This is a genomic window from Allobosea sp. GW821-FHT03A12 (genome assembly GCF_058986765.1).
This window is the reverse complement of record NZ_JBYSVZ010000002.1, coordinates 111,414-167,224: the sequence shown is the minus strand read 5'-3', so window position 1 is coordinate 167,224 and position 55,811 is coordinate 111,414. Positions and strand designations below refer to the sequence as shown.

The following is a 55,811-nucleotide window of genomic DNA, read 5'->3' as shown; positions in this document are numbered from 1 at the left end:
ACATGCCCTTCGGCAAAGTCGGAACGGCCGAGTTCGGCACCTATTTCATCGGCTACTCCCGCACGCCGCGCCGGATCGAACGCATGCTGGAGAACATGTTCGTGGGATCGCCGCCGGGCACCTATGACCGGCTGCTCGACTTCAGCCGCGCCGTCACCGGCTCGCTGTTCTTCGTGCCGACGGCGACGTTCCTCGACGCGGTGGTGGCGGAGAAACCCGCAACGGACGCCGGCGAGCCCACCGCCACTGCGCCCGAACCGGCGCCGGCGCCACCCCCATCCCGACCGTCCGGCGACGGCTCGCTCGGCATCGGCTCCCTGAAGAAAGAGGCAGACCATGAATAATCTGCACCGGGAACTCGCTCCCATCTCCGACGCCGCCTGGGCGCAGATCGAGGATGAGGCATCGCGTACCCTGAAGCGCTATCTGGCAGCGCGCCGGGTCGTCGATGTCGACGGGCCCAAGGGGGTGGGCTTCGCCGCCGTCGGCACCGGCCATACCCGGCCGATCACGGCGCCGGCCGATGGCGTCCGCTCCCTGCTGCGCGAAGCGCAGCCTCTGGTCGAATTGCGCGTTCCCTTCACGCTGACGCGTGAGGCGATCGACGATGTCGAGCGTGGCTCGGACGATTCCGACTGGCAGCCGCTGAAGGACGCCGCCAAGACCCTCGCCTTCGCCGAGGACCGCGCAGTCTTCGAGGGCTATGCCGCGGCCGGGATCGGCGGCATCCGCGCCGGCAGCAGCAACGCCGCCGTGCCGCTGCCGGAGGATCTCGACGATTATCCGGAGGCGATCGCCAAGGCGCTCAACGACCTCAAGCTCGCCGGCTGCAACGGCCCCTATGCGCTGGTGCTGGGCGGCGACGCCTATCTAGCGGCGAGCGGCGGCAATGAGGAAGGCTATCCGATCTTCCACCATCTCGAGCGCATCGTCGATGGCGGGGTGATCTGGGCGCCGGCGATCGAGGGCGGCTTCGTGCTCACCACCCGTGGCGGCGATTTCGAACTCGATCTCGGCCAGGACATCTCGATCGGCTATCTCAGCCACAGCGCGACGACGGTCGAGCTCTACCTGCAGGAAAGCTTCACCTTCCGGATGCTGACCTCCGAGGCGGCCGTCGCGCTCGCGCCGCAGGGCAAGTAGCGCAGGCTCCGGGCCTCCGGCCCAGGAGGCTTCATCGGCGACGGCACATTTCAGCCGCAAAACAGCCGCAATCGGCACAATTTTACGGATCGGATTGGGTCGGTTTTGAGAGATCATTCCTAGGATGGGACCAGCTTGGATTGGCTGGGGGCCTATCTTGATTCGTTATGTCAGCATTTTCTTCCTGTTCGCATTGAGCATCTTCTTCTTCACGGCGGCGCGCGCAGCCCCCGTGTCCGGTGGCGATCCCGATGGCCGGGATCAGGGCCGCGAAGGGCCGAAGCCGCAGAGCGTCGTGCAGGCGGCTGCATCGCTCCAGGGCGAGGTCATCGACCATCACGCCATGCATGACGGCACAGCGTTCGATCACAACCGAAGCGTCATGCGCGTCTATCCCCATGAAGGCGTGATCGCCTATGACGAGCCGAAACCTGCGGTCCGCGATGTCGTCCGCTCCGGGACCGTCCTGTTCCGCGGCCTGAAATTCACCGAGGGCGGCAGGATCGAAGGGACTGCGTTCGCGTTCAAGAAGGGCTGCCCGCCGGCCCCCTATGCCGTGACCGGCGGCTATTCGCGCGACAATGCGACGATCACGCTGCGCGGCGCGGGTCCGATCAGGAAGGGCTGCGACGTCGTCGGCTATTCGGAGAAAAGCCCGCATGCCGTCCTGCGCTTCAAGAGCATGATCAGCGCAGGCGACTACGGCGATATTTGACGGTCACCGCTTGGAAAGGCGGCATGTATGCCCGGGAGGCACGCCCGCAACGGCTCTCCCGTGGCTTGCCGCAGCCTCGCGCCGGGGTTGCGCCCTCCCCCGGCAGGCTCAGCCGAGACGCACGTCGAGCAGGTGGACCGCGCCGGGCAGCGGGCGCTTCATCAGGCCGGCCTGAGCGGCGTCCTCCGGAGCCCCCCACCACCAAGGCAGGTCGGCGGCGGCCGACCGGGCAGGCCACGCCTAGCTCGCCCAAGCGTCAGGCGGCACGACGAGCTTCCCGCTGCGCACCCGAATCTCTCCGTCGACCAGGACGTCGCGAACGCTGCGAGGGCTGGCCGAATGGACGATGTTGGAGGTGGGATCGTGCAGGGGCCGCATCTCCGGCTGGTTCAGATCCAGGACAAGGAGGTCGGCGCGTTTGCCGACTTCGACCGAACCGACAAGATGATCGATACCGAGCACGCGCGCGCCGTCCAGCGTCGCCAGCCGCAGCATCCGCGCCGTCGGCAGGACGGTCGGATCATCGGCCTGCATCTTTCCGACCAGCCCGGCCAACCGCATCTCCCAGAACATGTCCATGCCGTTGTTCGCGGCCGTCCAGTCGGTGCCGAGTCCGACCGGAACTTCGTCGGCGAATCGGTTCAGCGGCAAGGTTCGCGCCTCGATCTTCAGATTGCTCGCCGGGCAATGGCAGATCGCCGTGCCGTCGCGGCACCAGCCCTCTTGTTCGTCGCGATCGAGATAGATGGCATGAGCGGCGATCACGTCAGGCCCGGTCAGCCCCGCGCAGCGCAGGCACGATAGAGCGCCGCCATGGCCGCGGCGACGGATCGCGTCGATCTCGGCCTGGCATTGCGCGACATGAAGATAGACGCGCGCACCCACCCGCCGGGCCCGCTCCCCGCATTCGCGCAGCAGCGCATCGGAGCAGGTGTCGAGTGCATGCGGCGCGATCCCGGCGACGATGCGCGAGCGCGCGGGATCCGTGCCGTAACGCTCGATCAAGCGCTCGGTCGGTCCCCAGTCCACGGGGCCGGCGAGATCGACCAGCGTCGAGCCGACGCTGGCGCGCAGGCCGCTCGCCTCGATGATCGGAGCGTACACGTCCATCGCCGCGACGCGATCGGCGATGCAGGTCACGCCGTTGAGCAGGAATTCGGCGCAGGCATCGGCCAGCGAACGCCGATAATCGTCTTCGCCAAAGCGCTCCTGCCCCGGCACGCGGTAGCCGCCTTCCGGCCAGAAGGCGCGCGTCTTGTCGTCGGCAAGGCCGCGAAACAGGCCGAGCGTCGCATGGGTGTGGGTGTTGACGAATCCGGGCATGACGAGCCCGTTCGCGCAGTCGATCACCCTGTCGCCGGGCCGGGCCAGGCTGCCACCCGGACCAATCGCTGAAATCGTCGTTCCATCGATCCGCAGGTCGTGATCACGCAACACGCGATCACGGGCATCGACCGTCACGATCACGGCATGGGACAGGACAAGGGCCATGGTGGGAGGCTCACGCAGATGGCGCGGCAGGAGACGCCTCTGCCGAGACTGCATCACCTGGGGAGGCTGTCAACGCCGCGCAGAGCGTTGCCGTTTTGAGGGCACCCCAAGCGATTCTTTGCGCTTCTTGGAGCACACTCGCTGTGATTAGCTCGGTCTTAACCGTGGCGACAACGATCGCGGCATCCAGAGGGACGAGACCATGATCAATCGGCGGAGTGTCTTGCAGGGAATGGCCGGCGCGGGCGCCTTCCTCTCATTCGAGGCCGGCGCGCAAGGCAAGCCGGTCGTCAACCTCCAGCTCGGCTGGATCGCAGGCGGCAACCAGATCGGCGAGGTCTGCGCCAAGCAGCTCGGCTACTATGACGCCGAAGGCATCGAGATGAAAATCCAGCCCGGCGGGCCGAGCATTGACGGCGTCGCCGTCGTCGCTTCCGGTCGCTACGAGTCAGGGCAGGTCTCGTCGAGTCCGTCGCTGATGCTGGCGGCATCGCAGGGGCTGCCGATCCGCTGTTTCGCCACGGGCGCGCAGATCCACCCTTACGCCTTCTTCTCGCTGAAGAAGAACCCGGTCGCCAAGCCGGCCGATTTTGTCGGCAAGAAGGTCGGCATCCAGTCGACTGGTGTCATTCTGCTGCGCGCGCTGCTCGCGAAGAACAACATTGCCGACAAGGATGTCACCATTGTCCCGATCGGGGCCGACATGACCCCGCTGCTGACGGGGCAGGTCGACGTCGTCACCGGCTGGCTGACCAATACCACCGCGATGAAGCCGCTCGGCGCCGACCGGGTCGATCTTCGTCTCTGGGACGCCGGCGTGAAACTCTACGCGCTGCCTTATTACGCGACGGTCGATACGCTGCAGAAAAAGGGCGACCTGCTCGCCAAATTCATGCGCGCCACCGCGAAGGGCTGGGCTTACGCCCATGCCAACCGCGACGCAGCGGTCGATCTGCTGCTGAAGGAGATGCCCAATCTCAACAAGGCGGACGAGCGCGTCGCCATCGATGTGATGCTCGACTACGCCTTCACCGGCAACACCAAGACCGAGGGCTGGGGTACGATGGACCCGAAGATCTGGCAGGAGCAGATCGATCTCTATGCCCAGCTCGGCCAGTTCTCCAAGGCGCCGCCGAAGCTCGACGAGGTGATCACGCTCGACGTGCTCAAGGCGACAGCCGACGCGCGCGCGAAAATCGGCTGAAGCGCCCCGGTCCTCCACGGTCCAATGCAGAGGCCAGTTCATGCCCGTGCCAGCATCCGCCGTCGCCTGCCAGAACGTCAGTGTCCGCTTCGTCACCGATCGGCGGACCGTCACCGCCTTGAGCAGCGTCTCCTTCGACGTCGCCTCCGGCGGCTTTCTGAGCCTGCTCGGCCCCTCCGGCTGCGGCAAGTCGACCTTGCTGCGGGTGGTCGCCGACCTGATCGCGGCCAGCAGTGGGCATGTCTCGGTTTTCGGCATGCGTCCGGAGGAAGCACGCCAGGCGCGCAGCTTCGGCTTCGTCTTCCAGGACGCCGCGCTGCTGCCTTGGCGGACGGCGCTGGAGAACGTCGAATTGCCGCTCGAGGTCGGCGGCAAGCGCACGCTGCCGCCCAATGCGCCGACGCCGCGCGAATTGCTCAAGCTCGTCGGCCTCGAAGGCTGGGAGAACAGCCTGCCGCATGAGCTGTCCGGCGGCATGCGCCAGCGTGTCTCCATCGCGCGCGCACTGCTCGGCGGGCCGAAGCTGCTCCTGATGGACGAGCCCTTCGGCGCCCTCGACGAGATCACCCGCGACCGGTTGAACGAGGAGCTGCGCCGGATCTGGCAGGAGACCGGTACCACGATCCTGTTCGTCACCCATTCGGTCTATGAGGCGCTCTATCTCGGCGAGCAGGTGCTGGTGCTCGCGGCGAACCCCGGCCGCGTCGCCTCCTTTACCACCGTCGATCTGCCTCGCGGCCGAGACCTCGCCATTCGCGAGACGCCGCAATTCGTCGCCATGGCCGCCGGTTTGCGCGACACGCTGGGGAGGGGCCATTGACCACGCTCGATCTCGCCGGCACCGATCCCGGGCTCGCCGCGGCCGAAGCGGCTTATCGCCAATCGCATCGGCGCCAGCTCTGGCGCCGCCGCCTGCTGCCGGTAGCCGGCATTGCCGGCGCGATCGCACTCTGGGCCTTCGTCATCTGGTTCTTCGACGTCAAGCCGTTCATTGCGCCCTCGCCGGTGCTGGTGCTGACGACGCTCTGGACCAAGCTCGATATCCTGCTGCTCAACCTGTTGCCGACGGCGATCGAGGCCTTTTCGGGCTTTCTGCTCGGCAACATCGCCGCCATCCTGATCGCCACGGTCTTCGTTCACAAGAAGGCGATGGAGGAGGCGTTCTTCCCGGTCGTCGTCCTCGTCAACACGATCCCGGTGGTCGCGAAAGCGCCGATCCTGGTGCTTCTGCTCGGCAATGGCATGGAGCCGAAGATCGCGATCGCTGCGCTGATCTGCTTCTTCCCGACGCTGGTCAACATGGTGCGCGGGCTCGAGTCGGTGAACCCGCAGGCGATGGAGCTGATGCGCGTGCTCTCGGCCTCGAAGACCGAGATCTTCTTCAAGCTGCGGCTGCGCAACTCGCTGCCCTATCTGTTCTCGGCCCTGAAGATCGCAGCCTCGACGGCGGTGATCGGCGCCATCGTCGGCGAGTGGATCGGCTCCACCACCGGCATCGGCGCGCTGATCATCCAGTCCACCTACAATTTCGACTCGGCCATGCTCTACGCCACGGTGCTCGTCGGCTCGGCCTTCTCGGTGCTGTTCTTCGTCTCGATCGTCGCCGTCGAGCGGCTGGTCGTGCGTTGGCAGCCCGCCAACAACCATTGATCGGGAGGCAAGCATGACCCAGCATCACGCTCACGAGCGCATCGCCGACGATCCGGGCGAGGCCACGATCGTCGCTCGCTCCGACGTGGTCGTCGTCGGCGGTGGGCCCGCCGGCTTCTCGGCCGCCATCGCCGCCCGGCGCGAGGGCGCCTCGGTCACGCTGATCGAGCGCTATCCCTATCTCGGCGGGCTCGCAGCCGGCGGCATGGTGCTGGTGCTCGACGACATGCACAATGGCGACGAGGTCACCACCATCGGCATCTGCAGCGAGATGATCGAGCGGATGGAGGCTGTCGGCGCCTGCGTCTACCCGAAGCCGGAGGAGCGCGGCCAGAGCTGGGAGCTCTATCGCAAATGGGCGCGCTGGGGCGCCTTCGACTTCCGCGCCCAGACCAAGCCGGCGCCGATCGTGATGGCCGCCGCCTTCGACCCCGACGGCTGGAAGCGCGTCTCCAACGATATGATCGAGGAGGCCGGCGTCAATGTCCGCCTGCATTCCTGGTTTTCGCGGACGGTGATGGAGGGCAACCGTGCCACCGGCGTGATCTGCGAGACCAAGCAGGGCCGCCAGGCGATCATGGGCGAGGTCGTGATCGACGCGACCGGCGATCTCGACGTTGCCGCCGCTGCGGGCGCGCCTTTCGTGCACGGCTCCTACATCCTGACCACGGTCTTCCGCCTCGGCGGCGTCGACACCGATGCAGCCGAACGCTTCGCGCTGGAGGAACCTGAAACCTACGCCAAGATCGACCGCGAGGCGAAGCGCATCATGGGCGGCTCCTGGGATTTCTGGTGGCTTAAGACGCCGCTGCCAGGGATCGTCTGGTGCAATTGCCCGCATATGACCGGGCTGGACGGCCTTTCGGTCGAAGACATCACCAAGGCCGATTTCCTCGGCCGCAAGCGCATCTACGCGCTGGTCGAGTTCGTCCGCGCCAGGATGCCGGGCTTCGCCAACGCCGTCGTCGTCGATGTCGCGCCGCAGCTCGGCGTGCGCCAGACCCGTCTGCTCGAGGGCGACTATGTCGTCACCAAGGAAGACGTCATGGACCGCGTCCATTTCGCCGATACCGTGGCGCGCGGCCGCGACTATTACACGCCCTACCGGGCGATGCTGCCCAAGGGCATCGACGGCCTGATCGTCGCCGGCCGGCACTATTCCGCGACCGAAGCCGCGCAGAAGCAGTCGCGCGAGATTCCGCCTTGCATGGCGATGGGCCAGTCGGCCGGCGTCGCCGCGGCGCTCGCGGTCGCTGGCAGGATTCCGCCTCGCGCGGTCCAGGCCGCCGCAATCTGCGAGCGCGTCCGCGCCCAGGGTGGCGACCCCGGCGACCGCCCATCCGCCAACGCCACATTCCTGGAGAAAGCCGCATGACCACCCCTGACAACCTGCCGCTCGCCGGGGTGCGCGTCATCGACTTCACCCAGGTGATGATGGGTCCGGTCGCGACACAGATGCTGGCCGACTACGGCGCCGACGTCATCAAGATCGAGCGGCCCGGTTCCGGCGATCTCTCGCGGACCGCCTTCCCCAATGACCCCGCCGGCCTGCTCGGCCCGGTCTTCTGCTCGCTGAACCGCAACAAGCGCTCGGTGACGCTCGACCTGCGCCAGCAGGAGGATCGCGATTTCGTGCTCGAACTCGCCCGCACCTCCGATGTCGTCGTCAACAATTTCCGCGCCGGCGTGATGGAGCGCCTCGGCTTCGGCTACGAGGCTCTGGCCAGGCTCAATCCGCGGCTGATCTACGCGGTCGGCACCGGCTACGGCCTGACCGGTCCCTATGCGCACAAGGGCGGGCAGGACGTGCTGGCCCAGGCGATGAGCGGCGTGATGCATCGCCGCTCCAACGACGACCAGCCGCTCGCGGTTCACGCCACCACCTTCGCGGACTATTCGGCCGGCATGCACCTGGTCCAGGGCGTGCTGCTGGCGCTGCTGCAGCGCCAGAAGACCGGGCGCGGCCAGCAGATCTCGGTCTCGCTGCTCGATTCGATGCTCGCGGCGCAGACGCAGGAGGCCGCAGCCCAGCTGATGCGCGGGCGCGAGGTCAACTGGGGTGCCATGCCGCTTTCCGGGGTGTTTCCGACGTCCGACGGCGCGCTCGTCATGGTCGGCGCCTTCAAGGCCGATCCCCTGGGCGACATCTCGACGGCCCTCGGCGTCGAGCATCTCGGCCACGACCCGCGCTTTGCCGACTTCGCCGGACAGGTCGCCAACAAGACGGCGCTCCAGGACATCTTCCGCGCGCGCTTCGCCACCAACACGACGGCCTATTGGCTCGCCCGGCTGGAGGAGGTCGACCTCCTCTGCGCGCCTGTCCGCTCGCTGGCGGAGGCCCTGGCCGACGAGCAGACCGCGATCAACGAGATGGTGATCGAGTGCGATGGCGAGGTCGAGCGGATCAAGGTGGTCGGGTCGCCGATCCACATGTCGGAGGCGCCGGTCGCGATCCGGCGAGCGCCGCCTTCGCTCGGACGCGATACCGACGCGGTGCGCGCCGAGGTCGCCGCAGGCGCCATGCGGGCGGCCGAGTGATGAGCGTCCTGTTCGAAATCCGGGAGCACGTCGCACGGGTCACCATCGACCGACCAGAGGTGATGAACGCCGTCGACCAGGCGACGGAAGCCGAACTGCAGCGGATCTGGACGGCGATCGAACAGGACCGCGACATCCGTGCGGTGGTGCTGACCGGCGCCGGCGAGCGCGCCTTCTCGACCGGGGCCGACATGAAATCCGGCAGCGGCATGTCCGGCCTGGAATACTGGGCGGCGCCGCGCCCTGGTGGCTTCGGCGGCATCGCGCTGCGCGAGACGCTCGACGTGCCGGTCATCGCCCGGGTGAACGGCCATGCGGTCGGCGGCGGTTTCGAGATGGTGCTCGGCTGTGACCTCGTCGTGGCGGCGGAGCATGCCAGCTTTGGCCTGCCCGAGGCCCGTGTCGGGCGCCTGCCCCTCGATGGCGGAATGACCCTGCTGCAACGCCAGATTCCGCATCGTGCCGCAATGGGCATGCTGCTCACCGGCCGGCGCATCAAGGCCGACGAGGCGCTGCGCTTCGGCCTGATCAACGAGGTCGTGCCCTTGGCCGAGCTCGATGCGGCGGTCGAGCGCTGGCTCGCCGACATTCTGGTCTGCGCCCCGCTCTCGCTGCGCGCCACCAAGCAGGTCGTGCGGCGCAGTGCGCATCTGACGGCGGCCGACGCGCAGAGCCTGCGCCTGCCGGCGCTGGTCGAGGCCTTGAACTCCGCGGATTCGCACGAGGGCGTGCGCGCCTTCGTCGAGAAGCGCAAGCCGGTCTGGACGGGGCGCTGACGCCATGCCCTACGTCATCACCGACGCCTGCATCGATGTGAAGGACCGCGGCTGCCTCGACGCCTGCCCGGTCGACTGCATCTATGAGGGCGGGCGCACGCTTTACATCCACCCCGACGAATGCATCGATTGCGGCCTGTGCGAAACCGTCTGTCCGGTCGCGGCGATCTATGCCGATGACCGGATCCCGGACGAGCTGACGAGGTGGATCGCGGTGAACAGCGCCTATTTCGGCCCGGAGATCAGCGGCCTCGGTTCGCCGCGTGGCGCCGATGCCAAGACGACACGCCAGGTCGATCATCCCGTCGTCGCGGCCTGGCCCGCCAAGCACGGCTAAATCAGCGATGCATGCGGCTGCCCTCGCCTATTTTCGCGAGACGGCCCGGCGCGGCTCGGTCCGCAAGGCGGCGAACCAGCTGAACGTCGCCGCCAGCGCCCTCAACCGGCAGATCCTCAAGCTCGAAGCCGAGTTCGGCACGCCGCTGTTCGAGCGGCAGGCGTCGGGCATGAAACTGACCGCAGCCGGCGAATTATTGCTGCGCCATGTCACCGCGACCTTCCATGATTTCGACCGCGTCCGCGTCGCGATCGACGATCTGCGCGAGGCGCGCTCGGGGCATGTTACGATCTCGGCGGTGGACTCGCTGCTGATCGACTTCGTGCCCCGTGCCATCGACCGTTTCCGGACGGCCTTCCCCGCCGTCGTCTTCACCGTCCTGGCTGTCGCGCCTCAGGAGGTGCCGGACCAGTTGATCGATGGGCGCGCCGATATCGGCTTCACCTTCGTCGGCCAGATCGACAAGGGCACCGAGCTTCTGGCCGAGATCAAGGCGCCGCTCGGCGTGATCATGCCGTTCGACCATCCGCTCGCCGGCAAGGCCAGCATCAGCTTCGACGAAGCCAAGGCCTACCCGTTCCTGGCCCAGGCCGGGCCGCTGCCGCGCTCGGCCGATATCGATCCGGATTTCGCGGCGTTCCGCGCCGGGCTCGTGCCGCGCCTGACCTCGAACTCGATCCAGATGCTGAAGCGCTCGATCCGCCTGGGCATGGGCATCGCCTTCTTCACCCGGCTCGGCTTCCTGGAAGAGCTGGAACTGGGCGAACTGGTCTGGCGCCCCTTTGCCTCACAGGCGATCAATCGCGGCCGCATCGGCCTGCTGACAGCCTCGGAGCGCGCGTTGAGCGCACCGGCCAAACAGTTCGCGCGCCAACTTTGCGACGATATCGCGCGGACGAGCTGGAGCTAGATACTCGGTCAGAGGTCGAACCATCCGTCGACAACTTGGTCAGGGCCTCCCCCTTCCGCGGTAGTGTCAACGACTGCGACCCGCCTTCACGGGCCGCAGTCGCTGTCGCTCAGACCACCTTGGTGTGCAGGGTGCCGATGCCCTCGATATGACCTTCCATCACGTCGCCGCGCACGATCGCACCGACACCGGAAGGGGTGCCCGACATGATCAGGTCGCCCGGCTGCAGCTCGAACAGGCCGGAAAGGTAGGAGATCATCTCCGGCACCTTCCAGATCATGTTGTTGAGGTCGCCCTGCTGGCGGATTTCGCCGTTGACCTTGAGCCAGATGGCCCCGTTCTCAGGGTGCCCGATCGCGCTCGCCGGAACGATCTCGCCCATCGGCGCCGAATGCTCGAAGGCCTTGCCGATCTCCCAGGGCCGGCTCGCCTTCTTGCACTCGTCCTGCAGGTCGCGCCGGGTCATGTCGAGGCCGACGGCATAGCCGTAGACGTGGTCGAGCGCGCTTTCGAGGGGAATGTCCTTGCCGCCCTTGGCGAGCGCGACGATCATCTCGATCTCGTGGTGAACATTGCTGCTGCGCGGCGGATAGGGGAAATCGGCGCCATCGAGGACGACGTTGTCGGGGTTCTTCTGGAAGAAGAAGGGCGCCTCGCGGTTCGGGTCTCCGCCCATCTCGATCGTGTGGGCGGCGTAATTGCGGCCGACGCAATAGATGCGGTGGACCGGGAAGCGGCTTTGCGTCCCCCGCACGGGAAGCGAAACCGGCGCCGGGGTCTGGATGACATGGTTCTGAGGCGTGGCGATGTTCATCTTGCAGGATCCTTCGTTGGCAAGAGGATGGGTCAGCGCGAGGCGGCGTAATAGGCGAACCGACGTTCGAGCCCGGCCAGCAACTCGTTGAGGGTGAAGGCGAAGCTGAAGAGCACCAGCAGCAACGCCCAGAAATGCTCCATCAGGAAGTGCGACTGGTAGATCTCGAACAGCGTGCCGAATCCGACGACGGAGACGAGCAACTGTCCGATGATCACGCCCTTGACCGCGCGGATCATGCCGAGCCGGATCCCGGCGAGGATCTCGGGCAGCGCCGCCCAGACATAGATCCGGCTGAAGGCCTGCCAGGCAGTGGCGCCGAAGCTGCGGGCCATCTCGACCAGCGAGGGCGAAATGGCACGGACGCCGGCGCGCGTGTTGAGGACGATGATCCACATCGAGAACAGCACGACGGTGAGGATGATCGTCGTCTCGCCGAGGCCGAACAGCACCATGATCACCGGGACCAGCGCGCTGAGCGGGGCGGAGAGGAAGAGGTTCACCCAGGGCAGCAGCAGCCGGTCGGCGATGACCGAGCGGCCCATCAGGATCCCGAGCGGGACGCCGATGCCGATCGCGATGGCATTGCCGAAGAGGAAGGCGCGGCCGGTGATCAGCAGCGCGTCGAGGAACGACGCCGTCGGGACGATCTCGAAGACGCGCCAGATGACGCGCGACAGCGGCGGCAAGATGAAGCCGGCCTCGGTATGGCCGGCGATCTCCCAGATCACGGCCCAGACGATGAGCGACGTCATCAGGGGAAGGCGGATGCCGGAAATGACCATGGCCGCCTCCTAGTCCAGATAGTGCTTGAGCTGCTGCCAGATCTCCTCGACGACATCGAGATAGGCGCTGTCGCGCCTGATCTTGTCGGGGTCGCCGTCACGGATGATCTTCGGCTCGATGATCGCCGAGACGCGGCTCGGTCGGCGCGAGAGCAGCGCGATCCGGTCGGAGACATAGACCGCCTCCTCGATGCTGTGCGTCACGAAGATGAAGGACTTGCCTTCATTGGCGACGAGCTCGAGCAGCTCCTCCTGGAACTTGCGGCGCGTCTGCTCGTCGACGGCCGAGAACGGCTCGTCCATCAGCACGACCTTGGCGTCAACCGCGAGCGCGCGGGCAAGGCCGACGCGCTGGCGCATGCCGCCCGAGAGCTCGTGCGGATATTTCCGCTCGAAGCCCTTGAGGCCGACACGCGCGATCTGGCGTTCGGCGATCGCCTCGCGCTCGCCATGGGCGACACCGCGCAGTTCGAGCCCGAAGGCGACATTGCGGATGACGCTGGCCCAGGGCATCAGCGCGAAATCCTGGAAGACGAAGGCGCGTTCAGGCCCCGGCCCCCTCACCTCGCGGCCGTCGACGAAGACCTGGCCGGCGCTGGCCGGGATCAGGCCGGCGATGATCTTGAGGAGCGTGGTCTTGCCGCAGCCAGACGGGCCCAGCAGGGTCGTCAGCCTCCCCTCCGGAAAGTCCAGCGAGATGCCGCTGAGCGCCTCGATGCCGCCGGCATAGGTCTTCGAGACGCTCTTGACCTCGACGATCGGCCGGGTGGCGTGGGGCAGGAGCGGCGCGGGACCGGGCGTCTGCCGTGGCTCGGCCGGAGCGATGTTCGGATTCATGCGCGGCTCTCCGGTCGGAACAGGACGAGTTCGATCCGTTCGAGCAGCTCGATGAACAGGACCGAGAACACGATGATGGCGAGAATGGCCGCGTACATCTTGGGATAGTCGGCGACCGACTGGTTATAGGAGATCACGTCGCCGATGCCGGTCGGCGTGATCAGCAGTTCGGCGAGGATCACGCCGATGAAGGCGGCTGCGCAGCCGAGCCGCAGCCCGGCGAAGATCATCGGGCTCGCCGCGGGCAGGATGACGAGGCGGATGCTCTGGCTGCGGCTGGCGAGGAAGGATCTGCTCATTTCCAGAAGCGATTTTGGCGTGTTGCGCACTGCGCCCAGCGTGTTCAGCACGATGACCGGCATCGCCATGATGCAGACGGTCATGATCTTCGCGGTGAGTCCGATGCCGTAGGCGAAGGTCAGGATCGGGATGAGCGCCGCCAGCGGCGCCGCCTGCGCGATGATGAAGAGCGGCGCAATCAGCCATTCCGAAGGCTCGTGCAGGCCCATCAGCACGCCGAGCCCGACGCCGAGCAGGACGGACACGGCAAGGCCGATCACGAGCGGGTGGAGCGTGATCAGGAAGGCCTTGGAGAGCGTTCCATCGGCGATGATTGCGCCGAGCCCGCCCATGGTTTCGAGGAAGGTCGGGAAGGCCGGGCTCAACGGAATGCGCCCGGCATATTCCCAGAGCGCAAGCACGGCCGCGAAGGAAAGAAGACGCAGCACGAGCGGGTGGATCAGCACATCGCGCCAGTCGCTGGCCGGAGGCGCACGACGCGTCGGGAGAGCGGTAGAAAGGTTGGATATCTGCAAGGGAGGTCACTCCACTTGTGAGGCGCAGCAAGGGGCAGGCCGGACCGTCAGCGCCCGGCGTGCCGGTTGGCTGGACAGGGCGCGAGCTCGGCCTAGCTGCCCAGCGCCTTGCGTGCCCGCTCGAGTGGCGCGAGATACCAGAAGTCGTCGACCTTCAGCTCCGCAGCCGGCCCCTGCATCTGCCCAGCCTCGGTGTAGAACTCGAAATCCGCCTTCGCGATCTCGGCGCTGCCGCCGGTCGGCGCATAGACGCCTTCCTTGGTCGCCATCGTGTAGAACTTGGTGATGCCCTCCAGCACCTCCTTCGGCTGATCGGCCATCAGCTTGCGCTTGCTGCGCTCCTGCTCGACGATTCCTGGATTGGCCGCCATTTCCTGCCAGAGCCGCAGGAATTCGGTGACGATGATGTCCACCTGCTTTTCGTTCTTCTTGATCCACTCGATCTGCCCGAACAGGGTCTCGTCGGAGGCGGGCTCGCTGACGCCGGGCAGGACGTGGAAGCGGTCGCCCGCCTTCTCGAGCAGCAGGTTCTTGTTGGCGAGGTCGACGACCGTGGCTTTGATCTGGCCCTTCATCATGCCGATGATCCGGTTCTCGGATCCGGGCACATAGCTGCGCTCGCCGAACTGAATGCCTTCGCGCTTGGCGATGATGTTGCCAATGGCTTCCGTTCCCGTCGCGCGGGCGTGGAAGGTGATCGGCTGGCCGTTCATGTCCTTCCACGACTTGTAGGATTTGTCGGCGACCGGGAAGAAGACCAGCCGCGTGCCCTGGAAGAGCACGCGCAGCGGCGCCTTGCTCTTCTGGACCACGGCATAGGGCGTGCCGATGCCCAGATCCGCCTGGCCGTTGATCACGGCCTGGATGGCGAGATCCTCCTTCGAGAAATGCGTCACCTGGTAGTCGACACCCTTCTCCTTGGCACGATCGAGCGCGATCACCATGGCGAGCGTCTCGGTCGACAGCACGTCTCCCAATGCGATGCGGACCTTGCTTTGTGCCTGCGCGTCCATGCTTCCGAATATCAGGCCGGCCGCGACGGCAGCGGCACCGAACATGGCTGACAGTCTTCCTCCCAAGGGCTTCATGACCTGTCTCCTCCCATGATTTTCATTGGTCTCTTGCGCGATCTGGTCGCAACCAATTTTTATTTGGGCAGTGTCATGTGACGAATTGATCGTGTCAAGGCCGCAATTTTTCGAAATAATCCCGACACGGCGGTCTTCTGAACGCCATTGCTCCAACCAATTTCATAATGGTTGCAATCACCGGTGATCCGTGGAATCAAGAGGACATACCTGCCGCCGGTCACGTCATGATGGATCAGAAAGTCACCCCTCCGGCCGATACCGCCCATTCGGGGGTGCTGACGCAGCTTTACGGTTTCCTCGCCTCCGCGCGGCTCCCGGATGATGGGCGGCTGCCACCCGAGCGGGAGCTCGCCGAGATGCTCGGCGTCAAGCGTGCCGAATTGCGCAGGGGCTTGGCCGTACTCGAGCGCGAGGGGCAGCTCTGGCGCCATGTCGGCAAGGGTACCTTCGTCGGAGCCCGGCCGCCGCAGTTGGTGGACATCTCGGATCTGGCGCAACGCAGCAACCCGATCCAGGTGATGAAGGCGCGCATAGCACTCGAGCCGGAACTCGCCCGCCTCGCGACAATCAATGCCACGGCGGCAGAAATCGCGACGCTTGCCGAGTTGAACGAGGCTTGCCGCACCTCGACGACCTGGCGCGAGTACGAGGCTTACGACGCGCGCTTTCACCACCAGATCGCAGAGGCTGCGCACAACCCCATCCTGCTCGCGCTGTTCGACACGCTGAACGCCGTGCGCCGGGCCGTCACCTGGGGGCGACCGCGGCCGAGCCATGGCAGCCCACCGAGCGACCACCATAGTTTCGAAGATCATGACAGGATGGTCGACGCCATCGCCCATCGGGAACCCGCGGGGGCGGCCGACGCGATGCGCCGGCATCTTCAGAACGTCGAGGACCGGCTGATCGGGCGCTCGACATAAGGCCAGGCGTCTGAGAAAGCGATAGGAATTGCTGCCCGCAGGCCAGCACCGACAGGAGCCTGGCCTGTCGCATTCCTCTTTTCATGTCCGCTTTCCGGCGCTCTGAATGATCAGCAGGCCGAAGGCTCCATCATGGCGGCAGCCGAATGATCCATTCAGCGCAGCGTCGGGTCGAGCTTGTCGCGCAGCCAATCGCCGACGAGGCTGACGGCGAGCGTCGTCAGCACGATCGTGAAGGCCGGCGCCAGCATGATCCAGGGCGCACGGGTCAGGTATTCGCGGCCATAGCCGACCATGTTGCCGAGGCTGGTCATCGGCGGCTGCACGCCGAGCCCGAGGAAGGATAGGCCGCTTTCGAGCAGGATCACTTCCGGGAAGGTCAGCGTCATCGAGACGATCAGGGTCGAGGCGATATTGGGCAGGATGTGCTTCAGGTAGACGCGCGCCGGCGAGGCGCCGATCTGGCGGACCGCGCCGGCATAGCCCTGCGCTCCGGCCGATATGGCGAGGCCCCGCGCGATCCGGGCATAGCGCTCCCAGCCATAGAGCCCCATCAGGCCGATGAAGAGCGGCAGCGCGTTGCCGAAGAAGGCGAGCACCGACAGCGCCAGGATCAGGAAGGGCATCGCCGCCTGGAAATCCGCCAGCATCAAGACGATCTGCTCGACGAGCCCGCGGAAATGCGCGGCGAGGAAACCCATCAATGTCCCCAGCACGGCCGAGATGATGGTCGCGCCGAACGCGACCAGCAGCGAGATCCGTACCGAGATGATCAGGCGCGAGAGCACATCGCGGCCGAGCTCATCCGTGCCAAGCCAGTGCAGCGGGTGGAAGGGCAAGGCCAGCCGATTGCGCAGGTCGTAGGCGGTGAACCGGTAGGGCGTCAGCCAGTCCGCGAAGAGCGCGACGACGATGATGAAGGCGATCCAGACCAGCCCGCACCAGACGAGAAACGGAATCCGCTGCTTCGGTTTCGGCTTGGCCGCGTCGCTAGCGGGGACGGCGGTCACGGTGACATCAGCCATCTCAGTGCGCTCCGGCCTTGGCGCCGCTGCGCAGCCGCGGATCGAGCAGGCCATAGAGCAGGTCGACGATCAGATTGGCGCTGACCATCGTCATCGCGACCAGCAGCAGGATGCACTGCACGACGGCGAGATCGCGATTGGCCACCGCGACGACGAGCAGCCGCCCGACGCCGGGCCAGGAGAACACGCTCTCGACCACGACCGCGCCGGCGATCAGGCTGCCGACCATGAAGCCGACGACGGTGACCGTCGGCACGGCGGCGTTGGGCAGGGCATGGCCGCGCACGACACGGGGCCAGGGCACGCCCTTGGCGCTGGCGGTGCGGATATAGGACTGGCCGAGCACTTCGAGCATGGCGCTACGCGTGAAGCGCGCCAGCACGGCGGCACCGCCGATGCCGAGCGTCAGCACCGGCAGGATGGCGTGGCGCCAGCTCTCCTGCCCGCCCGAGGGCAGCCAGCCGAGCTGGACGGAGAAGACCAGGACCAGGACCAGGCCAAGCACGAAACTGGGGACGGTGAAGCCGGCGACCGCCGTCACCATCACGATGCGATCCATCAGGCTGTCGCGGTGAAGCGCGGCGTAGATGCCGGCGGGGATGCCGATCCCGAGCTTGAGAGCGAGCGCAGGCAAGGTCAGCGCCAGCGTTGCGGGAATACGTTCGAGGACGAGCTGCATCGCCGGGCGCCCATCGCGCATCGACTGGCCGAGCTCGCCTTGGCCGATCGCGGAGAAATAGCGCAGATATTGCAGCCAGATCGGGTCATCGAGGCCCCAGGCCTTGCGGAAGGCGGCGATGGCCTCGGGAGGCGCATCGACGCTCATGATGATCAGCGCCGGGTCGCCCGACATCCTGAGCACGACGAAGGCGAAGGTGACGACGAGCGCGACCGTCAGCGCCGCGCGGCACAGCCGGATGAGGAGGAAACGCAGCATCAGCTCGCCGCCTTGAGGAAATTGGCCTGGTCGTGGGCGACATGGCAGGCCGTGAGGCGCCCGTCCGGCAGCGGCAGCAGGCGGGGGCTTTCGACCGTGCAGCGCTCGCGAGCCGCATGGCAGCGGGGGTGGAAGGCACAGCCGGAAGGGCGCGCCGCCGGGTTGGGCGGATCGCCCTGCAAGACGATGCGCGGGCGGGCGCGGCGGCCCGGCACCGGCGAGGCCGAGACCAGCGCTTCGGTATAGGGGTGCGCCGGGCTGGCGAGCAGGAGGTCGGCGTCGCCTTCTTCGACGATACGCCCGAGATACATCACCGCGACGCGATGGCTGACCTGGCGGATCACTTTCAGGTCGTGGCTGATGAACAGCAGGCCGAGGCCGAGCTCCTGCTGGAGGTCGACCAGCAGGTTGACGACCTGCGCCTGGATCGAGACGTCGAGCGCCGAGACCGGCTCGTCGCAGACCAGCAGGTCCGGCTTTGTCGCGAGCGCCCGGGCGATCACGGCGCGCTGGCGCTGGCCGCCAGAGAGCTCATGCGGATAGCGGTTACCCTGGTCGGCGCGCAGGCCGACCGCCTGCAGCAAGGCTGTCGCCATGGCATCGCGCTCCCCGGCCTCGCCGATGCCGTGAACGTCATAGGGTTCGCGCACCTGTTCGAGGATGGAGAGGCGCCGGTCGAGCGCGCCGAGCGGGTCCTGGTAGATCATCTGCATGCGCGCCCGCATCTGGCGCCAGGCCAGCGTGCCGACCGGCGGGATCGGGGCGCCCTTGAACAGCACGTCGCCATCGTCAGGCGGCTCCAACCCGAGCGCGAGCCGCCCGGTCGTCGACTTGCCCGAGCCGGATTCGCCGACCAGGCCGAGCGTCCGGCCACGCTCCACCGTCAGCGAGACCCCGTCGACGGCGCGGACATCGACCGATCGACCAAGCAGGCCCTGCCGCATGGCATAGCGACGGGCGACGCCTCGCACCTGAAGCAGAGGGGCAGTGTTCATGCGTAGACCGGCTCCGGCTGGCGCTGTGGCTGCGCCAGCGGCGGCGTCATGATGCAGGCGGCCCGCCGGTCCGCCGCTTTCGAGGCGAGCGGCGGAACCTGCATGTCGCAGGCCTCGACCCGGCGCGGGCAGCGCGGCGCGAAGGAGCAGCCCGGCGGCAGGTTCCACGGCTCGGGGACATTGCCTTCGACAGGGACGAGCCGCCGGCGCACGCCTTCGAGCGGCGGCAAGGCGGCGAGCAGGCCCTGCGTATAAGGGTGCAGCGGCTGGGCAAAGAGCGCCTCGGATGCCGCCGTCTCGATGATGCGGCCGGCATACATCACGCAGACGCGGTCGCAGGTCTCGGAGATCACGCCGAGATCGTGGCTAATCAGAACCAGGGCCATGTTGGTTTCGCGCCTGATCAGGGTCAGCAATTCGAGGATCTGCGCCTGGATCGTCGCATCGAGCGCCGTCGTCGGCTCGTCGGCGACCAGGATGTCGGGCTTGCCGGCCAGCGCCATGGCAATCATCACGCGCTGGTTCTGGCCACCGGACAATTCGTGCGGGAAGGCGTCGAGCCGGCGGGCAGCGTCGGGAATGCCGACGAGATCGAACAGGCGCTTCGCCTCGGCGCGGATCGCCCTGCCGGAGAGCCCACCATGCAGCGCCAGCGCCTCGCCGACCTGCCGGCCGAGCTTGATCACCGGGTTCAGCGCGCTGGCGGGGTCCTGGAAGATCATGGCGATGCGCCTACCGCGCACGCTGTCGAGCGTGGCCGGCGCCGCGCCGATCAGCTCGCCGCCATCCAGCATGACGCTGCCGGAAATCGTCGCCTTCTTCGGGAGGAGGCCGAGGGCCGCGAGCCAGGTCACGGATTTGCCGCAGCCGGACTCGCCGACGAGACCGACAGCCTCGCCGCGATGAATGGTGAGGTCGATGCCGTGCAGCACCTTCACGCCGTCGAACGCGACCGTGAGGTCACGAATGGCGACGAGCGGGCTCGCCTCGCGACTGGTGAGACCGGTCATGGCGACCTCCTCGAACATCCAAAAGAAAACGGCGCGACCCGTGAGGTCGCGCCGTCTATGATGCGAGCCTTAGCTGCGCCCGCCCCAGTTCTCGGCACGGAAGTCCATGGCGAAGGCAGGCGAAGCCTTCCAGGCGAGCGCTTTCGGCTTGGCCGTGAAGGTCGCGTTCTGGTGCAGCACAGTATAGGCCGGGTCCTCGCGCTCGGCGATTTCCAGCATGCGGCGGAAGGCGGCCTTGCGGCGGGCGCGATCCGTCGAGGTCTCCAGCTCGACCGAGAGCTGGTTCAGCTCGGCATTGGTCCACTCGCCGGCCTGCTGCTGCTGTCCGTTGGGGCCGTGCTGGCTGACCATCGACGAGACCGGGTCGTTGAAGGGCGCCGAGTTCGACCAGTCGCGTACCGCGCGCGTCGGGGTCCGCTCGAGGATCTGCTGCCAGTTCTCCTTGATCTGGATCTCGACGTTGAGCCCCGCTTCCTTCCACATCTCGGCCAGGATCTGCGCGGTGGCGGTCTGGTTGGTGTAGTAGTTGTTCAGCAGGCGATAGGGGATCGGATCGCCCTTGTAGCCGGACTGCTTCACCAGATCCTTGGCGAGCTTGAGGTCGAAGGCCGGCACCGACCAGTCGGAGACGAACATGTCGCCGTAATAGGGCCATTGCAGGCCCTTCGGCACCACGGTGCGTCCGGCCCAGAGCGAGTCGACGATGGCCTGCCGGTCGATCGCATGGGTCATGGCCCGGCGGACGAGTGGGTTCTGCAGCTGCGGGTGGTTCTTGTCGAACACCGTCAGGCGGTGGTTCAGGATCGTGCCGCCCTGGACCTCGAAGGCCGCGTTCTTCTCGATCTGCGAGATCTGGTCCGGCGGGATGTCGCAAGCGAACTGATACTGGCCCGACAGCAGGCCGTTGATGCGCGAGGCGGTCTCCGGCACCTCGACGAAGCGGATCGACTTCAACGGCGGGCGGCCGCCCCAGTATTCGTCATGGGCTTCGAGCAGCAGCGAGACGTCCGGGCGGTATTCGGCGACGCGATACGGACCGGTCGTGACGGGCTTCATCGCCCAGTCGCTATAGGTCTTGGCTTCCTCGAAGGCGCGGCGGTTCATGATCTCGCTGCCATAGCGCGAGATGCGGCCTTCCATGGTCACGTCCGGCGTGCCGTTGACGAAGCGGACCGTGTACTTGTCGATGATCTGGATGCCGAGCAGCGCGGGCCAGGAGCGGCGCGCGACAGCCGGAACCTCGGCCGGCAGCTCCTTGCTGGCGCGGCCGCCGCCGACGACGAAGTCAACGGAGATGGTCTTGCCGGCGGCGGGCTGCGTGTCGCCGAACATGCGCTCCTTGCCGAAGGTGAAGGCGACGTCGTCGGCAGTCAGCTCATCGCCATTGTGGAACTTCACGCCCTGGCGGAGCTTGAGCTCGACCGTCTTGTCGTCGATGCGCTTCCACTCGGTCGCAAGGCCCGGCACGCTCTCCAGATTGCCGGTCCAGTTGCGGCCGATCAGCCCTTCCCAGAGCGAGGAGAAGAAGACGCGCTCGCCGACATTGGACTGCTCGCGCAGCACGTCGAGCAGGTTGGAGTTGGCGATCTTCTGCACCGCGATGGTGATCGAGGGGCGGTTGTCGGCCTGCGCGATCGCAAAGCGCGAGGGCAGGATGAGGGCGGAGCCGCCGAGCGCTATTGCGCTGCGACGCGTGAGGGAGCCGACCATGACTGGTCTCCTGTTTCGGTTGCGTTGGGATTGCGCTCTTCCAGCCCGCGCGGGCTGGAGCGGAAATGGGTCAGCGTCCGGTCGGCATGGGTCAGCCGCCAGGACAGCGCCTTCTGGGCATAATCGCGCACCAGCGCCGCATAGGCCGGGTCTTCCGCCAGGTTGACGAACTGGTTGGGGTCTCTGCGCAAATCGAAGAACAGCGGCGGCAACGCGGCAAAGTGGACGTATTTGTAGTTCTCGTCCTGCACGACGCAGAGGCTGGATTCGTCCATGCCGAGCCCAAGCACCTTTTCCGGCTCGGAATAGTGGACGTCGCGGAAATCGTATTCGTAGTGCAGCTCCGTCCGCCAATCCGTCGGGCGGATGCCTTGCGTGAACGGCATCACCGAGTGCCCGTCGCAGGCGCGCGGCGCCTCGCCACCGAGCCAGTCGAGGATCGTCGGCATCACGTCGACGCTCTCGGTGAAGGCCTCCTCGACTGCGCCGCGGCGGCCGGCAGCGCCCTGCGGGTCCTTGATGACGAGCGGGATGCGGAAGCTCTCGTCGTGGAAGCCGATCTTGCCGAGCAGATGGTGGTCGCCGAGCTGCTCGCCATGGTCGCTGGTGAAGACCACCAGCGTGTCGTCCCATTGTCCGGTCTCGTCGAGATAGGCGAAGACCTGGCCGAGGCAGTCGTCGATCTCGCTGATCAGCCCGCAATAGGTCGCGCGCATCTGGCGGATCTCGGCCTCGTCGAGCGTCGCACCCGAACCTTCGGCGCCATGGAAGAACGAGCCGCGCGAGATCGCGTCGACATAGTATTTGATCAGCGGGTGCTGGGCGCCCTCGGCTTCAGGCGATTCAGCCCGGATAGGCGCAGGCATGTCCTGCGGCCGATACATGTCGTGATAGGGCGCCGGCGCGACGAAGGGGGGATGGGGCCGGTAATAGCCGAGATGCAGGAAGAAGGGCTTGCCGGCGCGGCCCCTGAGATAGGTCAGTGCGCGCTCGGTGAAGAAGGACGAGTCGGAGAGCTCCTTGGGGATTCGCGCTGGCCGCTCGGTGGCTCCGGGCACCGCATCCTCACCTTCGGGCAGCCAGATGTCCTCGCGATTGGGCGGCAGCTCGAAGCCGTTCTGGGCGACCCAGCCGAAATAGCCGTCCATGTTCGGCTCGAAGGCGCCGACCGAACGGAAGCCGTCCATCAGGTCGCCGAGCACGAGGAAACGCGGGTCCTGTTTCGCGGTCGAGCGGGGATCGGGCGTCGTCGTGGTGTAGCCGATCAGCGCCGGGTCGTAGCCGATGGCGCGCAGCGCCTTGCCGAGGTTGAAATGGCGCTGGTCGAGCGGGACCGTGTTCTGAACCGCGCGATGGTTCATCAGATAGAGGCCCGTCAGCAGGCTGGCGCGGGCCGGGCCGCAAGGGACGCAGGCGGTGACGTGGTTGGCGAAGGTCACCCCCTCCGCGCAGAGCCGGTCGAGATTCGGGGTCTTGAGGAAGGGCTCCTGGCCGCGGGCGCGCAGCAGATGCGGGACGAAATCGGCGCGCCATTGGTCGACAACGATCAGAAGGACGTTCTTGCGAGTCATGCTTGGCCTCTCGGAGTGGCGCCCAGCTATCCGCCGCGGATGACGGCTGCATGACCTGCGAGGTGGACTGGCGGGCGGAAGCTATGCCGGCGGACGTGCGGCCAGTGCGATCAGAGGCGACAACGCTCCGCGGCAAAGGCCCGGCTCAGATCCGGCATGCGTCATCCGCCAAGGCGGTTCTCCGGCAACGCGCTTGTCTCGGCAATTCCCGATCGGCCAACATCGGGTGCTTCGCGGTCACTGATCGCGGGGCCACCCGAGGCATGAGGGGCAAGAGCAGATGAGCGGACTGTTGATCGCGGGCGGCCGTGTCGTCGATCCGGAAAGCGGCCATGACGGCATCGCCGATGTCGCAATCGCAGACGGAAAGATCGTCGCGATCGGCTCAGGCCTCGGCAGCGCGGAGCGGGTGATCGACGCGCAGGGGCTAGTCGTAGCTCCCGGCTTCATCGATCTTCATGCCCATGGCCAATCGATCCCGGCCGACCGCATGCAGGCCTTCGACGGCGTCACCACGACGCTGGACCTCGAGGCCGGCGTACTGCCGGTCGCCTCCTGGTATCGCCGGCAGGCGGAACAGGGCCGCATCCTGAACTATGGCGCCGCCACGAACTGGGCGTTCGCCCGGATCGGCGCGATGATCGGGATCAACGAGGAATCGTCGCTGGAGGCGTTCGGACGCGCGATGCGCGATCCGCGCTGGATGGACAATATCTCCTCGCCCTCCGAGCAGCAGAACATCCTCGACCGCATCGCGGCCGGGCTCGACGAAGGCGGCATCGGCATCGGCATCCTGAACGCTTACGCTCCCGGCGCCGGCGTGCAGGAGCTGACCGCGCTGTGCCAGCTCGCCGCCGAGCGCGGCGTGCCGACCTTCACCCATATCGCCTATATGGCGAACACCGACCCGAAGAGTGCGGCGGAGGCCTATATCCGCCTGATCGGCTATGCCGGCGCGACCGGCGCGCATATGCACATCTGCCACTTCAACAGCTCCAGCAAGACCGATGTCGTGCGTTGCGCGCGGCTGATCAAGCAGGCGCAGGCGCAGGGCCTGCCGATCACGGTGGAAGCCTATCCCTATGGCACCGGCTCGACGGTGATCGCGGCCGCGTTCTTCAGCGATCCCGAATTCGAGCGCCGCAACGATACGCGCTACGAGCAGATCCAGCTGGTCACCAGCGGGCGCCGGATCCAGGACCGCGAGGACCTGCTCTCCGCCCAATCCGAAGACCCGTCGCAGCTCGTCCTGTGGCATGTGCTCGACACCGAGAACAACGCCCGCCATCGCGACATGCTCGACCTCTCGGTCCTGTATCCCGGCGGCGCGATCGCCTCGGACGCCATGCCCTGGTCGATGCCGGACGGATCGACCTATACCGGCGATGCCTGGCCACTGCCGGATGAAGCGACATCGCATCCGCGCTCGTCCGGCACCTTCACGCGCTTCCTGCGTCACTGGGTGCGCGAACGCCAGGCGGTCAGCCTGCAGGAGGGGATTGCGAAGTGCACCTTGATCCCTGCCGAGATCCTGGCTGCGAGCACGCCCGCCATGCGTGACAAGGGTAGGCTGAAGGTTGGAGCCGACGCCGATGTCGTGGTGTTCGATCTGGACCAGCTCACGGATCGGGCGGAGTTTTCGGCGATGAACCGTCCGGCTGAAGGCGTTCGGCACCTCGTCGTCAGCGGCGAGCCGGTCATCGCCGACGGGATCATGGACGTCGCGGCCCGGCCCGGCCAGCCGGTGCGCCGTCCGTTTGGCGCGGCGGCGTAAGCCATGCCGGTTCCGATCCTGCTGGTGACGGGCTTTCTCGGAGCCGGCAAGACGACGCTGGTCAATCGCATCCTGCAACAGGCCGACGGGCGGCGCATCGCCGCCGTCGTCAATGATTTCGGCGCGATCAACATCGATGCGGAGCTGATCGCCGGTGCGGAAGATGGCGTCGTCAGCCTCGCCAATGGCTGCATCTGCTGCTCGCTCGAAGGCGATCTGCTGCGCACGCTCGCCAATCTGCTGCGACGAACCCCGCGTCCCGAAGCCATCGTGATCGAGACCAGCGGGGTCGCCGACCCCGACGACATCATCCGCAACTTGATGGATCCGGTGATCTGGCGCGAAGCGCCGCTGGAGACGGTGCTGTGCGTCGTCGATGCCTCGGCACCGGAGGCGCAGCTCGACGACCCGCTGTTCCTCAGCCAGCTGCGAGCGGCCGACCTGCTCGCCGTCAGCAAGGGAGACCTCATCGACAGATCATCGCTCGATGAGCGCTGCCGGTCCTTGTCGCAGATCAATCGCAGGGCCACTCTCGTCGAGGCGCCCGGGGGCGATGTCCCGCTCGATCTCGTCTTTCCCGAAGTCGAGACACCTCGCGAACGGACGATGCGGCCCAAGAGGCCGAGCGTCGACCGCTTCGAGAGCTTCAACTGGACGTCGAAAGAGCCGATCTCGCTCGCCGGGTTTCAGCAAGCCTTCGGCCGGCTCGCGCCACGGCTCGCGCGTGCAAAGGGCTTCCTGGCGACGATCGAGAAGCCCGATTGCCGATATCTCTTCCAGTTCGCGGGCGGGAAAGCCACGCTGGCGCCTCTCGATCGGGATAGGCTGGCGCAGGAGGGCACGCGGATCGTCTTCATTGCGGAGATCGACAGGATCACTGCAGCGGAGATCGAACAGGCGATGAGCCGCGCCGGCATCGCCTCATGATCTGCATGTCGCCGCCGAGACGGAGCCTCGGCCAATAAGATCGTTCGCATCGACGATCGTCGTGCGTGAGGTGCAGCCATTCGGCTAAACCTCCTCGATATCGACGGCCGCGTCGGACCGGGGCCCGGCGTGCCGCGCGCGGCCTCGACAGGAGACACTATCCCAGGCTGGTCGCGCCCGGCTGAACCACGGCCGGCTCGTTCCAGGATGCGCGGTCAGGCTCGACCAGCGGCCAGTTTCGATCCGGGTCCGGCCAGGGAATCGCGGAGACCAGCGCCCTTGTGTAGGCGTGCTGCGGCTTCTCGATGACGCGCTCGGGCGCCCCGGCCTCGACCAGGCGGCCGTCATAGAGGACGATCACCTCGTCGCTGACCTGATAGGCGGTGGCGAGGTCATGGGTGATGTAGACCACCGAGATCGCGTGCTCCTGGCGCAGCGCCCGCAGATTGTTCAGGATCGTCATCCGCAGGGAGGCGTCGACCATCGAGACCGGCTCGTCGGCGACGATGAGGCGCGGCTTCAGCGCGAGCGCCCGCGCGATCATCAGGCGCTGGCGCTGTCCGCCCGACAGCTCGTGCGGAAAGCGCCCGAGCACCTCCCGCGGATTCAGGCCGACATCGCGGCAGGCGGCTTCCATCGCTTCTCGCGCCTCGGTCCGGCTCCTGGCCGCGCCCAGATGGAGCAGCGGCATCAGCAGGGCATGATCAACACGGTAGAACGGGTTGAACGAGGCATAGGGGTCCTGGAAGATCGCCTGCACCTCGCGGCGAAAGCGCGCTCGCTCCGGCCCGGAGAGCTGGCCTACATCCCGGCCGCGGTAGCGCAGGCGCCCTTCGCTCGGCGTTTCCAGCCCGAGCATGATGCGCGCGAGCGTCGTCTTGCCCGATCCCGACTGGCCGACGATGGCGATGACGCGCGGCCGATCGGCGTCGATGCGCAGGTCGATCGGGGCCAGCGCCTGCTTGACCCTGCCGCCCAGCAACCCGTCGCCGAAGGTCTTGCCCACGCCCGACAATTCAAGGAACGGCACGCTTGCGCCGGGAGGTCCGTCCTGCGCGGCTGATATGCGCGAGCCCAAGGTCGGCACGCTCTCGATCAGCTCGGCCGAATAGGCGTGCTGCGGGGCTATGAAGAGCCGGCGCGTCGGCGCGTCCTCGACGATCCGGCCATCCTTCATGACGATGATCCGATCCGTGGCCTGGGCCATCAGGCCCATGTCGTGACCGATGATGATCATGCCGCAACCGATGCGCTTCTGCGCCATGTGCAGGGTCTGGATGACCTGCCGTTGCGAGATCACGTCGAGCGCGCTGGTCGGCTCGTCGGCGATTATGATCTTCGGGTCGAGCATCATCGCGATGGCGATGCAGACCCGCTGCTTCATGCCTCCGGAGAGCTGGTGCGGGAAAAGGTCGGCGACGGAGGCGGCAAGGCCGACGCCGGCGAGCGCGTCGTCGACGCGGGCCCTAGCCTCCCGGGCGGAGAGCCTGATGCCGTGATCGGCGAGGCCGTCCAGCATCTGCTCGCGCACTCGCAGCACCGGGCTCAGCGAATTCATCGCGCCTTGTGGGATGTAGGAGATGGTCTTCAGGCGCGCGGCCCGGATCGCCGGCCCCTTCAGCCCGACGAGATCGAGATCGCCGATCCGGGCGGAACCCGCAACGATGCGCCCCGGCGGCTTCAGCATCCGCATCAGCGCCAGCGCCGTCGTGGTCTTGCCCGAACCGGATTCGCCGACGAGGCCGACACGCTCGCCGGCGGCGACGTCGAGCGAGACGTCGCGCACGGCATGGACGATCTGGCGGGTGGTGAAGAAGTCGACCGAGAGGTTGGAGACCTGCAACAGGGTCATGTCAGGCCCTCCGGCGCAGGCGCGGGTTGGCGAGCTCGTCGAGGCCGGCATTGACGAGGTAGAGGCCGACGAACAGGACGACGAGGATAGCGAGCGGCGGCACGATCCACCACCACATGCCGCGCAGGAAGGCCGACAACTCCATGATCCAGAAGATGGTCATGCCGAGCGTCGGCTCGTTCTGCGGGCCGAGCCCCATGGCTTCGAGGCCGACGCCGGCGAGGATCGCCGCGGAGACGGCGGTGACGAAGCTCGAGATCAGGAAAGGCAGCAGGTTCGGCACGATCTCGCCGAAGATGATCCGGAGCGGGCCGAGCCCCGACAGCCGCGCCATCTCGATATAGCCGGCATTGCGGATGACCAGCATCTGGCTGCGAACTTGCCGCGCCGGCCGGCGCCAGGCCAAAGCTGCGATGATCAGGGCCATGCCCAGCGAGGTGAGCTCTGTCTGCACCACCGCGGCGATCATCACGAGAAGCAGGATCGCCGGAACGGTCAGCAACACGTCGACGACCCAGGTGATGGCCTTGTCCCAGCGCCCGCCGACATAACCGGCATAGAGGCCGATGGCGCTGCCGACGGCGACGCCGAGCGCCCCGGCGACGAGGCCGGTGCGGACGGTCAGCCAGGTGCCGAGGATCATCACCGAGAGGATGTCGCGCCCCTGCGGATCGCTCCCCAGCGGCACGCCCGGCCCTGGCGGCTGCGCCGGAGGGGCCGAGAGCGGGTTGGCGGCATTGGTGTCGACGATCAGCCGGCCGAGCCCGGTGAACAGGACGAGCGCGAGCAGCAGCAAGCCGCCGACGATCATCGACGGATTGCGGCGGAGATAGCCGAGCGTCTCGCCGAGCCAGGCGGGACCACGCTGCGCCTGCTGCGAGCCGCGGGTTTCAATGCGTGCGGTCGTCATCGTCACCTCCCGACCCGGGCGCGCGGATCGAGCAGCGGATAGAGGAGGTCGACGAGCAGCATCGACAGCGCGACGGTGAGCGTCAGGATGAAGACGATGCCGTAGATCGTCGGGAAGTCGAAGAGCTTGATCGAATCGAGCAGCAGGGAACCGAGGCCCGGATAGGCGAAGACGATCTCGACCAGCACGGCGCCGGTGACGATCTGACCGAAATAGAGGGCGAGCGCGGTCACCTGCGGCAGCAGGGCATTGCGCATGCCGTAGCGATAGAACAGCCGCGACGGCTTCAGCCCTTTCGCTTCGGCGAAGGTCATGTAGTCCTCGCCCTGGACCGTCACCATCATGCCGCGCATGCCGATCGCCCAGGTCCCGATCGAGGCGATCAGGATCGACAGCGCCGGCAGCGTCGCGTGCTGCAGGACCTCGACGGTGAAGTCCCAGGACCATTCGGGCACGGATGTCAGGCCGTAGCCGCCGGAGACCGGGAACCAGCCCAGGCGCGAGGCGAAGATGTAGATCAGCACCAGCCCGAGCAGGTAGAACGGGATCGCCGAGAACACCATGATGATCGGCGAGACCACGCTCAGCAGTTTCGAATTGCGGTACCAGCCGGCGGCGGCCCCCAGCAGCGTGCCGATCAGGAAGGCGAGCAGCGTGGTGGTGATCATCAGGCCGAGCGTCCATGGCAGGGCCTCGCCGATCAGGTCGGACACGCGCGCCGGGTACTTGGTGATCGACTGGCCGAAATCGAAGCGGGCCATGTCGCCGATATAGCGGAAGTACTGCGTGAGCAGCGGCTGATCGAGACCGAACCGGGCGCCGAAGGCCTGCGACATCTCCTGGATCTTGGTCGGATCGACGCCGGACGTGCCTGCCAGTTGCGTCAGCTTCTCCGCGATCGGGTTCTTCGGGGCGATACGCGGGATGAAGAAGTTGAGCGTGGCGGCCGCCCAGACGACGGCGACCACCATGACGATCCGCCGTCCGATCAGGACGAGCATGTCACTGCACCGGCTTCAGGCGCGGCAGCACATAGCCAAAGCTCCCGGAGGTGTACCAGAAACTCGGCTGCATGTAGGGATTGTCCTTGGTCGGCCATCCCGTCCAGTAGGTCTGGTTCATCGGCACGCGGTGGTACCATTCCGAGATCGGCACCTCGACGGCCTCGCGCATCCAGATATCCATGGCGGCGACGACGAGGTCCTTGATCCCCGGATTGTCGGGAGCGAGCCGGCCGATCTCGTCGACGATCTTGTCATAATCGGCATTGGACCAGCGGGCGGGGAACAGCGTCGGCCGGCCGACCTCGAACGCGTTCTTGGAATGGTACATCTCGAGCGTCGCATAGGGGTCGGCGATCGAGCCGCGATGGCCGAACAGCGTCAGGTCGAAGCGGCCATCGCGCAGGACCGCGCGGCTTTCAGGTGTCGAGCGGAAGGAGGCGTCGACGCCGGCGTTCTTGAGCTGCTGGGCGACGATCGGGCCGACCGCGTTGAGCACGGGGATCGCCTCGATCACCACGCTCAGCAGCTGGCCGTCCTTCTCCCAGATGCCGTTCGCGTTCTTCTTGTATCCGGCCTCGCCCATCAGGGCATCGCCCTTCGCCTTGTCGTAGACGCCGACGCCGTGCTTGGCCGCGACCGGGGCGATGGCGTCGATATAGGGCTTGAGCGCGCCGAAGCCGGGGAAGGGATCGACCTTCGGCTCGGCTGCGCCGGAATAGGCGACATCGATGATCTGCTTGCGGTCGATGTAGTGGCCGATCGCGCGGCGCAGGCGGATATCGGCCCATTTGCCGGATTTATGGTTGAAGTAGAGCGAGGTCGGCCACCAGTCGCGCGCGCCATAGGGCGCGTCCTTGCCCGTCCAGGTGGTGATCTTCGGATTCTGCGTCACGACCTGGCGCACCACTTCGGCGACCTGGATGTCGTTGACGATGTCGGCCTGATTGGTCGAGATCAGCTGCACCATGCGGTCGCGGGTGCCGCCGGGAACGGTGATGATGCGCCGCACCTCCGGCATCGGGGCAAGCTTGGCCTTGGCCGCCCACCAGTCGTCGCGCCGGTCGATGAAGACCTGCGCATCGGTGAAGCGGGAGACGGTCCACGGGCTCGTGGTGACCGGCCAGCCCTTGGCGACGTCGAAGAAGCGGAACGCGGCCGGGTCTCCCGCATCCTTCCAGATGTGCTCGGGCACCCATTGCAGGCCGATGTCGAAATAGTTGATCAGGTATTTGAAGGCGAAGCGCGGATCGGGCTCGCTGAGATCGATGCGGACGGTGTGGTCGTCGATCTTCGCCACCGCCTTCACCGATGTGGCCAGCGCGGCGGCGTTGAGCAGGTCCTTCTTGCCGCGGCCGTTCTCGATCAGCATGTTGAGCGTGAACAGCACGTCGTGGACGCCAAAGGGCTTGCCGTCGCTCCAGGTCACGCCGTCGCGCAGCGTCACGGTCAGCGAGGTGAAGTCGGCATTGTAGGCGTAGCCCGTCGCCAGCCAGGGGATCACCGAATTGTCGGTGACGTTGTAGTAGAACAGCGGCTCGAACATGTTGATGATCGAGACGCGATAGTCCTCGTTGTTGATCGAGAACGGATTGGCGAGCCCGACATTGCGGAAGACCGGCGCCTCGACCTGCGCGGCGACGATCAGCGTCCGGTTGCGCGGCACGTTCTGGGCCGATGCCACGGCCGAAGTCAGGGCGAATGCTGCGCCGATCATGAGGCTCGGGAGCAGCCTGCGGCTAGCCATGGGTCGTCTCCTCTCTGTTGCCTTGCGGGCCCGGTTCTTCAGCCGGCTTGCCGTGCGTTTGCGGTCTCGGTGTTGATCAGGTCGTTCATGTTACGGGCGATATGGCTGCCGCCGGTGACGTGGATCGTCGTGCCGGTGACGAAGGACGCGGCGTCGGAAGCAAGGAACAGCGCGGCGCCGACGACGTTCTCCGGCTGGCCGGCCCGACCCATCGGATTGGCGTTGCGCGCCAGCCGGTTCCAGACAGCCATGTCGGCGCGCCGGAAGGCGTTGCGGTCGGTCTGGATCAACCCCGGCGCGATATTGTTGGCGGTGATGCCATGGGGCGCATTCTCGACCGCCAGGTTGCGGACGAGGTTCTCCAGCGCGCTCTTGGTCATCGAGTAGACCGGCATCTCCTGGGACGGCACCTGCTCCTGGACGCTGCCGATCGAGATAATCCGGCCGTAGCCGTTGCGGCGCATCCGCGGGACGACAGCCTGCAGGGTCGCGATATTGGCGGCGATGTTCATCCTGAGCTGCCGGTCGATGTCGTCCATGCTCATGTCGAGGATCGGCCGGTGCACCTGGATCGAGGCGCTCAGCACCAGGATATCGACCTGCCCGAGCCGGTCGAGCGCGGCCTCTGCCGCCGAGCGCGCCGCGGCGGGATCGGACATGTCGGCTGGGATCGCGCACCCTTCCGCTCCGAGCTCTGCGAGAAGCTGCTCGGCCGCCTGCGCCTTGCCTGCAGCCGCATCGGCCTCCGGCGAGAAGTTGAAGGCGACCCGCGCGCCATTGCGCGCCAGCGCAGTCGCGATCGCCGCCGCGATGCCGCGGCTGCCGCCGGTGACATAGGCGCTACGCCCGCTCAGATCGACCTGGATCGCGTCCTGCGCCATGCTAGGCATCCGCTCCCGCACCGGCGACACCGGCGAATGTTGCAATCCCGCTGCCGGTCTTGGCCGCGTCGAAGCTGAGCTTCGGTGCAAGGCTGGTTCCCGGCCCGTCCGGGACCGGGCGATGCCCGTCGATCAGGGCTGGGCGGCCGCCAGCGATCTCGTCGAACAGCTCGCTCTCGCCGACTTGGCCCTCGAGGATCGCGAAGGAGGGCAGCGCCGCTGCGACCTGCACGGAGATCGCGTCCAGCACCGGCCCGGTGGGATTGTGGATGCTGGCCTCCATCCCGGCGGCGACGGCGCATTGCAGCATGACCATGCCGTTGCGGATACCGGTGACGCGCAGATCCGGCAGGACGACATCCATGCCACCGGCTGCCGCGATGTCATGGATGTCAGCGACGGTCTCGGCCCGCTCGCCGCCGGCGATGCGTACGCCGATGCCGTTGGCGGCGGACCGGACTGAGCGGAAGTCATCGGCGGAAAAGGCGCGGTCATCGAGCGCGTCCTCCAGCCAGAACAGGTTGGCGCTGCCCGTGAGGCGCAGCACCTCGATCGCATCCAGCCGCGACAGGCGCCAATGGCAGTCGACCATCAGGCGGCGCTCCTGGCCGATCGCGTCGCGCACCGCGAGGATGCGCTCGACCCCCGCCGCGAGCGCGCGCTGGCGCTGCGCCAGATCGCCCTGCCAGTTCAGGCCGTCGAACGGCGCGATCTTGATGCCGTCATAGCCGTGGGTCTCGACGACCGAGCGCGCCCGCTCGGCAAAACCGGCCGGCGAGCGGTCGGAAATCCCGCGATTGATATTGGCGTAGGCGGCGAGCCGGTCGCGGTACGGGCCGCCGAGATAATGCGCGACCGAGAGGCCGGCGCGTCGGGCGAAGAGGTCGACCAGCGCCTGCTCCAGCGCATGCGTCACCGCGCGCCGAGCCGAGGACGCCTGCGCCATCGCCAGGGCCTGCAGGGCGCCGCCGGGCAAGGGCAAAGGGCGCTGCTGCAGCAGCGCGCGGGCCTTGGCAACCTCGGCGGCGACTGCCTCCTCCGCGCCAAAGAGCGTGGCTTCTCCGAAGCCCTCGGCGCCGTCCTGCGTCCGGACACGCAGGAACAGCCAGGTCGTCTTCGCAGAGACGTGGACGACCGCAAGATCGATGCCTGCCAGGACCGGGGAGTTTGATGCCATGGGCATTCCGCCTCTTCAATCTCTCACATTGTGATAGATTGCTGATGTTGATGGCCTACGCAAGTTAAATTATGAGAGGTGCATGGCCAAGATCACCGCAGACCTCGCCGACACGCCCGGCGCCCAGGCCCTGACCAAGGGGCTCGACGTCCTGCTGGCCATAGGCGCGGCGGACGGGCCGGTCCGGTTCGGGGATATCGCCGAGGCCGTGAAGATGCCGGCGGCCTCGCTGCATCGCCTGCTCGCGGCGCTCGTCAGCCGCAATCTCATCCGCTACGACCGCCGCCGCCGGCGCTACGAGATCGGCGTGCGCATCCTCGAACTGTCGCGCCGCAGCCTCGACGGCAGCGAGATCATTCGTGCCGCCAAGCCGGAGATGGCGCGGCTGTCGCGCAGCATCGGCCTGACCATCCTGCTGATGATCCGGGACGGGGCCGATGTCTTCGTGCTCGATTTCGACGATCCCGATCCGAGCTATGGCCGTCTCGTCCGGCTCTGGCGCCGGAGCCCGGTGATGGAGACCGCCGCGGGCCGGGCGCTCCTCGCCGCGATGCCGCGCGAGAACGCCCTGGAGCTGATCGCCGAGATCGATCCGGCAGCGGCCGGCGATGCCCGCCTGCTGTCCGAGCTCGATATGGGCAAGGCCCTCGGCTATATCGTCTGCCGCCCGGAAGTCGCGAGCGGGCGCGTCACCGTCGCCGCTGCGATCAAGGACAGCGAGCGGATGCCTCTGGCGGCGCTCGTGGTCATGGTCGATACGCCCATGGCGGGCGTCGAGGAACTGCATGATCTCGGGCGGATGCTGGTCGAGGCGACCCGCCGGGCCTCCAGCCAGATCGGCGTCGACCTTTCCGCCCCCTATGTCATGCGCCAACCGGCGCAGCCTGCCGCCAGCTCCGTCACCGCCCTGCCGACCGGCCGGGATTTCGTCGGCGAGAGCCCGATCTGGGACGATCGGCGCAAGAAGCTGTTCTGGGTCGACGTGCTGGCACCGGCCCTGCGCTGGTTCGATCCGGCCGACCAGCAATCCGGGCGCATCGCCCTGCCGGCGATCACGGCCGGGCTGGCGCTGGACCGGCAAGGCCAGCTCATCGGCTGCGGACAGGGCGGCTTCAGCCTGATCGATCCCGACAGCGGCCGGGTCTCGGCACTGTTCAACCCGGAGACCGACCGGCCCGACAACCGTTTCAATACGGCGGGCGTCGACCCGCGCGGACGCATCTGGGCCGGCACGATGGCGCTGGACCAGACGCCAAGGCGGGGCCGGCTCTATTCGATCGACCACAGCCTGCTGTCGCGTCGGCAACCCGCCCCCGCGGGGGCGTTGCGCAATCCAACTTTCTCGCTCGACGGCTCCCGCATGTATGTCGCCGATGCCGACCAGGCCGGCGTCCAGGTGTATGATTTCGATGTCGAGGCCGGACTGTGCAGCAATCCGCGCCTACTGATCGAGGCCGAGCCCGGCTCCGGCCGGCCGAACGGCATGACCATCGATTCGGAAGGGCATCTCTGGATCGCCTGGGTCGGCGGCTGGAGCGTGCGCCGCTACGATCCGGACGGACGCCTCGTCGAAGAGGTCTCGCTACCGGTGCCGATGCCTACCGGCTGCGCCTTCGGCGGCGCCGGCAGCCACACGCTCTATGTCACCAACACCTATATCCGCATGCCGCCCGGCCTGACTGCCGAGGCTCCGGCTGCGGGGCAATTGCTCTCCATCGAAACCCGCGCGACGGGGAACGCCGTGCCGCGCTGCTGGTAGAGGCCTCACATGCTGACGATCGCGGTCGACGACATCCTGCCGGTGCACATGGCCGATGCCCTGACCGGCGAAGCGCCGTTCTGGGACGCGGCGCGCGGCACACTCTGGTGGATCGACATCCAGGGCCAGCGGCTGCTCGGCTTCGAGCCGGCGAGCGGCCGCACGTCGATGCATCGCCTGCCGCTCATGCCAGGATTCGTGGTGACCTTCGGCCGCCACGGCCTGGTGCTCGGCCTGGAGGACGGAATCTATGCCTTCGATCCCGCCACAGGTGTCGGCGACCGATTGTTCGCGGTCGAGGAAGACCTGCCCGGCAACCGGCTCAACGACGGCAAGACCGACCCGGCCGGGCGGCTCTGGTTCGGCAGCATGGATAAGACCGGCAATGGCGCGCCGGTCGGAGCGCTCTATTCGCTGACCGCGGAGGGTTCGCTGCAACGGCACCGGAGCGAGATCCGGATCCCGAACGCGATCGCATTCTCGCCCTGCGGCAAGACATTCTACTTTTCCGACAGCCGCAGCCAGGTGGTCGAGGCCTTCGACTATGACGTGACCAGCGGCAGCTTCTCCAATGGCCGGCCTTTCGCGATATTTGCGGGAGACGAGCACCCGGACGGAGCCTGCACCGACCCCGATGGCGGCGTCTGGATCGCGGTGGTGAACGGCTCGCGAGTCGAGCGGCGGCGGCCGGACGGAACGCTCGATGCCGTGGTCAAGCTGCCGGTCTCGCGCCCGACCATGCCCATGCTGGGCGGGCGCGATCGGCGGACCCTGTTCATCACCTCCCAGCGGCGCTTTCTCAGCACCGAAAAGCTGAAGCACGACATGCTGGCCGGGCAGCTTCTGGCGGCGAGACTGCCCTTCAACAGTCACGGTACCGGGGCGACAACTGGCTCCCAGGCGGCGCGGCTGCAGGGCTGAGGCCCGCGCGAGGTTAAAGGCGGCGTTACGGATCTCGGCCATGGAGGTTCCAGGTGGCTGGCCGACGAGTGGGAGGGCGACCTCTCGCGTAGGTGATCGTACTGGCGACAGGCGCACGTTTCAGCCAGATCGCGCGCTTAAGCGTGTCGGACGTGCGGCCGGCGCAGAAGCGGTTGATGGTGCCCAGCTCTCGAAAAGGCCGCAGGACGAAGCGCATCAGTAGGATTGCGTCCGCGTCGGCAACGATGTCCTGGCAGCCCTTCGACCGGTGACAGCCGGGCGGAAGAGTACAGACATCTTATCGTGCGAGTCTCGGCGCCGGCTTGCCAATGCGTCTTGTCGCAGCGCTGCATGACACCGGCTCGGCGATGATCTCGCGCCACTACTCGGCATATATCGTCGACGCGATGGATGAGTTGGCGGCAAAGGCGGTCATGTCTTTGACCAGTGTCGAGGTTGTACCAATCGGTGCGGCCAGTGGTGCCCCAAGATGAAGACTGACCGCAGGGCCGACCGCACTCACCTAGTCGCAGCGATGCCTCCCGCCGGAATCGCAGCAACGAAGAGCAAAATCGCAATGATAGAGTGGCAAGAAAGTTCACCGCCGAAATGTCGTGTCCAGCAGATTTCGTGACACTGTCTGGGAGATCCGATATCCGTTCACTGGCCCCCTTGCACCACGAGCAGACATTGGCGCATTGCTCGGGAGCGGACGTTCGCCTTTTAAGCTTGGCGCTGCTCCTGCCGTGCGGTTAGTGACGAAGGCGAAATGCCATCAGCACAGCCGCGACCGCTCGCGAAATTGGCGCGGCGTGATGCCCGTCATCCGGCGGAAGGCGCGGCTGAAATGCGCCGGATCGGTGTAGCCGGACGAAAAGGCGACGTCGATGATCCTGCAATCGGTGTCCTGCAGCAGCCGGCTCGCATGCTCGTATCTGACGGTGTCGAGGATGTCCGAGTAGGACAGGCCGATGAGCGCGAGCCTGCGCTGCAGCGTCCGCGTGCTGACGCCCGCGATCTCGGCGACGTCGGCAAGCGCCGTGGTTCCCTCGTCGAGGTAAGCCGGCAGCATCAGCTTGAGCAGTTCGACGATGTCGTAGGCGGAAGGGCAGTCCTCTTGGTTTCGCGTCGGCGCAAACGAGACGGTCGAACGGTTGGGAAGGCTGAGCATCGCGATCGGCAGGCTGATCCAGGCGGCATGCTGGCCCGACAGGAACTGCACATTCGGCCAGAAGGATCGCGTCGCCGGGCTTGGCGCATAAGACGATTCGAAGGCCATCGCCGTCGGCATCCAGCCAGGCCCTGCGAATTGCCTGACGATGTAAACCGAGAAGATATTCTGGATCCATTGCGCGTATTTCAGATGCAGGAGCCCTGTTCCGGCGAGCCTGCTGCAGACCCGAACATGATCCGCGCCATGCTCGATCCACATGCTCAGAATGGTGTCTTCCCGTGACGCCTCATGGCAGGCGTGCCGAAGCGCGACGAGCAGCGTCGGTGAATGCGCGATCAGGGCTCGTGTCTTTTCCCGCATATGGGAGAAATGCAGGCGCTGGGCGGCGAGAAACCCGAAATCTTCGATGCCCTGGGTTCTCTGGGCGGTCTCGACGAAACGCAGCGCCGGCAGGAGCGGCAAATAGAGCTCGCTCTTTTCGGCCAGGGACGATGGCAGCCGGGACCGCTCCAGCAGCGTCTCCGTCGGCGCGCCGATATCGTCGAGGATGCTGACGAAGGGCAGCAGGAACTGGCCGCGCGTCAAGGGGATATCAGCCATCGGACCTCGCCGCGGTCACCGCGTTGACGCTTTTCACAAGGCCGAATCCCGGGGGGCGACCGGCGTGTCCGAAGAATAGCCGGTCGCGATTGGCGCGAAATGGCAAGACGGGCAGGCTGCCCATGCACGAAATGCTCGCAACGCCGTTCGCCGGCCGATCGGGCCGCGATCGCGTGCTTCAGCGCCCCGAAGCCCGCCGCCGAGGTGGCGGCTCTGTCCAGACAGGGATCGCGTTGTCCGGTCGGCTCACGCGTGTGCTGGCGTCCTTGATGCAGGTTGATGGGAAGGCTGGCTATGCAGCGAGAGGCGGCTCGGACGGATATGTCATCGGAGCGTGCGCGCGATGACATGATCTTCGTGCGCGCCGGGACCTTCTGGATGGGCTCGGATCATCACTACCCCGAAGAGAAGCCAGCTCATCGCGTCAGCGTCGACAGCTTCTACATCGACGAGACTCCCGTCACCAACGCACAGTTTGCCGAGTTCGTGGCGGCGACCGGGCATCGCACATTTGCCGAGTTCGCGCCCGATCCCCAGGACTATCCCGGCATCTTGCCGGAGATGCTGTATGCGGGGTCGCTCGTCTTCCAGGAGCCGACCGGGCGCGTCGATCTGCACGACTGGTCGCAATGGTGGACCTTCCTGAAGGGCGCCAGCTGGCGCCAGCCCTATGGGCCGCGGAGCAGCATTGCGGGGCTGGACGATCATCCCGTCGTCCATGTCAGCCACCACGACGCCTCGGCCTATACGCGATGGAAGGGCAAGGATCTCCCCACGGAAGCCGAGTGGGAATTCGCCGCCAAAGGGGGCCTCGAACAGGCCGAATATGCCTGGGGCTCGGAACTGACCCCCGACGGCCGGCATATGGCCAATACCTGGCAAGGGTCGTTTCCGACCGTCAATAACAAGCTCGACGGATATGCCCGCACGTCGCCCGTCAGGGCCTTTCCGCCCAACGGATACGGTCTCTACGACATGATCGGGAACGCCTGGGAATGGACCTCCGACTGGTTCGCCCCGAAGCACGAAGCCGACGCGACGAAAGCCTGCTGCATACCCAGGGACCCTCGCGGAGGGCTGGAGTCCGCCAGCTACGACCCGTGCCTCCCCAACATGAAAATCCCGCGAAAGGTTCTGAAGGGCGGATCGCATCTGTGCGCTCCGAACTACTGCCACCGCTATCGACCTGCAGCCCGACATGCCGAGGCGATCGATACGTCGACGAGCCATGTCGGATTCAGATGCGTTGTCCGGAACGGAGAATCGAATGAAACGGCTTCCTAGTCACCCATTCAGAGCGCGCTGGTTGGGCGTCAGCACGACGCTGCTGATGTTGGCATCGCCCGTGGTGGCCCAGGAATCGCTGCCGTTTCCGCCAACACCCTCGGGGAGCAAGGCCGGGCCGACGATCGCGGAGTCGACCTACAGCCCCCTGCCGGCAAAGTCGCATCTCCCGGCCAACGCGCCGAACATCGTCGTGATCATGCTCGACGATGTCGGCCCGGCCCTTCCGAGCACCTTCGGCGGCGTGATCGACACACGCACCCTGAGCCGCGTCGCCGGCGACGGGATCACCTATAACCGCTTCCACAATGCCGCGATGTGCTCCCCCACCCGGGCGGCACTGCTGACCGGGCGCAATCACCATCGCGTCGGCTATGGCCAGATCGCCGAACTGGCGAACGACTGGGACGGCTATTCCGGCCGGATCCCGCGCACATCGGCGACCGCTGCGAAGGTCCTCGGCTACTACGGCTATGCGACGAGCGCCTTCGGCAAATGGCACAACACGCCGGCCAACGAGACCACGGCCGTCGGCCCCTATACGAACTGGCCGGCGGGCCAGGGGATCGGCTTCGACTACTTCTACGGCTTCCTTGCCGGAGAATCCTCGCAATGGGAGCCTGCGGTCGTCGAGAACACGGTCCGGTTGAATCCGTCCGAGGGCAAGAAGGACTATCACTTCACCGAGGACATGACCGACAAGGCCGTCTCCTGGATGAAGCAGGTCCGCGCGCTGACGCCGGATCGGCCCTTCTTCATGTATTGGGCCCCCGGCGCCTCCCATGGTCCGCATCACATCTTCAAGGACTGGGCGGACAAATATAAGGGCAAGTTCGACGAAGGCTGGGACGTCATGCGCGAACGCGTCTGCGCCCGCCAGAAAGAACTAGGCTGGATCCCGAAGGATACCGAGCTGACGCCCCGGCCAAAGACGCTCGCCGCATGGGCGGAGATTCCCGAGGACGAAAAGCCGTTCCAGCGTCGGCTCATGGAGGTGTTCGCCGGATACACCGAACATGCCGATGCGCAGGCCGGCCGCTTGATCGATGCCCTGGACGAGCTCGGGATCCGCGACAACACGCTCGTCTTCTACATCTGGGGTGACAACGGCTCGAGCGCGGAAGGCCAGAACGGCACGATCAGCGAACTGCTGGCACAGAATGGCATTCCTTCCGAGATCAAGGATCACATTCGCACCATGAACGAGCTCGGCGGCCTGGACGTGCTCGGGTCGCCCAAGGTGGACAACATGTATCATGCCGGCTGGGCCTGGGCCGGCTCGACGCCCCACCGGTCGACCAAGCTGATCGCCGCGCATTTCGGCGGAACGCGCACGCCGCTCGCGGTGTCCTGGCCGGGCAGGATCAAGGCGGACAAGACGCCGCGTCCGCAGTTCCATCACGTCAACGATATCGTGCCGACGATCTACGACATCCTGCGCATCGCGCCGCCGAAGCTCGTCGACGGCATCAGCCAGGATCAGCTCGACGGCACCAGCATGACCTATTCCTTCGCCTCCCCGACGGAGCCGGACCGCAAGAATGAGCAGTATTTCGAGGTCATGGGCAGCCGCTCCTACTACAAGGACGGGTGGATCGCTTCGGCCTTCGGACCCAGAGTGCCCTGGCAGACGGGCGTCGATCCCTCGATCATGATATGGTCGCCGAAGAACGATGTATGGGAACTCCATGATCTCAAGAAGGATTTCTCGCAGGCGAAGGACGTCGCCGCCGCTCATCCCGGCAAGCTCGCGGAGCTGAAGAAGGCGTTCGAGGTGAGCGCGAAAGACAACAAGGTCGATCCCGTGGGCGGCGGGCTATGGTCCGCGATCTTCCATCCGGAGGACGCACCGTCCAATCCCGCCAAGTCGTTCAGCTTCACGCAGGAGGTCGTCGGCGTCCCCGAGTTCACCGCGCCGCGGCTCGGATCGCGCAGCAACCTCGTCACCATCGATGCGGATTTGAAGCCAGACTCGAAGGGTGTGCTCTACGCGATCGGCGCCATCTCGGGCGGTATCGCCCTGTGGGTCGAGAACGGAAAGCTCAATTACGAGTACAATCTGTTCGAGATCGAACGGACGCAGCTGCAGACGTCCGTCCCGCTCCCGACCGGAAAGGTCAAGATCGAGGTCGAAACACGCAAGATCGACGGCGTCCGCCCCGCACCGCTCGACATCGTCATCCGCGTCGACGGCAGGGAGGTCAGCAAGGGGCGTGTCCCACGCTCGGCAGCCCTGACCTTCACCGCCAATGACGCCTTCGACGTCGGCCGGGACAGCTATTCCCCGGTCTCGCTCGCGTATGTCGACCGCAAGCCCTTCGCCTTCAATGGCAAGATCCGGCATCTGCAGGTCGACTATCTGGACTGAGCGCCGACCTGCTGGAGGCGGCCGGCTGATTGTCGCCGCCTCCTTTCAAATTCCGACAGCGCGGAACACCACTCTTCAGAGCTGGAGAAGGCCATTCCGGCCGAAGCCGCGGCTGAATCACGAAGGGAAATTCGATGACAAGACGACTTGCCTTTGCCCTTGCCTTTGCGCTTTCGACGCCGCTGGTCCCGGCTCAGGCCCAGACGGAATTGAGCGCCTACGCCGACAAGAATGGCTACATCAATGTCCAGAAACTGACCTGCGGGCAACTTGCCGGGACGTTCCAGGAAGATGCGAACTTCCTCGGGGTCTGGTACAGCGGCTGGTATAACGGCCTCGGGAAGAAATCTTCCGTCAATTTGCCCAGAGTCAAAGAAGGGATCCATGAGCTGATCGTCTACTGCAAGGCTAATCAAGGATCGACGATCATCAAAGCCATCGATGTACTTCTGAAGGCCGAAAAAAACCGCCGGGCCGAATGACGCGACGGCCCCTGCCTGGCAGCGGAAACTGTTCAAGAAGATCGGGCAGGAGATCGCCGCGGACCCGGAGCTGAACGCCGACCTCATCGAGCCGTTCAAGAGTCAGGGTATTGGTGCCCTCGAGGAAGGGACATTGGTGATCCGCGGCAAGTACAAGGCCAGGGCCGGACATCAATTCCAGATCCGCAAGGCGATTCTGTCGAAGGTACGGACCACGCTTCAGGAGAATGGCATCAAGCTGGTGCCGAGACCGCTTCATATGCCGCAGATGGGCGGATGACCGCTCACCATCTGGCATCGACCGGGCATCCTGAGGCCCGATCCGGCGCGTGGCCTGCCCGCGAAAAATGGCCTCCTGCGACAGGATTTCGAACCTCTGCACGGGGCCGCCATGGCGCAGAAGGAGCGCAAGTCCGACGAGATCGTCGCGAAGCTGCGGTAGGTCGATGTGCTGTTGTCGTAGGGGCGTCGTGTGGCCGAGGCGACCCGCATCCGAGACCAATTATACTGCATCTGGCACGCGTCTGATGCGCCAGGAGCCGACGTCGCCTCGACGAGCGAAAGCAGACGTTGATTGTCGTCGCAATGCCTTTCACGTCCTCGACAACGTATGTCGGCACTCCGGCCTCCCTGTCAGTAGGAGCCACCGCGCACTGTCGCTGCCTGCAGTGCGCGGTCGTCCTTCGGCAGCGCCCTCAGCGAATCCACGATGATCTTCAGGGCGGCATCCACGTCCTCCGCCGTAATGTCGAGATAGAAGACCACGCGCACGGCATCCGCGCCCGACGGCAGCATCCACAATCCGCGGCGATGGGCCTCGTCGACGAAGCGCCCGGCGGATACGCCGATCAGCCGATAGCGCACGATGTTGGTTTCGACCGTCGCCGGATCGATCTCGATGCCTTCGAGTTGCGCCAATTGCCGGGCGAAGCGGTTCGCCAGAGCATGGGTTTCGCCGAGCCGCGAACGATGGTTCTTGACGGCGTGCAGTGCGCCGGCGGCGATGATGCCCGCTTGTCGGAAGCCGCCGCCGAACTGCTGCTTGAAGCGGCGGGCCTTGGAGATGAAATCCCTCGTTCCGACGAGGCAGGAGCCGACCGGGGCGCCGAGCGCCTTCGAGAGGCAGACGCTGACGGTGTCGAATGGCGCGGCGTAATCGGCTTCGGAGATGCCCGTCGCCGCGGTTGCGTGCCAGAGGCGGGCGCCGTCGAGATGGAGGGCCAGGTTATGGCGACGGCCGGCGGCCGCCACGGACTTGATCGCCTCCAGCGGCCAGATCGAGCCGCCGCCGATGTTGTGGGTATTCTCCAAGCAGATCAGACGAGCCGGGGCAGCGACGGTCGTTGGGAAGAAGGGATGCGGGACACCCAACGCGGCATCGACATCCGCTGCGGTGAAGATGCCGCGCACCCCCGGCAGGAGGCGGGGCAGCACGCCCGAATGCGCGGACACACCGCCGCCCTCCAGGATATAGACATGGGCATTTTGGTCGAAGAGCACGGAATCGCCGGGCTGCGTATGGGTTCGGACCGCGACCTGGTTGGTCATGGTGCCGGTCGGCATGTAGACCGCATCCTCTTTGCCTAGGAGTTCGGCCACATGCCGCTCCAACGCCTTGACGGTAGGGTCGTCGCCATAGACGTCGTCGCCAACTTCGGCATGAGCCATGGCCTGACGCATCTCCGGCGTCGGGCGGCTGCAGGTATCGCTACGCAGATCGATCATGGTGTGCTCCGATTTCTCGGCACCATGACGAGCGCGCAACCACCCGTATTGAACGCTATTGCAGGCCAGAGGCTATCCGCGCGCGAGCGCGCCGGGTGTGAAGCCCAGCGTCTGCCGGAATATCCGCGTCATATGGGCCTGGTCCGCGAAGCCGACCGAGGCGGCTGCGACCGCGAGGCTTTCACCACCCAGGATCAGTTGCCGGGCGCGCCGAACCCGGATGTGCCGAAGGAAGCCGTGCGGCGGTATGCCATACGTTGCCTTGAACTGTCTCAATGCCTGGAACCGAGACAAGCCGACGATGTCGGCGAGACGGGCAAGCGCGATCGGCCTGCGGAATTCGGCTTCCAGCAGATCGCGCATGCGGACAGCCGATCCCTGGTCCGTGCGGCTTTCCGGTTCGGAACGCCTCCCGGCATGGCGTTCGAACGCGTGCCTGACGATCAGCAGGTAGAGGCTATCGAGTTCCAGCGGATCCGTGTCGGGCCGGGAGCTCAGGCCGTGCAGGCGTGATAGCGCCTTTGCGAGTGCGGCGTCCGCAGCGCGAGGCGTGTGAAAGCTGGGCATCCCATCGTCGCCGAAGATGTCTGCGACGATGGGCCTGACGGTTTCGATGGACGGATAGAGCATCCGATAGCGCCAGCCGTCTTCCGCGCCCGACCATCCGGTGTGAACGACGCCGGGTGCGATCAATGCGACCGTGCCGGCGGTAAAGTCGAGGCGGCGACCATTATCGTATGCGAACGCCTGACAGCCGCTCTCGATCACACCGATGGCGAATTCGTCATGGAAGTGCCGGTCGAAGCGCTGCCGGCGATAGTCTGCGGCGAGGAAGAGGGTGTTCCCCAAAGCAGAGCTGCGCCAAATCTTCGCTCGATCTTCCAAGATGCCGCTTCCCGTCCTCTCCGCCGTTTGAGGGCGTTCCGATAGAGGCAGAGCACCGAGTCAAAATATGTCGACTATGGGAGCATCCGCAACGGCGGCCTCTTCCCAACCTGGTCGGAAACAGCTGCTGGATGTCTTGGGCAGCGTCGCGCCAGGAGGGACATTGATTCGACACCGCCAAGCGGACATTGACAGATCAGTCTGTGGAATTGGTGCTCGTCGAGATCGCAGCGACGCGGTTCCCCTGTTCAGGCATTAGCTACCCCCAAGGAACAGAACGACGTCACCAAGAACGGGCGCGCGCCAGCTCATGGCTCGTGCGAGCGAAGCTGCCGTTCCGGCATGTCCGAGGCTGGGATAGATCTTGAGCGTCACCGAGCGCGCACCGGCACGGCGTAGCGCGGCTGCGAGCCGCTCGCTGTTGCGGGGCAGGACAGTCGTGTCGTCGGCGCCGGTCGCGAGCAGGATCGGCGGCGCGTCCTTGCGGGCGAAATGGATCGGCTGCGTCCGCTCCAGATTGCTGGCGTTCCCGAAGGCCGCTTTGGTCACGTCGATATCCAGCGGCAGGAAATCATAGGGACCGGAGAGGCCCACCGTTGAGCGGATGACATTCGACGGCAGTCCAACCCGCGCGAGATAACTCCTGTCGAGCGTCAGCATCATCGCGTTGTAGGCCCCCGCTGAGTGCCCCATGAGGTGAATGCGGCGCGGGTCGCCGCCGTAGCGCGCAATGTTGTCACGGACGAAGCGCAGGGCAGCGGCGCCATCCTCGATGAAGACGGGGAAACGGACTTCCGGCACGAGCCGGTAGTCGGCGATCACGGCGACGAAGCCACGACTGGCCAAGGCGTCGCCGACGAAAGCATAGCTCTCCTTGGCGCCATTGGCCCATGAGCCGCCATAGATGAAGAAGACGACCGGCCTTCCCGTGCCGCCGCCGGGCGGAACATAGATGTCCATCGTTTGGCGCGGATGCCGGCCATAGGCGACGTCGCGGGCGCCTTCGCTCAGCGCGCCCGGCCTTAGCGCGGCGCACCCGGCCAGAGCCATGCTGGAAAGCGACGCCACGGCAGCGCGCCTGGAAATCAAGATCGTCATAGGCGCCTTCGCGTTACCTGCCTTTGTGAATGTACGTCGGACAGGGCGCGCTGGATCGCCCGGCTGTGCCAGCTGCATAGCAAAGTAATCCGGATGCGCGCGCAGTACGTATCTGCAAGTCCAAACCCCGGAGGTCGTCATGCGTTTCGTCGCCGGCTATGCCGCCTTTCTCATCGCCTTCGGCATCTGCGATGCGATCTGGCTGAGCACGATGACGGCCAGGCTCTATCGTCCGGCGCTCGGCGACTTGATCGTCGAGCCGGTGCGTTATGTGCCGGCGGCTCTGTTCTATTTCGGCTTTCCGCTCGGCGTGCTGCATTTCGCGGTGATGCCGGCGTTGCGTGAAGGCAATGCCGGCGCTGCGCTCATCAATGGAGCTCTGGTCGGCCTGCTTGCCTATGCCACCTACGATCTGACGAACTACGCCACGCTCCGGCCGTGGACGCTGACGATCACGCTCGCCGACATCGTCTACGGCACGGTGGTCGTCGGCTTCTGCAGCTGGGTGGCGTACGAAGTCGTGCGGCGGGCGATCGGCGGGAGCTGGCTCTGATCGCCACCCGCAGCGCGCTTGTCCTTAGACGGCCCTCAGCCGGTAATGGCTGATGCCCCAGGCTTCGCCTCCCGAGTGCCCGAACAGCCCGCTCGTCGCCAGGAAGAACAGGCGCCAGCGCCGGCGCCATAAAGGCGCATCTTCGCCATAGGTCTCGCGCAGGATCGGTTCGATCGCCGGCAGGTTGCGGTCGAAATTCGCCAGCCAATCCTCGGCGGTGCGCCGATAATGCTCTCCGCTCCAGCGCCATTCTTGCTCGACGGCGAAGAGGTCGGAGAATTGGTGCGCCAGCGCCGCGCTCGGCATGATCCCGCCGGTGAAGAAGTGCTGGGCAATCCAGTCGGCGCGCTCGCCGACATCGAAGCGGTAACAACCTCGCACATGCGCGAAGACATGGATGAACAGGCGCCCGTCCGGCTTCAGCCAGCCATGCACGCGTCCAAGCAGCGCGCGCCAGTTCGCCATGTGCTCGAACATCTCGACCGAAACGACGCGATCGAAGCGCTCCTCGATGGCGAAGTCGTTCATGTCCGCGGTGATGATACGCAGATTGCCGAAGCCGCGCTCGCGCGCCTGCTGCTCGATGAAGGCGCGTTGCGAGGCAGAGTTCGAAACCGAGACGATCCGTGCTTGCGGGTAGGTTTCCGCCATCCACAGCGAGAGCGAGCCCCAGCCACAGCCGAGCTCGAGGATCTCCTGTCCGTCGGCGAGGCCGGCATGCTCGGCGGTCAGCGCCAGCGCTGCCGCCTCGGCCGTTGCGAGACTGTCGGCAGGATCGTCGTAGTAGCAGCATGAGTATTTCCGCCTTGGCCCCAGGACCTGCTCGAAAAACGCCGCCGGCACCTCGTAATGCTGGGCATTGGCGACGTCTGCGTGCAGCGCGATCGGGCGCTCCGCCATCTCCCGTGCGAAGCCGGCCGCATTGCCTGGCTTGGTCGCGAGCGCGCGATCCGTTCGTCCCACCAGCGATGCGATGACCATGCGGCTGATCGTATCGGGTACAGGCAAGGCTTCGCCCCAGCTCGAAAGCCTCTGCATGATCGTCATGGCCTGGCTCCTTGTGGCGGCAGCGGGATGAAGGCGCTGGTCCGGCTCTGATAGTCGCGATAGGCCGCTCCGTGCTTGGCGAGCATGTGCTCCTCCAGCGGCGGAATGCCGGAGACGCGGACAAGCAGCAGGGTGATCGCGGCGGGCGCGAGCCAGGAGAGCCAGCCGATCGGGTAGGCCATCGCGGAGGCGAGCACCGCATAAGCGCACCAGAGCACGGCTTCGAAGAAGTAGTTGGGATGGCGCGAAAAGGCCCACAGACCCGTATCGCAGATGCCTCCCAGCCCCGATTGCGCGAAGCCGCGCAGCTGCCGATCGGCGATCGCCCCTCCGACGATACCGACGAGGAAGATCGCCAGGCCGAGCGCATCCTGCGCCTGGCCGAGCCGCGCGGGGTTATGGGCGGCCAGGATGATACCAATCGCAAGGGGGATGCTCGCGAGCGCCTGAAATTGCAGCAGGCGGGCCATTCTCGCGGAAGCGTCTGGCCCCCAGTCGCGCTTCATGCGGGCATAGCGCGGGTCGTCGGAGATTCCCTTGGTTCGCCCGGCGATATGCAGGCCGAGACGCAGAGCCCATGCCGCGGCGAGCGCAGCGACGAAGAGACGACGTGCGAATGGCCCTTCGCCGAATGGCAGGAGCGCCCCCGCGGCGCCGATCACGCCAAGCCCAAAGGTCCAGACGACATCGATCCATCCGGAATTGCCGGTGCGGCGTTCGATCTTGGTCGCCAGCAGCATGGTCGCCGACATTGCAACGCCGACGAAGAGCAACGCTGCCGCGAAGGAGGCCAAGGTCACAGCCGCACCAGTGGTTGCAGCAGCCTGCCGAGCCAGCCCTGGAACAGGACGTTACCGGTCATGGCGACCAGGCAAGTGCAACCCTCGATGGGGTCGACACGGGGAGTGTGGTCGTGCTCCGCGTCAGCCTCGTCAAAATCGCCGGCGGCAAAGCGGCCATATTCGTGCTCGTAGGCGCCGGCGAGGATCGTCGTCCACTCGAAGCCAGTGTGCTTGTGATGCGGCAGCGCGATCCCCGGACCGGCCCGCAGCATGAAGACCCGCGCCTGCGACCCGGGCACCTCGACCCGCCTCATCGCGATCCGGATTCCGATCGGGCGCCATGGCCCGAGCGCATAGGGACGCAATACGGCCGGAATACCAGGCTCGACGGTACGCGGCTCGGCGGGATGGCGGGAGACCGCATGCTGTTCGATCCTGTCCATTGCTCCCGCAGCCATCGCAACCGGCTCGATATGGTCGAGCAAGGCGCCCTGAACCGCCTGGAGCTCATGCACGAAGTGCCGGCTTTCGCTGTTCAGCTCGACATGGGCAGCGACTGCCAGCGCCAGCCCCTCATCGAGGTGGCCGCCGGCGAAGGCGGCGAGAGTCTCGTCGGATGGACGATGGGCCATGCTCATCGCAAATCCTCCAGCTTGCTGCGCAGATGCGACAAAGCGAGCCGCAGCCGCGACTTCACCGTGCCGAGCGGGATCGCCAGACGCTTCGCCACGTCCTGATGGCTGAACTCCTCCAGGAAGGCGAGTTCGACGACCCGGTACTGGTCGGCGGACAGTCCGGTCATCGCTGCCCTGATCCGCGCGTCGCGCTCGGCTCCCGAAATGGTCTCGTCAGGCTGCTGAGGTCCGTCTTCATCCAGAATCTCATAAACTTGCGAAAGCCGCGAGCGGGTCTCCCGCCGGGCGATGTCGATGCGCCGGTTGCGCGCGATCGTGGCGATCCAGGTCGAGGCGCTCGCCTTGGCAGGATCGAACAGCGCGGCCTTGCGCCAGACCGTGAGCAGCGTCTCCTGCGCGATTTCCTCCGCCAGCTCAGCCGGGGTCCCGCCGCGCATCAGCAACCCCTTCACGCGCGGCGCGAAATGGTCGAAGAGCTCGACAAAAGCGGCCCGGTCGCCCGAGCGCGCAATCGCGGCAATCAAGGCATTGGCGTCGAACAAGGCGAAGAACCGACCTCCCTGCGCTGCGGCTGACGCCTCGCGCATGTCTTCGACAGTCAGGGCGAATGCGGCAACCATACTGAAGATACGGTGGCGCCGCGGCGACGGATCACTGGGCCGGCCGCACCGGCTAGTCGGCCGACTTCCAGCCGACGTCACGGCAGACCAGGCGTCCCAGCACACATCCGCGCGTGGTGAGTTCGCCGGGAGCAATCTTGATTGTCATCGAATAGGACCAGTCACGCTTGGCATCATAGGCGGTGCCGGAAAAGGAGCCGTCGTCCTGGCGCGACAGGGTCATGACGAGCTTATCGCCAGGCGCTTCGCCCTTGCTGGTGTCGCCGATCCAGAGATTGGTGGCGCAGATCTTGTCGCCACAGGGAGCGATACGAACGCGAGCGTTGCCGTCGTCGCGCAGCCAGATGCCGTCGAGCGCTGTCGAAGCTGCGCTCGCAGCGGATGGGAAGGTGACGATCAGGGCGAGCAGAAGACGTCTCATGCGATGTCCTTTCCGCAAGTTATCCCTCTTCTACGCGCGCTGGTCCGTTCCGGTTTCACTGTCTGGCGAGATGTCAGGACGTTGCTGGGCGAAAAGCCAACCAATCAGCGCGGTCAGCGAAGCCGCACTCAGGAAGTTCAGGCGCTTCAGGGCAACGTATTCCGGCGGTTGGTAGAGATGCAGTGGCGCAGAGATGGCATCGACGGGAAACAGATAGGCCCCGAAGCTGAGCGCCATGAACCCGATGGCATAGATGCGTTCGTCGCGGCGAAATAGCAGGGCGGACAGCATCAGGCAGGGGAACAGGAAAACTTCGACGCCTGAGGCGCTGCCAAAGGCAAAGCGGCAAACCAGCGTGTTGCCGATCCCGGCGCAGAGCAGAAGGCAGCGCCCGAGTCTGGAATTGCGTCGCATCGCGCTCGGCACCAAAGCGAACAGCGGCGTCGAGAGGAAGGTCAGGAAAGACGGCGAGATCACGGGCGACACGGCCCAGTAGAGATAGAGCGGGTAGAAGGGCTGGTTCGAGACGATCACCAGGGCGACCGTGTTGGCGATCGCCTCCCGTGGCCCTCGATGGGCAACGTGGGCGCTGAATGCCGCGAACAGACGCTTCAGCCCCTTGGCGGGCATGGCCAGACCTCCGGTTGTCTCGGTCTGCTTACGCAGGGCGGTAGCGATCGGCCCACATCCCGGCGGAATTTTCCGAGACCGGGCGACAAATCCAAAGCGCAGCCCCCCGCGTATAGCCTTTCCGAAGAGCAAGGAATGGCCATGCCGCAGGCTCACGACACCCCAAAGAGGATCGCCGTCATCGGCGCGGGCATCTCCGGCCTGTCGGCGGCGTGGCTGCTGGGACAGGCGCGCGATGTCGTGCTGATCGAGGCGGAGCCGCGGCTCGGCGGTCATGCGAACACGATACTGGTGCCCGGGGACGACGGCAGCGAAACGCCCGTCGATACCGGCTTCATCGTCTACAACGAGAAAACCTATCCGAACTTTGTCGCACTGCTCGATCATCTGGGCGTCGCGACGCAACCGACCGAGATGTCCTTCGCCGTCTCTCTTGACGGAGGGCGCCTCGAATACAGCGGCACCGGCCTTGCCGGTCTGTTCGCGCAGCGGCGTAACCTGGCCAGCCCGCGCTTCTGGGCCATGCTCCAGGGTCTCGTCCGCTTCTACCGCGATGCTACCCGCGATGCCCGGGCAGGAAGCGCTGACGCGATGACGCTCGGCGAGTATCTGACTGCCGGCGGCTATGGCAGTGCGTTCCGGGATGACCACCTCCTGCCCATGGCGGCGGCGATCTGGTCGGCTCCATGCTCGGAGATCCTGTCCTATCCTGTGCAGGCCTTCCTGCGCTTCCACCACAATCACGGCCTGCTGCAGCTGACCGACCGTCCGCTCTGGCAAACCGTCACCGGTGGCAGCGCGGTCTATGTCGAGCGGCTACGCAAGCGGTTCGGTGGCGGCATCCGGCTCGGCACGCCGGCACGCCAGGTCAGGCGCTCGCCGAACGAGGTTTTGGTCATGGGCGACGGCTGGAGCGAGCGCTTCGACCAGGTCGTTTTCGCTGCTCATGCCAACCAGACGCTGGCCATGCTCGCCGATCCTGATCCGCTCGAAGCCGCCGCGCTGGGCGCCTTTCGCTACAGTCGGAACCGCGCCGTACTGCATGGCGACGAGGCATTGATGCCACGTCGTCGCCGTGCCTGGGCGAGCTGGAACCATATCGGCGAGCGGGCCCGGCCGGATGACGCCTGCGCAGTCACCTACTGGATGAACCTCCTGCAGAACCTGCCCGGGCAGCGACCGTTCTTCGTCACGCTGAACCCGCCCGATACGCTGCGCCCCGAGACCGTCCTGCGAGAAGAATTCTACGAGCATCCGATCTTCGACCAGGCCGCGCTCATGGCTCAACAGCGTCTTTGGGCGCTACAGGGTGCAAGGCGCAGCTGGTTCTGCGGCGCCTATTTCGGCTCGGGCTTCCACGAGGATGGGCTGCAGTCGGGCCTCGCCGTCGCCGAGGCGCTCGGCAATGTGCGACGCCCCTGGAAGGTCGCCAACGAATCCGGCCGCATCCCGCTCCCCGTCCCGCGCGAGCTGGTGGCATGACCCGGCATTCGGCACTCTATGTCGGCCGTGTACGCCACAGCCGGTTCCGGCCGAGGCGGCATGCGCTGAACTATCGTGTCTTCTGGATGCTGCTCGATCTCGACGAGATCGACGCCCTGGCCAAGCAGTCGCGCCTGTTCTCCCGCAACCGCTTCAACGTCTACGCCTTCCGGGATGCCGACTACGGCGACCGTAGCGGCAGGCCGTTGAAGGAGCAGGTCGCGGAAGCATTGGCGGCCGCCGGCATCGACTGGGATGATGGCGCAGTACGGCTGCTGACCATGCCGCGTATCCTCGGCTACGCCTTCAATCCGGTCAGCACCTATTTCTGCTATGCCCGCGACGGCAACCTGCGAGCGACCGTCTACGAGGTGCACAACACCTTCGGCGAGATTCACAGCTACGTCGCACCGGTGGGCGCGCAGGCGCAGCCGGTGCGGCAGGAGGCCGAGAAGCGTTTCCATGTCTCGCCCTTCATGGGCCTTGCCATGCGTTACGCCTTTCAGGTCGAGCCGCCAGGCGAGCGCATCTCGATCGTGATCGACGGGCATGATGCCGACGGGAGATTGATCACCGCCTCTTTGAGCGGCCAGCGCCGCACCCTCGACGACGGGGCTCTGCTGCGCCTGCTGGCCACGCACCCCCTGCTCACCTTGAAAGTCACCGCCGCCATCCACTGGCACGCGCTGCGTCTCCTGGCGAAGCGCGTGCGCTGGTGGACGCATCCCGCTCCGCCCGCGCATCGGTTCAGCACCGGTCGAGCGGCGGTGCCTCATCCGAAGGGATCGATGCAGCCATGAGACTTCCGGACACTGAACGACAGGCTCCGATGGCCGAATCGTCGCTCGCGCTGCCGGGCGGTATCGGCCTCTCCCGCTGGTTCTTGCGCCGGCTGCTTTCGCAGATCGCCATCGGCCGGCTGAGCATCGTCACGCCGGAAGGCGAACAGCTCTGGGGTGGTTCGACCGGGCCGGGCCCGCAGGCGGCGATCGTCCTGAAGAACTGGCGCGCCATGCGCCGCCTGCTGCTAGACGGCGATATCGGCCTGGCCGAGGCCTATCGCGACGGCGACTTCACGACGCCCGACCTGACCGCTCTGATAGAGCTCGGGGCACGCAATGACGCAACGCTGCGCCAGCTCGTCTCGGGCACCTGGCCGGCGCGCCTGCTCAACCGCCTGCGGCACTGGCGCAACGCCAACAGCCGGACCGGCAGTCGCCGCAACATCACCGCCCATTACGATCTCGGCAACGCCTTCTACGGGCACTGGCTCGACACGGGCATGACCTACTCGTCCGCGCTCTACGAGGCGCCGACGGACACGCTCGAGGCCGCCCAGGACCGCAAGCTCGACAAGATCGTCCAGATGCTCGCGCTCTCGGGCGGCGAGCATATCCTTGAGATCGGCTGCGGTTGGGGCGCCCTGGCCGAGCGCCTGGCTCGCGAGGGCTGCCGCGTCACCGCCATCACGCTCTCCCCCGCTCAGCTCGAGTATGCGCAAAGGCGGATCGCCGAAGCCGGGCTGGCGGACAGGGTCGACCTTCGCCTGCAGGATTATCGCGACATTGCGGGCCAGTTCGATCGCATCGTCTCGATCGAGATGATCGAGGCGGTGGGGCGCGACTATTGGCCGACGTATTTCGCCGCCTTGAGCCGTTCGCTGACGGCGCGTGGTCATGCGGTGCTGCAGTCGATCACCATCGACGATGCACTGTTTGAGCCCTACCAGCAGGGCACGGACTTCATCCAGCGCTTCATCTTCCCCGGCGGCTGTTTGCCTTCGGTTGCGGCGCTGGTTGGCGCGGCGAAAGCGGCGGGTCTCGCCGAGATCGAGCGCGTTGGGTTCGGCACGAGCTATGCCTGGACCCTGAAGGAGTGGCGCCGGCGCTTCCTGGAAAACTGGCCGCAGATCAGTCCGCAAGGCTTCGATGAGCCGTTCCGCAGGCTCTGGGAATTCTATCTGTGCTATTGCGAAGCCGGTTTCCGAGCCGGCACGATCGACGTCAGCCTGGTCGCCTTGGGCGAGCGCCGATAAATCTCGAGGCGCTTGGCTTCTGCTTCGCGCGGATGTCGTTGAAAAAGTCCGCGACAGCACCTGGGGCTGGTTCGGCGGACCTCAGCGTGGAAATTCCTTCCCTGCGCGCCCGGCTCAACCGGCCATTGGCAGGCATTCTTCGGAGGCGTGAAGAACGTTCTTCCCTGTCGAGCGCCAAGGCGACCTCGATTTCAGTGCGGCCGGACTTTTTCAACACAATGCGCCATTTGCGGACGTTGGGCCCTTCCCTGAAGGCGGCCTTTAGGAATGCCCGAAACGTCCAGGCTCATAGGGCAACACCGATGACACCAGTTTGCTGTTCGCCTGGTGAGACCTGAACTGGAACATGAAAACTTTCGCATCTCAGCATGCCATGGTTTTATGTGATTAACATCTCGTTAACCGCGATATCGTAATCTTTGCTGCATGAAGACTTAAATCGCGAATCCTCTATGAGGAATTGAGCCATGGCAAGAATAAAGCTCTTGGCTGCGCTTATAACGTGTATGATTATCCCCAGCTTCGCCAAAGCTGCAACTGCTACGGGCAGTTTCCAGGTTCAGATCAATATCCAGGCGAACTGCATTGTCGCCAGCGCTTCGGATCTGAATTTCGGCAATGCCGGCGTCCTGTCTGCGAATATTGATTCGACGAGCACGATCAGCGTGCAATGCACGACGACGACCCCCTATACGATCGGCTTCAATCAGGGTGTGAACGGCGGCTCGGTCACGACCCGGCAGATGGCGGGGGCGGGCGGGCTGATCAACTACGCGCTTTTCCGCGACGCCGGCCGCACGCTGAACTGGGGCTCGACGGCGGGCAGCGACACCCTCGCGGGCGTCGGCAACGGGGCAGTCCAGAATTATACCGTCTACGGCCGGGTGCCCGCACAGACCACCCCCGCGCCCGCGCTCTACACCGACACCATCACGGTGACGGTCACCTACTGACCACGGCCAGAGCCGCTGGCCTGCTGACGATCGATTCATGAGGCAACTGAGGCTGGACGACACTGCTTGCGCAGCGCCGATCGCTTTCGCTTTGCCAGGACCAGGAGGAGGGCAGAATGAGAAGCACGGCAATCGGCACGGCCCTCGCGGCCCTGGGCGCCGGAATGGCAGATGCGGCGTCGCTGCAGGTGACTCCCGTGCTGCTGGATCTTCCAACCCCGGGGAACGCAACGACGATCACCTTGCGCAATACCGATGTCGAGCCGATCACGGCGCAGGTCCGGGTTTTTCGCTGGATCCAGCGGGACGGAACAGAGCGGCTCGAGCCGACGGACGAGGTCGTCGCCAGCCCGCCCATCGTGCAACTGCGCTCCCGCCAAGACTACGTGGTGCGCGTTGTCCGGGTCACCGGCAGCCCGGCCGGTGGCGAGGCGGCCTTTCGGCTGGTCGTGGACGAGTTGCCCAAACCGAACCGAACGCCGGGAACCGTCGCGCTGGTCATGCGCCATGTCATTCCCGTCTTTTTCACGGACCGCTCCGCCTCGCCGGCATCGCTGACGTGGTCGGCGAGCCAACACGGGAAAAGCCTGGCGATCGGCGCGGCGAACAGCGGTGATCGTCGGGTCAGGCTCGCCGCTGTGACGGTTCGCGACGGGGCCGGGAAAGTGGTCGCGGCCAACAAGGGATTGCTCGGCTATTCCCTCGGCCACTCCGCGATGCAGTGGGTTCTCCCCTCTCAGCCGGGCTCGAAATCGGGCGCTCACTTCACGATTTCCGGGCTGACGGAGGCAGGTCCGTTCAATGCAACGCT

The 55,811-nt window shown here is 66.1% G+C and carries 54 protein-coding genes (2 of these 54 cut by a window edge); 26 read left to right on the top strand and 28 right to left on the bottom strand.

What is annotated here, in order from left to right:
* The 3 genes from AC3WLC_RS07365 to AC3WLC_RS07355 all read left to right on the top strand — a co-directional run.
* Positions 1-344: the end of a Dyp-type peroxidase gene (locus tag AC3WLC_RS07365; RefSeq protein ID WP_493683364.1), read on the top strand. The gene continues 733 nt to the left of window position 1, outside the view; the window shows 344 of its 1,077 coding nt (coding positions 734-1,077); the start codon falls outside the window, past its left edge; the stop codon is at positions 342-344.
* The gene (locus AC3WLC_RS07360; protein WP_493683282.1) at positions 337-1,143 is read left to right on the top strand and encodes a family 1 encapsulin nanocompartment shell protein; all 807 of its coding nucleotides are present in this window, start codon (positions 337-339) and stop codon (positions 1,141-1,143) included. Before AC3WLC_RS07365 ends, AC3WLC_RS07360 begins: the two co-directional genes overlap by 8 nt.
* Positions 1,144-1,300: 157 nt before the next feature.
* Complete coding sequence (locus tag AC3WLC_RS07355; protein ID WP_493683281.1) at positions 1,301-1,858, top strand: hypothetical protein; 558 nt, start codon at positions 1,301-1,303, stop codon at positions 1,856-1,858.
* A gap of 240 nt (positions 1,859-2,098) precedes the next feature.
* Here AC3WLC_RS07355 and AC3WLC_RS07350 read toward each other — a convergent pair whose 3' ends face one another.
* Positions 2,099-3,349, bottom strand: a complete 1,251-nt coding sequence (locus AC3WLC_RS07350) for an amidohydrolase family protein (protein ID WP_493683280.1) — start codon at positions 3,347-3,349, stop codon at positions 2,099-2,101.
* 202 nt (positions 3,350-3,551) lie between these two features.
* On the opposite strand from AC3WLC_RS07350, the gene AC3WLC_RS07345 reads away from it, so the two are divergent.
* From AC3WLC_RS07345 to AC3WLC_RS07310, 8 genes are read left to right on the top strand one after another with little or no spacing between them, the layout of a single operon-like run.
* The gene (locus AC3WLC_RS07345; protein ID WP_493683279.1) at positions 3,552-4,553 is read left to right on the top strand and encodes an ABC transporter substrate-binding protein; all 1,002 of its coding nucleotides are present in this window, start codon (positions 3,552-3,554) and stop codon (positions 4,551-4,553) included.
* 40 nt (positions 4,554-4,593) lie between these two features.
* Entirely contained in the window at positions 4,594-5,373 is a 780-nt protein-coding gene (locus tag AC3WLC_RS07340) for an ABC transporter ATP-binding protein (protein ID WP_493683278.1), read from the top strand.
* On the top strand, positions 5,370-6,203 hold the full coding sequence (locus AC3WLC_RS07335) for an ABC transporter permease (protein WP_493683277.1): 834 nt from the start codon (positions 5,370-5,372) through the stop codon (positions 6,201-6,203). The genes AC3WLC_RS07340 and AC3WLC_RS07335 overlap by 4 nt, the downstream gene beginning before the upstream one ends.
* A gap of 13 nt (positions 6,204-6,216) precedes the next feature.
* Entirely contained in the window at positions 6,217-7,578 is a 1,362-nt protein-coding gene (locus AC3WLC_RS07330) for an FAD-dependent oxidoreductase (protein ID WP_493683276.1), read from the top strand.
* On the top strand, positions 7,575-8,741 hold the full coding sequence (locus tag AC3WLC_RS07325) for a CaiB/BaiF CoA transferase family protein (RefSeq protein WP_493683275.1): 1,167 nt from the start codon (positions 7,575-7,577) through the stop codon (positions 8,739-8,741). Before AC3WLC_RS07330 ends, AC3WLC_RS07325 begins: the two co-directional genes overlap by 4 nt.
* Positions 8,741-9,517, top strand: a complete 777-nt coding sequence (locus AC3WLC_RS07320; RefSeq protein WP_493683274.1) for an enoyl-CoA hydratase-related protein — start codon at positions 8,741-8,743, stop codon at positions 9,515-9,517. The genes AC3WLC_RS07325 and AC3WLC_RS07320 overlap by 1 nt, the downstream gene beginning before the upstream one ends.
* Before the next feature lie 4 nt (positions 9,518-9,521).
* Positions 9,522-9,854 (top strand): ferredoxin, encoded by a 333-nt coding sequence (fdxA, locus tag AC3WLC_RS07315; protein ID WP_092161470.1) that lies wholly within the window; start codon positions 9,522-9,524, stop codon positions 9,852-9,854.
* A 7-nt stretch (positions 9,855-9,861) separates the two neighbouring features.
* Entirely contained in the window at positions 9,862-10,764 is a 903-nt protein-coding gene (locus tag AC3WLC_RS07310) for a LysR family transcriptional regulator (protein ID WP_493683273.1), read from the top strand.
* Positions 10,765-10,873: 109 nt separating this feature from the next.
* Here AC3WLC_RS07310 and AC3WLC_RS07305 read toward each other — a convergent pair whose 3' ends face one another.
* From AC3WLC_RS07305 to AC3WLC_RS07285, 5 genes are all read right to left on the bottom strand, one after another.
* Positions 10,874-11,578, bottom strand: a complete 705-nt coding sequence (locus AC3WLC_RS07305; protein ID WP_493683272.1) for a fumarylacetoacetate hydrolase family protein — start codon at positions 11,576-11,578, stop codon at positions 10,874-10,876.
* Positions 11,579-11,610: 32 nt separating this feature from the next.
* Complete coding sequence (locus AC3WLC_RS07300) at positions 11,611-12,363, bottom strand: ABC transporter permease (protein ID WP_493683271.1); 753 nt, start codon at positions 12,361-12,363, stop codon at positions 11,611-11,613.
* A 9-nt stretch (positions 12,364-12,372) separates the two neighbouring features.
* Positions 12,373-13,200, bottom strand: coding sequence for an ABC transporter ATP-binding protein (locus tag AC3WLC_RS07295; RefSeq protein WP_493683270.1), 828 nt, complete (start codon positions 13,198-13,200; stop codon positions 12,373-12,375).
* Positions 13,197-14,015: an ABC transporter permease gene (locus AC3WLC_RS07290; RefSeq protein ID WP_493683269.1), complete on the bottom strand. Its 819-nt coding sequence runs from the start codon at positions 14,013-14,015 to the stop codon at positions 13,197-13,199. The genes AC3WLC_RS07295 and AC3WLC_RS07290 overlap by 4 nt, the downstream gene beginning before the upstream one ends.
* A 92-nt stretch (positions 14,016-14,107) precedes the next feature.
* Positions 14,108-15,028 carry an ABC transporter substrate-binding protein gene (locus AC3WLC_RS07285; protein WP_493683268.1) on the bottom strand — a complete coding sequence of 307 codons (921 nt, stop codon included), beginning with the start codon at positions 15,026-15,028 and terminating at the stop codon, positions 14,108-14,110.
* A 242-nt stretch (positions 15,029-15,270) separates the two neighbouring features.
* Here AC3WLC_RS07285 and AC3WLC_RS07280 point away from each other — a divergent pair, with 242 nt between their 5' ends.
* Entirely contained in the window at positions 15,271-16,029 is a 759-nt protein-coding gene (locus AC3WLC_RS07280; protein ID WP_493683267.1) for a FadR/GntR family transcriptional regulator, read from the top strand.
* A gap of 155 nt (positions 16,030-16,184) precedes the next feature.
* Here the strand turns inward: AC3WLC_RS07280 and AC3WLC_RS07275 are convergent, their stop codons facing one another.
* The 6 genes from AC3WLC_RS07275 to pehA all read right to left on the bottom strand — a co-directional run bounded on the left by AC3WLC_RS07275 (position 16,185) and on the right by pehA (position 23,277).
* The gene (locus AC3WLC_RS07275; protein ID WP_493683266.1) at positions 16,185-17,054 is read right to left on the bottom strand and encodes an ABC transporter permease; all 870 of its coding nucleotides are present in this window, start codon (positions 17,052-17,054) and stop codon (positions 16,185-16,187) included.
* Position 17,055: 1 nt separating this feature from the next.
* The gene (locus tag AC3WLC_RS07270; protein WP_193219551.1) at positions 17,056-17,991 is read right to left on the bottom strand and encodes an ABC transporter permease; all 936 of its coding nucleotides are present in this window, start codon (positions 17,989-17,991) and stop codon (positions 17,056-17,058) included.
* Positions 17,991-18,986 (bottom strand): ABC transporter ATP-binding protein, encoded by a 996-nt coding sequence (locus AC3WLC_RS07265; RefSeq protein ID WP_493683265.1) that lies wholly within the window; start codon positions 18,984-18,986, stop codon positions 17,991-17,993. The genes AC3WLC_RS07270 and AC3WLC_RS07265 overlap by 1 nt, the downstream gene beginning before the upstream one ends.
* Positions 18,983-19,996: an ABC transporter ATP-binding protein gene (locus AC3WLC_RS07260; RefSeq protein WP_493683264.1), complete on the bottom strand. Its 1,014-nt coding sequence runs from the start codon at positions 19,994-19,996 to the stop codon at positions 18,983-18,985. Before AC3WLC_RS07260 ends, AC3WLC_RS07265 begins: the two co-directional genes overlap by 4 nt.
* 69 nt (positions 19,997-20,065) lie before the next feature.
* Positions 20,066-21,706 (bottom strand): ABC transporter substrate-binding protein, encoded by a 1,641-nt coding sequence (locus AC3WLC_RS07255; RefSeq protein WP_493683263.1) that lies wholly within the window; start codon positions 21,704-21,706, stop codon positions 20,066-20,068.
* The gene (gene pehA, locus AC3WLC_RS07250; RefSeq protein ID WP_493683262.1) at positions 21,673-23,277 is read right to left on the bottom strand and encodes a phosphoric/sulfuric ester hydrolase PehA; all 1,605 of its coding nucleotides are present in this window, start codon (positions 23,275-23,277) and stop codon (positions 21,673-21,675) included. Before pehA ends, AC3WLC_RS07255 begins: the two co-directional genes overlap by 34 nt.
* Positions 23,278-23,557: 280 nt before the next feature.
* Here pehA and AC3WLC_RS07245 point away from each other — a divergent pair, with 280 nt between their 5' ends.
* Both AC3WLC_RS07245 and AC3WLC_RS07240 read left to right on the top strand, forming a co-directional pair.
* On the top strand, positions 23,558-25,051 hold the full coding sequence (locus tag AC3WLC_RS07245) for an amidohydrolase family protein (protein WP_493683261.1): 1,494 nt from the start codon (positions 23,558-23,560) through the stop codon (positions 25,049-25,051).
* A gap of 3 nt (positions 25,052-25,054) precedes the next feature.
* On the top strand, positions 25,055-25,978 hold the full coding sequence (locus tag AC3WLC_RS07240) for a CobW family GTP-binding protein (RefSeq protein WP_493683260.1): 924 nt from the start codon (positions 25,055-25,057) through the stop codon (positions 25,976-25,978).
* Positions 25,979-26,135: 157 nt separating this feature from the next.
* On the opposite strand, the gene AC3WLC_RS07235 is transcribed toward AC3WLC_RS07240, so the two are convergent.
* The 6 genes from AC3WLC_RS07235 to AC3WLC_RS07210 are packed head-to-tail and all read right to left on the bottom strand — an operon-like array spanning position 26,136 to position 33,546.
* Entirely contained in the window at positions 26,136-27,830 is a 1,695-nt protein-coding gene (locus AC3WLC_RS07235) for an ABC transporter ATP-binding protein (RefSeq protein WP_493683259.1), read from the bottom strand.
* Position 27,831: 1 nt separating this feature from the next.
* Positions 27,832-28,740 carry an ABC transporter permease gene (locus tag AC3WLC_RS07230; protein ID WP_493683258.1) on the bottom strand — a complete coding sequence of 303 codons (909 nt, stop codon included), beginning with the start codon at positions 28,738-28,740 and terminating at the stop codon, positions 27,832-27,834.
* A gap of 2 nt (positions 28,741-28,742) precedes the next feature.
* Complete coding sequence (locus AC3WLC_RS07225) at positions 28,743-29,741, bottom strand: ABC transporter permease (RefSeq protein ID WP_493683257.1); 999 nt, start codon at positions 29,739-29,741, stop codon at positions 28,743-28,745.
* A gap of 1 nt (position 29,742) precedes the next feature.
* Positions 29,743-31,488 (bottom strand): ABC transporter substrate-binding protein, encoded by a 1,746-nt coding sequence (locus AC3WLC_RS07220; RefSeq protein ID WP_493683256.1) that lies wholly within the window; start codon positions 31,486-31,488, stop codon positions 29,743-29,745.
* Positions 31,489-31,526: 38 nt separating this feature from the next.
* The gene (locus AC3WLC_RS07215; protein WP_493683255.1) at positions 31,527-32,369 is read right to left on the bottom strand and encodes an SDR family NAD(P)-dependent oxidoreductase; all 843 of its coding nucleotides are present in this window, start codon (positions 32,367-32,369) and stop codon (positions 31,527-31,529) included.
* Between the two features lies 1 nt (position 32,370).
* Entirely contained in the window at positions 32,371-33,546 is a 1,176-nt protein-coding gene (locus AC3WLC_RS07210; RefSeq protein WP_493683254.1) for an enolase C-terminal domain-like protein, read from the bottom strand.
* Positions 33,547-33,628: 82 nt separating this feature from the next.
* Between AC3WLC_RS07210 and AC3WLC_RS07205 the strand changes: the two genes are divergently transcribed.
* Complete coding sequence (locus AC3WLC_RS07205; protein ID WP_493683253.1) at positions 33,629-35,305, top strand: SMP-30/gluconolactonase/LRE family protein; 1,677 nt, start codon at positions 33,629-33,631, stop codon at positions 35,303-35,305.
* Between the two features lie 9 nt (positions 35,306-35,314).
* Positions 35,315-36,226, top strand: a complete 912-nt coding sequence (locus AC3WLC_RS07200) for an SMP-30/gluconolactonase/LRE family protein (protein WP_493683252.1) — start codon at positions 35,315-35,317, stop codon at positions 36,224-36,226.
* A 775-nt stretch (positions 36,227-37,001) separates the two neighbouring features.
* Here the strand turns inward: AC3WLC_RS07200 and AC3WLC_RS07195 are convergent.
* Positions 37,002-37,985 carry a helix-turn-helix transcriptional regulator gene (locus AC3WLC_RS07195; protein WP_493683251.1) on the bottom strand — a complete coding sequence of 328 codons (984 nt, stop codon included), beginning with the start codon at positions 37,983-37,985 and terminating at the stop codon, positions 37,002-37,004.
* Between the two features lie 336 nt (positions 37,986-38,321).
* Here AC3WLC_RS07195 and AC3WLC_RS07190 point away from each other — a divergent pair, with 336 nt between their 5' ends.
* From AC3WLC_RS07190 to AC3WLC_RS07175, 4 genes are all read left to right on the top strand, one after another.
* Entirely contained in the window at positions 38,322-39,284 is a 963-nt protein-coding gene (locus tag AC3WLC_RS07190) for a formylglycine-generating enzyme family protein (RefSeq protein WP_493683250.1), read from the top strand.
* Positions 39,268-41,652 (top strand): arylsulfatase, encoded by a 2,385-nt coding sequence (locus tag AC3WLC_RS07185; RefSeq protein WP_493683249.1) that lies wholly within the window; start codon positions 39,268-39,270, stop codon positions 41,650-41,652. The genes AC3WLC_RS07190 and AC3WLC_RS07185 overlap by 17 nt, the downstream gene beginning before the upstream one ends.
* Positions 41,653-41,786: 134 nt before the next feature.
* The gene (locus tag AC3WLC_RS07180) at positions 41,787-42,134 is read left to right on the top strand and encodes an HdeA/HdeB family chaperone (protein ID WP_493683248.1); all 348 of its coding nucleotides are present in this window, start codon (positions 41,787-41,789) and stop codon (positions 42,132-42,134) included.
* 136 nt (positions 42,135-42,270) lie between these two features.
* Entirely contained in the window at positions 42,271-42,414 is a 144-nt protein-coding gene (locus tag AC3WLC_RS07175; protein ID WP_493683247.1) for a hypothetical protein, read from the top strand.
* 353 nt (positions 42,415-42,767) lie between these two features.
* Here the strand turns inward: AC3WLC_RS07175 and AC3WLC_RS07170 are convergent, their stop codons facing one another.
* From AC3WLC_RS07170 to AC3WLC_RS07160, 3 genes are all read right to left on the bottom strand, one after another.
* Positions 42,768-43,859: a threonine aldolase family protein gene (locus AC3WLC_RS07170; protein ID WP_493683246.1), complete on the bottom strand. Its 1,092-nt coding sequence runs from the start codon at positions 43,857-43,859 to the stop codon at positions 42,768-42,770.
* Positions 43,860-43,931: 72 nt separating this feature from the next.
* On the bottom strand, positions 43,932-44,744 hold the full coding sequence (locus tag AC3WLC_RS07165) for an AraC family transcriptional regulator (RefSeq protein WP_493683245.1): 813 nt from the start codon (positions 44,742-44,744) through the stop codon (positions 43,932-43,934).
* A gap of 255 nt (positions 44,745-44,999) precedes the next feature.
* On the bottom strand, positions 45,000-45,920 hold the full coding sequence (locus tag AC3WLC_RS07160) for an alpha/beta hydrolase (protein WP_493683244.1): 921 nt from the start codon (positions 45,918-45,920) through the stop codon (positions 45,000-45,002).
* A 61-nt stretch (positions 45,921-45,981) separates the two neighbouring features.
* Here AC3WLC_RS07160 and AC3WLC_RS07155 point away from each other — a divergent pair, with 61 nt between their 5' ends.
* Complete coding sequence (locus AC3WLC_RS07155; protein WP_493683243.1) at positions 45,982-46,395, top strand: DUF2177 family protein; 414 nt, start codon at positions 45,982-45,984, stop codon at positions 46,393-46,395.
* 24 nt (positions 46,396-46,419) lie between these two features.
* On the opposite strand, the gene AC3WLC_RS07150 is transcribed toward AC3WLC_RS07155, so the two are convergent.
* Genes AC3WLC_RS07150 through AC3WLC_RS07125 form a run of 6 tightly spaced genes read right to left on the bottom strand, consistent with a single transcriptional unit; the run spans position 46,420 to position 50,530 of the window.
* Positions 46,420-47,442: an SAM-dependent methyltransferase gene (locus AC3WLC_RS07150; protein WP_493683242.1), complete on the bottom strand. Its 1,023-nt coding sequence runs from the start codon at positions 47,440-47,442 to the stop codon at positions 46,420-46,422.
* Entirely contained in the window at positions 47,439-48,242 is an 804-nt protein-coding gene (locus AC3WLC_RS07145) for a DUF1295 domain-containing protein (protein WP_493683241.1), read from the bottom strand. Before AC3WLC_RS07145 ends, AC3WLC_RS07150 begins: the two co-directional genes overlap by 4 nt.
* Entirely contained in the window at positions 48,239-48,862 is a 624-nt protein-coding gene (locus AC3WLC_RS07140) for a ChrR family anti-sigma-E factor (protein ID WP_493683240.1), read from the bottom strand. Before AC3WLC_RS07140 ends, AC3WLC_RS07145 begins: the two co-directional genes overlap by 4 nt.
* Entirely contained in the window at positions 48,859-49,584 is a 726-nt protein-coding gene (locus AC3WLC_RS07135; RefSeq protein WP_244624093.1) for a sigma-70 family RNA polymerase sigma factor, read from the bottom strand. Before AC3WLC_RS07135 ends, AC3WLC_RS07140 begins: the two co-directional genes overlap by 4 nt.
* Complete coding sequence (locus AC3WLC_RS07130) at positions 49,532-49,900, bottom strand: DUF2147 domain-containing protein (RefSeq protein ID WP_493683239.1); 369 nt, start codon at positions 49,898-49,900, stop codon at positions 49,532-49,534. Before AC3WLC_RS07130 ends, AC3WLC_RS07135 begins: the two co-directional genes overlap by 53 nt.
* A 30-nt stretch (positions 49,901-49,930) precedes the next feature.
* The gene (locus AC3WLC_RS07125) at positions 49,931-50,530 is read right to left on the bottom strand and encodes a hypothetical protein (RefSeq protein ID WP_493683238.1); all 600 of its coding nucleotides are present in this window, start codon (positions 50,528-50,530) and stop codon (positions 49,931-49,933) included.
* A 141-nt stretch (positions 50,531-50,671) separates the two neighbouring features.
* On the opposite strand from AC3WLC_RS07125, the gene AC3WLC_RS07120 reads away from it, so the two are divergent.
* The 5 genes from AC3WLC_RS07120 to AC3WLC_RS07100 form a co-directional block, all read left to right on the top strand.
* On the top strand, positions 50,672-52,012 hold the full coding sequence (locus AC3WLC_RS07120; protein ID WP_493683363.1) for an NAD(P)/FAD-dependent oxidoreductase: 1,341 nt from the start codon (positions 50,672-50,674) through the stop codon (positions 52,010-52,012).
* Positions 52,009-52,812 (top strand): DUF1365 domain-containing protein, encoded by an 804-nt coding sequence (locus tag AC3WLC_RS07115; RefSeq protein ID WP_493683237.1) that lies wholly within the window; start codon positions 52,009-52,011, stop codon positions 52,810-52,812. The genes AC3WLC_RS07120 and AC3WLC_RS07115 overlap by 4 nt, the downstream gene beginning before the upstream one ends.
* A gap of 29 nt (positions 52,813-52,841) precedes the next feature.
* Positions 52,842-54,047, top strand: coding sequence for a class I SAM-dependent methyltransferase (locus AC3WLC_RS07110; RefSeq protein WP_493683236.1), 1,206 nt, complete (start codon positions 52,842-52,844; stop codon positions 54,045-54,047).
* 506 nt (positions 54,048-54,553) lie between these two features.
* Complete coding sequence (locus AC3WLC_RS07105) at positions 54,554-55,000, top strand: Csu type fimbrial protein (protein WP_493683362.1); 447 nt, start codon at positions 54,554-54,556, stop codon at positions 54,998-55,000.
* A gap of 116 nt (positions 55,001-55,116) precedes the next feature.
* Positions 55,117-55,811, top strand: the 5' portion of a protein-coding gene (locus tag AC3WLC_RS07100) for a fimbrial biogenesis chaperone (RefSeq protein WP_493683235.1). The gene runs 22 nt beyond the window's last position; only the first 695 of its 717 coding nucleotides appear in the window; its start codon is at positions 55,117-55,119; the stop codon falls past the right edge of the window.

Bases quoted from the DNA above. Each gene is read 5' to 3' on its own strand.
- AC3WLC_RS07360 (WP_493683282.1), top strand. From the start codon at position 337: ATGAATAATCTGCACCGGGAACTCGCTCCCATCTCCGACGCCGCCTGG.
- AC3WLC_RS07350 (WP_493683280.1), bottom strand. From the start codon at position 3,349: ATGGCCCTTGTCCTGTCCCATGCCGTGATCGTGACGGTCGATGCCCGT.
- AC3WLC_RS07345 (WP_493683279.1), top strand. From the start codon at position 3,552: ATGATCAATCGGCGGAGTGTCTTGCAGGGAATGGCCGGCGCGGGCGCC.
- AC3WLC_RS07340 (WP_493683278.1), top strand. From the start codon at position 4,594: ATGCCCGTGCCAGCATCCGCCGTCGCCTGCCAGAACGTCAGTGTCCGC.
- AC3WLC_RS07330 (WP_493683276.1), top strand. From the start codon at position 6,217: ATGACCCAGCATCACGCTCACGAGCGCATCGCCGACGATCCGGGCGAG.
- AC3WLC_RS07325 (WP_493683275.1), top strand. From the start codon at position 7,575: ATGACCACCCCTGACAACCTGCCGCTCGCCGGGGTGCGCGTCATCGAC.
- AC3WLC_RS07320 (WP_493683274.1), top strand. From the start codon at position 8,741: ATGAGCGTCCTGTTCGAAATCCGGGAGCACGTCGCACGGGTCACCATC.
- fdxA (WP_092161470.1), top strand. From the start codon at position 9,522: ATGCCCTACGTCATCACCGACGCCTGCATCGATGTGAAGGACCGCGGC.
- AC3WLC_RS07310 (WP_493683273.1), top strand. From the start codon at position 9,862: ATGCATGCGGCTGCCCTCGCCTATTTTCGCGAGACGGCCCGGCGCGGC.
- AC3WLC_RS07305 (WP_493683272.1), bottom strand. From the start codon at position 11,578: ATGAACATCGCCACGCCTCAGAACCATGTCATCCAGACCCCGGCGCCG.
- AC3WLC_RS07300 (WP_493683271.1), bottom strand. From the start codon at position 12,363: ATGGTCATTTCCGGCATCCGCCTTCCCCTGATGACGTCGCTCATCGTC.
- AC3WLC_RS07295 (WP_493683270.1), bottom strand. From the start codon at position 13,200: ATGAATCCGAACATCGCTCCGGCCGAGCCACGGCAGACGCCCGGTCCC.
- AC3WLC_RS07285 (WP_493683268.1), bottom strand. From the start codon at position 15,028: ATGGACGCGCAGGCACAAAGCAAGGTCCGCATCGCATTGGGAGACGTG.
- AC3WLC_RS07280 (WP_493683267.1), top strand. From the start codon at position 15,271: ATGGTTGCAATCACCGGTGATCCGTGGAATCAAGAGGACATACCTGCC.
- AC3WLC_RS07275 (WP_493683266.1), bottom strand. From the start codon at position 17,054: ATGGCTGATGTCACCGTGACCGCCGTCCCCGCTAGCGACGCGGCCAAG.
- AC3WLC_RS07270 (WP_193219551.1), bottom strand. From the start codon at position 17,991: ATGCTGCGTTTCCTCCTCATCCGGCTGTGCCGCGCGGCGCTGACGGTC.
- AC3WLC_RS07265 (WP_493683265.1), bottom strand. From the start codon at position 18,986: ATGAACACTGCCCCTCTGCTTCAGGTGCGAGGCGTCGCCCGTCGCTAT.
- AC3WLC_RS07260 (WP_493683264.1), bottom strand. From the start codon at position 19,996: ATGACCGGTCTCACCAGTCGCGAGGCGAGCCCGCTCGTCGCCATTCGT.
- AC3WLC_RS07255 (WP_493683263.1), bottom strand. From the start codon at position 21,706: ATGGTCGGCTCCCTCACGCGTCGCAGCGCAATAGCGCTCGGCGGCTCC.
- pehA (WP_493683262.1), bottom strand. From the start codon at position 23,277: ATGACTCGCAAGAACGTCCTTCTGATCGTTGTCGACCAATGGCGCGCC.
- AC3WLC_RS07245 (WP_493683261.1), top strand. From the start codon at position 23,558: ATGAGCGGACTGTTGATCGCGGGCGGCCGTGTCGTCGATCCGGAAAGC.
- AC3WLC_RS07240 (WP_493683260.1), top strand. From the start codon at position 25,055: ATGCCGGTTCCGATCCTGCTGGTGACGGGCTTTCTCGGAGCCGGCAAG.
- AC3WLC_RS07235 (WP_493683259.1), bottom strand. From the start codon at position 27,830: ATGACCCTGTTGCAGGTCTCCAACCTCTCGGTCGACTTCTTCACCACC.
- AC3WLC_RS07230 (WP_493683258.1), bottom strand. From the start codon at position 28,740: ATGACGACCGCACGCATTGAAACCCGCGGCTCGCAGCAGGCGCAGCGT.
- AC3WLC_RS07225 (WP_493683257.1), bottom strand. From the start codon at position 29,741: ATGCTCGTCCTGATCGGACGGCGGATCGTCATGGTGGTCGCCGTCGTC.
- AC3WLC_RS07220 (WP_493683256.1), bottom strand. From the start codon at position 31,488: ATGGCTAGCCGCAGGCTGCTCCCGAGCCTCATGATCGGCGCAGCATTC.
- AC3WLC_RS07215 (WP_493683255.1), bottom strand. From the start codon at position 32,369: ATGGCGCAGGACGCGATCCAGGTCGATCTGAGCGGGCGTAGCGCCTAT.
- AC3WLC_RS07210 (WP_493683254.1), bottom strand. From the start codon at position 33,546: ATGGCATCAAACTCCCCGGTCCTGGCAGGCATCGATCTTGCGGTCGTC.
- AC3WLC_RS07205 (WP_493683253.1), top strand. From the start codon at position 33,629: ATGGCCAAGATCACCGCAGACCTCGCCGACACGCCCGGCGCCCAGGCC.
- AC3WLC_RS07200 (WP_493683252.1), top strand. From the start codon at position 35,315: ATGCTGACGATCGCGGTCGACGACATCCTGCCGGTGCACATGGCCGAT.
- AC3WLC_RS07190 (WP_493683250.1), top strand. From the start codon at position 38,322: ATGTCATCGGAGCGTGCGCGCGATGACATGATCTTCGTGCGCGCCGGG.
- AC3WLC_RS07185 (WP_493683249.1), top strand. From the start codon at position 39,268: ATGAAACGGCTTCCTAGTCACCCATTCAGAGCGCGCTGGTTGGGCGTC.
- AC3WLC_RS07180 (WP_493683248.1), top strand. From the start codon at position 41,787: ATGACAAGACGACTTGCCTTTGCCCTTGCCTTTGCGCTTTCGACGCCG.
- AC3WLC_RS07170 (WP_493683246.1), bottom strand. From the start codon at position 43,859: ATGATCGATCTGCGTAGCGATACCTGCAGCCGCCCGACGCCGGAGATG.
- AC3WLC_RS07160 (WP_493683244.1), bottom strand. From the start codon at position 45,920: ATGCAGCTGGCACAGCCGGGCGATCCAGCGCGCCCTGTCCGACGTACA.
- AC3WLC_RS07155 (WP_493683243.1), top strand. From the start codon at position 45,982: ATGCGTTTCGTCGCCGGCTATGCCGCCTTTCTCATCGCCTTCGGCATC.
- AC3WLC_RS07150 (WP_493683242.1), bottom strand. From the start codon at position 47,442: ATGACGATCATGCAGAGGCTTTCGAGCTGGGGCGAAGCCTTGCCTGTA.
- AC3WLC_RS07140 (WP_493683240.1), bottom strand. From the start codon at position 48,862: ATGAGCATGGCCCATCGTCCATCCGACGAGACTCTCGCCGCCTTCGCC.
- AC3WLC_RS07130 (WP_493683239.1), bottom strand. From the start codon at position 49,900: ATGAGACGTCTTCTGCTCGCCCTGATCGTCACCTTCCCATCCGCTGCG.
- AC3WLC_RS07125 (WP_493683238.1), bottom strand. From the start codon at position 50,530: ATGCCCGCCAAGGGGCTGAAGCGTCTGTTCGCGGCATTCAGCGCCCAC.
- AC3WLC_RS07120 (WP_493683363.1), top strand. From the start codon at position 50,672: ATGCCGCAGGCTCACGACACCCCAAAGAGGATCGCCGTCATCGGCGCG.
- AC3WLC_RS07115 (WP_493683237.1), top strand. From the start codon at position 52,009: ATGACCCGGCATTCGGCACTCTATGTCGGCCGTGTACGCCACAGCCGG.
- AC3WLC_RS07110 (WP_493683236.1), top strand. From the start codon at position 52,842: ATGGCCGAATCGTCGCTCGCGCTGCCGGGCGGTATCGGCCTCTCCCGC.
- AC3WLC_RS07105 (WP_493683362.1), top strand. From the start codon at position 54,554: ATGATTATCCCCAGCTTCGCCAAAGCTGCAACTGCTACGGGCAGTTTC.